This is a genomic window from Paraburkholderia sp. PAMB 6770, assembly GCF_057748135.1.
Genome location: NZ_CM173238.1, coordinates 3716232 through 3773327 on the forward strand (window position 1 = coordinate 3716232; position 57096 = coordinate 3773327).

At 66.7% G+C, this 57096-nt stretch carries 52 protein-coding genes and 1 pseudogene (2 of these 53 running past the window's edge); 32 read left to right on the plus strand and 21 right to left on the minus strand.

Translation table 11 applies throughout. From position 1 onward, the window contains the following. Window positions 1-59, minus strand: the start of a protein-coding gene (locus tag AC3AP7_RS16850; RefSeq protein WP_475767187.1) for a LysR family transcriptional regulator. The gene continues 895 nt to the left of window position 1, outside the view; the window shows 59 of its 954 coding nt (coding positions 1-59); its start codon is at window positions 57-59; its stop codon lies off the left edge, out of view. Between the two features lie 70 nt (window positions 60-129). Between AC3AP7_RS16850 and AC3AP7_RS16855 the strand changes: the two genes are divergently transcribed. From AC3AP7_RS16855 to AC3AP7_RS16880, 6 genes are all read left to right on the plus strand, one after another. Then, complete coding sequence (locus AC3AP7_RS16855; RefSeq protein ID WP_475767185.1) at window positions 130-1575, plus strand: aldehyde dehydrogenase family protein; 1446 nt, start codon at window positions 130-132, stop codon at window positions 1573-1575. A 17-nt stretch (window positions 1576-1592) separates the two neighbouring features. After that, the gene (locus AC3AP7_RS16860) at window positions 1593-2585 is read left to right on the plus strand and encodes a dipeptidase (RefSeq protein WP_475767183.1); all 993 of its coding nucleotides are present in this window, start codon (window positions 1593-1595) and stop codon (window positions 2583-2585) included. Window positions 2586-2629: 44 nt separating this feature from the next. Next, entirely contained in the window at window positions 2630-4186 is a 1557-nt protein-coding gene (locus AC3AP7_RS16865) for a BCCT family transporter (protein ID WP_475767181.1), read from the plus strand. Further along, the gene (locus AC3AP7_RS16870; protein WP_475767179.1) at window positions 4186-5943 is read left to right on the plus strand and encodes a hypothetical protein; all 1758 of its coding nucleotides are present in this window, start codon (window positions 4186-4188) and stop codon (window positions 5941-5943) included. The genes AC3AP7_RS16865 and AC3AP7_RS16870 overlap by 1 nt, the downstream gene beginning before the upstream one ends. Window positions 5944-5951: 8 nt before the next feature. Next, entirely contained in the window at window positions 5952-6662 is a 711-nt protein-coding gene (locus AC3AP7_RS16875; protein WP_487362655.1) for a DUF3726 domain-containing protein, read from the plus strand. 203 nt (window positions 6663-6865) lie between these two features. Next, window positions 6866-8020, plus strand: coding sequence for a DegT/DnrJ/EryC1/StrS family aminotransferase (locus tag AC3AP7_RS16880; protein ID WP_475767174.1), 1155 nt, complete (start codon window positions 6866-6868; stop codon window positions 8018-8020). A gap of 39 nt (window positions 8021-8059) precedes the next feature. On the opposite strand, the gene AC3AP7_RS16885 is transcribed toward AC3AP7_RS16880, so the two are convergent. From AC3AP7_RS16885 to AC3AP7_RS16930, 10 genes are all read right to left on the minus strand, one after another. Then, window positions 8060-8779, minus strand: a complete 720-nt coding sequence (locus AC3AP7_RS16885) for a WbqC family protein (RefSeq protein ID WP_475767172.1) — start codon at window positions 8777-8779, stop codon at window positions 8060-8062. After that, window positions 8776-9951, minus strand: coding sequence for a DegT/DnrJ/EryC1/StrS family aminotransferase (locus AC3AP7_RS16890; protein ID WP_475767170.1), 1176 nt, complete (start codon window positions 9949-9951; stop codon window positions 8776-8778). The genes AC3AP7_RS16885 and AC3AP7_RS16890 overlap by 4 nt, the downstream gene beginning before the upstream one ends. Further along, window positions 9945-11150, minus strand: coding sequence for an aminotransferase class I/II-fold pyridoxal phosphate-dependent enzyme (locus tag AC3AP7_RS16895; protein ID WP_487362656.1), 1206 nt, complete (start codon window positions 11148-11150; stop codon window positions 9945-9947). The genes AC3AP7_RS16890 and AC3AP7_RS16895 overlap by 7 nt, the downstream gene beginning before the upstream one ends. A 79-nt stretch (window positions 11151-11229) precedes the next feature. Beyond that, window positions 11230-11952, minus strand: a complete 723-nt coding sequence (locus AC3AP7_RS16900; RefSeq protein ID WP_475767164.1) for a class I SAM-dependent methyltransferase — start codon at window positions 11950-11952, stop codon at window positions 11230-11232. Window positions 11953-12003: 51 nt separating this feature from the next. Continuing rightward, window positions 12004-13704, minus strand: a complete 1701-nt coding sequence (locus tag AC3AP7_RS16905) for a glycosyltransferase (protein ID WP_475767161.1) — start codon at window positions 13702-13704, stop codon at window positions 12004-12006. A 327-nt stretch (window positions 13705-14031) separates the two neighbouring features. After that, complete coding sequence (locus AC3AP7_RS16910) at window positions 14032-14865, minus strand: hypothetical protein (RefSeq protein WP_475767158.1); 834 nt, start codon at window positions 14863-14865, stop codon at window positions 14032-14034. Window positions 14866-14943: 78 nt separating this feature from the next. Beyond that, entirely contained in the window at window positions 14944-17556 is a 2613-nt protein-coding gene (locus AC3AP7_RS16915) for an O-linked N-acetylglucosamine transferase, SPINDLY family protein (RefSeq protein WP_475767156.1), read from the minus strand. Window positions 17557-17846: 290 nt separating this feature from the next. After that, window positions 17847-18170: a flagellar protein FliT gene (fliT, locus tag AC3AP7_RS16920; protein ID WP_475767153.1), complete on the minus strand. Its 324-nt coding sequence runs from the start codon at window positions 18168-18170 to the stop codon at window positions 17847-17849. A 14-nt stretch (window positions 18171-18184) separates the two neighbouring features. After that, window positions 18185-19753: a flagellar filament capping protein FliD gene (gene fliD, locus AC3AP7_RS16925; protein ID WP_475767151.1), complete on the minus strand. Its 1569-nt coding sequence runs from the start codon at window positions 19751-19753 to the stop codon at window positions 18185-18187. Between the two features lie 158 nt (window positions 19754-19911). Further along, complete coding sequence (locus AC3AP7_RS16930; RefSeq protein WP_475767149.1) at window positions 19912-21372, minus strand: flagellin N-terminal helical domain-containing protein; 1461 nt, start codon at window positions 21370-21372, stop codon at window positions 19912-19914. A 239-nt stretch (window positions 21373-21611) separates the two neighbouring features. Between AC3AP7_RS16930 and AC3AP7_RS16935 the strand changes: the two genes are divergently transcribed. Then, window positions 21612-22565, plus strand: coding sequence for an aldo/keto reductase (locus AC3AP7_RS16935; protein ID WP_475767147.1), 954 nt, complete (start codon window positions 21612-21614; stop codon window positions 22563-22565). Between the two features lie 313 nt (window positions 22566-22878). Next, window positions 22879-23091: a 30S ribosomal protein S21 gene (rpsU, locus tag AC3AP7_RS16940; protein ID WP_475767146.1), complete on the plus strand. Its 213-nt coding sequence runs from the start codon at window positions 22879-22881 to the stop codon at window positions 23089-23091. Between the two features lie 152 nt (window positions 23092-23243). Here rpsU and AC3AP7_RS16945 read toward each other — a convergent pair whose 3' ends face one another. Next, window positions 23244-23840, minus strand: coding sequence for a DNA-3-methyladenine glycosylase I (locus tag AC3AP7_RS16945; RefSeq protein WP_475767143.1), 597 nt, complete (start codon window positions 23838-23840; stop codon window positions 23244-23246). Window positions 23841-24005: 165 nt separating this feature from the next. On the opposite strand from AC3AP7_RS16945, the gene AC3AP7_RS16950 reads away from it, so the two are divergent. After that, window positions 24006-24887 (plus strand): glucosamine kinase nucleotide-binding domain-containing protein, encoded by an 882-nt coding sequence (locus AC3AP7_RS16950; RefSeq protein WP_475767139.1) that lies wholly within the window; start codon window positions 24006-24008, stop codon window positions 24885-24887. Between the two features lie 143 nt (window positions 24888-25030). Beyond that, a complete protein-coding gene (locus AC3AP7_RS16955; protein WP_475767137.1) occupies window positions 25031-25852 on the plus strand; it encodes a Cof-type HAD-IIB family hydrolase in 822 nt (273 codons plus the stop codon). Window positions 25853-25868: 16 nt separating this feature from the next. Here the strand turns inward: AC3AP7_RS16955 and AC3AP7_RS16960 are convergent, their stop codons facing one another. Next, window positions 25869-26534: a histidine phosphatase family protein gene (locus AC3AP7_RS16960; RefSeq protein ID WP_475767135.1), complete on the minus strand. Its 666-nt coding sequence runs from the start codon at window positions 26532-26534 to the stop codon at window positions 25869-25871. A 464-nt stretch (window positions 26535-26998) separates the two neighbouring features. Here AC3AP7_RS16960 and AC3AP7_RS16965 point away from each other — a divergent pair, with 464 nt between their 5' ends. Next, complete coding sequence (locus AC3AP7_RS16965) at window positions 26999-27301, plus strand: H-NS histone family protein (protein ID WP_475767132.1); 303 nt, start codon at window positions 26999-27001, stop codon at window positions 27299-27301. A gap of 260 nt (window positions 27302-27561) precedes the next feature. On the opposite strand, the gene AC3AP7_RS16970 is transcribed toward AC3AP7_RS16965, so the two are convergent. Beyond that, window positions 27562-28626, minus strand: coding sequence for a glycosyltransferase family 4 protein (locus tag AC3AP7_RS16970; RefSeq protein WP_475767130.1), 1065 nt, complete (start codon window positions 28624-28626; stop codon window positions 27562-27564). 605 nt (window positions 28627-29231) lie between these two features. Here AC3AP7_RS16970 and flhD point away from each other — a divergent pair. The 20 genes from flhD (at window position 29232) to AC3AP7_RS17070 (ending at window position 51321) form a co-directional block, all read left to right on the plus strand. Beyond that, window positions 29232-29552 carry a flagellar transcriptional regulator FlhD gene (gene flhD / locus AC3AP7_RS16975; protein WP_475767128.1) on the plus strand — a complete coding sequence of 107 codons (321 nt, stop codon included), beginning with the start codon at window positions 29232-29234 and terminating at the stop codon, window positions 29550-29552. A 66-nt stretch (window positions 29553-29618) separates the two neighbouring features. Continuing rightward, window positions 29619-30182 (plus strand): flagellar transcriptional regulator FlhC, encoded by a 564-nt coding sequence (flhC, locus tag AC3AP7_RS16980; RefSeq protein ID WP_475767126.1) that lies wholly within the window; start codon window positions 29619-29621, stop codon window positions 30180-30182. Between the two features lie 166 nt (window positions 30183-30348). After that, window positions 30349-31209, plus strand: coding sequence for a flagellar motor stator protein MotA (gene motA, locus AC3AP7_RS16985; protein WP_475767123.1), 861 nt, complete (start codon window positions 30349-30351; stop codon window positions 31207-31209). Between the two features lie 21 nt (window positions 31210-31230). Continuing rightward, window positions 31231-32229, plus strand: coding sequence for a flagellar motor protein MotB (motB, locus tag AC3AP7_RS16990; RefSeq protein WP_475767120.1), 999 nt, complete (start codon window positions 31231-31233; stop codon window positions 32227-32229). A 63-nt stretch (window positions 32230-32292) separates the two neighbouring features. After that, window positions 32293-32670 carry a response regulator gene (locus AC3AP7_RS16995; protein ID WP_475767117.1) on the plus strand — a complete coding sequence of 126 codons (378 nt, stop codon included), beginning with the start codon at window positions 32293-32295 and terminating at the stop codon, window positions 32668-32670. A 64-nt stretch (window positions 32671-32734) separates the two neighbouring features. After that, the gene (gene cheA / locus AC3AP7_RS17000) at window positions 32735-35005 is read left to right on the plus strand and encodes a chemotaxis protein CheA (RefSeq protein WP_475767114.1); all 2271 of its coding nucleotides are present in this window, start codon (window positions 32735-32737) and stop codon (window positions 35003-35005) included. A 54-nt stretch (window positions 35006-35059) separates the two neighbouring features. Then, window positions 35060-35596 (plus strand): chemotaxis protein CheW, encoded by a 537-nt coding sequence (gene cheW / locus AC3AP7_RS17005; protein WP_475767112.1) that lies wholly within the window; start codon window positions 35060-35062, stop codon window positions 35594-35596. Window positions 35597-35637: 41 nt separating this feature from the next. Further along, window positions 35638-37482: a methyl-accepting chemotaxis protein gene (locus AC3AP7_RS17010; RefSeq protein ID WP_475767109.1), complete on the plus strand. Its 1845-nt coding sequence runs from the start codon at window positions 35638-35640 to the stop codon at window positions 37480-37482. A gap of 267 nt (window positions 37483-37749) precedes the next feature. Further along, a complete protein-coding gene (locus AC3AP7_RS17015) occupies window positions 37750-38688 on the plus strand; it encodes a CheR family methyltransferase (protein ID WP_475767106.1) in 939 nt (312 codons plus the stop codon). After that, window positions 38685-39452 (plus strand): chemoreceptor glutamine deamidase CheD, encoded by a 768-nt coding sequence (gene cheD, locus AC3AP7_RS17020; protein WP_475767104.1) that lies wholly within the window; start codon window positions 38685-38687, stop codon window positions 39450-39452. Before AC3AP7_RS17015 ends, cheD begins: the two co-directional genes overlap by 4 nt. A 7-nt stretch (window positions 39453-39459) precedes the next feature. Beyond that, window positions 39460-40545 (plus strand): protein-glutamate methylesterase/protein-glutamine glutaminase, encoded by a 1086-nt coding sequence (locus AC3AP7_RS17025; RefSeq protein ID WP_475767102.1) that lies wholly within the window; start codon window positions 39460-39462, stop codon window positions 40543-40545. A 74-nt stretch (window positions 40546-40619) separates the two neighbouring features. Next, window positions 40620-41015, plus strand: coding sequence for a chemotaxis response regulator CheY (cheY, locus tag AC3AP7_RS17030; protein ID WP_475767100.1), 396 nt, complete (start codon window positions 40620-40622; stop codon window positions 41013-41015). Between the two features lies 1 nt (window position 41016). After that, window positions 41017-41724 carry a protein phosphatase CheZ gene (gene cheZ, locus AC3AP7_RS17035; RefSeq protein WP_475767098.1) on the plus strand — a complete coding sequence of 236 codons (708 nt, stop codon included), beginning with the start codon at window positions 41017-41019 and terminating at the stop codon, window positions 41722-41724. 321 nt (window positions 41725-42045) lie between these two features. Further along, window positions 42046-42552, plus strand: coding sequence for a DUF2844 domain-containing protein (locus AC3AP7_RS17040; protein WP_475767095.1), 507 nt, complete (start codon window positions 42046-42048; stop codon window positions 42550-42552). A gap of 23 nt (window positions 42553-42575) precedes the next feature. Beyond that, window positions 42576-43856, plus strand: a complete 1281-nt coding sequence (locus tag AC3AP7_RS17045) for a DUF3443 domain-containing protein (protein WP_475767093.1) — start codon at window positions 42576-42578, stop codon at window positions 43854-43856. Window positions 43857-44051: 195 nt separating this feature from the next. Further along, window positions 44052-45257, plus strand: a complete 1206-nt coding sequence (gene flhB / locus AC3AP7_RS17050) for a flagellar biosynthesis protein FlhB (RefSeq protein ID WP_475767091.1) — start codon at window positions 44052-44054, stop codon at window positions 45255-45257. After that, window positions 45254-47356, plus strand: coding sequence for a flagellar biosynthesis protein FlhA (flhA, locus tag AC3AP7_RS17055; protein ID WP_475767089.1), 2103 nt, complete (start codon window positions 45254-45256; stop codon window positions 47354-47356). The genes flhB and flhA overlap by 4 nt, the downstream gene beginning before the upstream one ends. A 368-nt stretch (window positions 47357-47724) precedes the next feature. Then, on the plus strand, window positions 47725-49698 hold the full coding sequence (flhF, locus tag AC3AP7_RS17060; protein WP_475767086.1) for a flagellar biosynthesis GTPase FlhF: 1974 nt from the start codon (window positions 47725-47727) through the stop codon (window positions 49696-49698). Next, window positions 49691-50560 carry a MinD/ParA family ATP-binding protein gene (locus tag AC3AP7_RS17065; protein ID WP_475767084.1) on the plus strand — a complete coding sequence of 290 codons (870 nt, stop codon included), beginning with the start codon at window positions 49691-49693 and terminating at the stop codon, window positions 50558-50560. Before flhF ends, AC3AP7_RS17065 begins: the two co-directional genes overlap by 8 nt. Before the next feature lie 26 nt (window positions 50561-50586). Further along, window positions 50587-51321 (plus strand): RNA polymerase sigma factor FliA, encoded by a 735-nt coding sequence (locus tag AC3AP7_RS17070; protein WP_475767082.1) that lies wholly within the window; start codon window positions 50587-50589, stop codon window positions 51319-51321. Between the two features lie 123 nt (window positions 51322-51444). Here AC3AP7_RS17070 and AC3AP7_RS17075 read toward each other — a convergent pair. From AC3AP7_RS17075 to AC3AP7_RS17090, 4 genes and pseudogenes are all read right to left on the minus strand, one after another. Continuing rightward, window positions 51445-51933, minus strand: a pseudogene (locus AC3AP7_RS17075) (STY0301 family protein). After that, complete coding sequence (locus tag AC3AP7_RS17080; protein ID WP_475767079.1) at window positions 51899-52720, minus strand: ankyrin repeat domain-containing protein; 822 nt, start codon at window positions 52718-52720, stop codon at window positions 51899-51901. The pseudogene AC3AP7_RS17075 and the gene AC3AP7_RS17080 overlap by 35 nt, the downstream one beginning before the upstream one ends. Next, window positions 52710-53531: an ankyrin repeat domain-containing protein gene (locus AC3AP7_RS17085; protein ID WP_475767077.1), complete on the minus strand. Its 822-nt coding sequence runs from the start codon at window positions 53529-53531 to the stop codon at window positions 52710-52712. Before AC3AP7_RS17085 ends, AC3AP7_RS17080 begins: the two co-directional genes overlap by 11 nt. Next, the gene (locus AC3AP7_RS17090; protein WP_475767075.1) at window positions 53528-54970 is read right to left on the minus strand and encodes a Tle-like phospholipase domain-containing protein; all 1443 of its coding nucleotides are present in this window, start codon (window positions 54968-54970) and stop codon (window positions 53528-53530) included. The genes AC3AP7_RS17085 and AC3AP7_RS17090 overlap by 4 nt, the downstream gene beginning before the upstream one ends. A 117-nt stretch (window positions 54971-55087) precedes the next feature. On the opposite strand from AC3AP7_RS17090, the gene AC3AP7_RS17095 reads away from it, so the two are divergent. Continuing rightward, entirely contained in the window at window positions 55088-55351 is a 264-nt protein-coding gene (locus AC3AP7_RS17095) for a BPSL0067 family protein (protein WP_475767072.1), read from the plus strand. 498 nt (window positions 55352-55849) lie between these two features. On the opposite strand, the gene AC3AP7_RS17100 is transcribed toward AC3AP7_RS17095, so the two are convergent. The 3 genes from AC3AP7_RS17100 to flgA all read right to left on the minus strand — a co-directional run. Beyond that, a complete protein-coding gene (locus AC3AP7_RS17100; protein WP_475767070.1) occupies window positions 55850-56290 on the minus strand; it encodes a flagella synthesis protein FlgN in 441 nt (146 codons plus the stop codon). Between the two features lie 74 nt (window positions 56291-56364). Continuing rightward, complete coding sequence (gene flgM, locus AC3AP7_RS17105; RefSeq protein WP_475767068.1) at window positions 56365-56718, minus strand: flagellar biosynthesis anti-sigma factor FlgM; 354 nt, start codon at window positions 56716-56718, stop codon at window positions 56365-56367. Between the two features lie 160 nt (window positions 56719-56878). After that, window positions 56879-57096, minus strand: the 3' end of a protein-coding gene (flgA, locus tag AC3AP7_RS17110) for a flagellar basal body P-ring formation chaperone FlgA (protein ID WP_475767066.1). The gene runs 1237 nt beyond the window's last position; the window shows 218 of its 1455 coding nt (coding positions 1238-1455); its start codon lies beyond the right edge, outside the window; it ends in the stop codon at window positions 56879-56881.

A 57096-nucleotide genomic window follows, 5' to 3' on the forward strand; every position in this document is an offset into this window, starting at 1 on the left:
ATCTTCACATCAGGCAGGCGATCCATCTGGTGTATAAGTGATTTAAATAAAATTATCAAAAAAATTGGCTTTGGTTATTTTAGGCCCGTTTCTAGAATCCGTCTCGTTGTCAATCGCATCGGGATCGAGATGAATCCGCAGACCTTTTTGAACTGGATCGACGGCCGCTGGCAGGCGGGCGAAAGCGTCGTCGAGAATCGCAGTCCGTCGGATATCGACGATCTGATCGGCCGCTACGCACAAGCGACGCCCGCGCAGGTTCGCGACGCCATCGACGCCGCGCGTCGCGCGCAGCCGCGCTGGTCCGCGACGGGCATGGAGCAGCGTCACGACGTGCTGCGCGCAATCGGCGACGAGCTGATCGCGCGTCGCGACGAGCTTGGCCGGCTGCTGGCGCGCGAAGAGGGCAAGACGCTCGCCGAGGGCGTCGGCGAAGTCGGCCGTGCCGGTCAGTTCTTTCATTACTTCGCCGCGGAAGTGCTGCGGCAGTTGGGCGGCAAGGCCGACTCCGTGCGGCCCGGCGTCGAGATCGACATCCAGCGCGAAGCGCTCGGTGTGGTCGGCATCGTCACGCCGTGGAACTTCCCGATGGCCACCGCCAGCTGGAAGATCGCGCCCGCGCTCGCGTTCGGCAACGCGGTGCTGTTCAAGCCGGCCAACCTGACGCCGGCCAGCGCATGGGCCCTCACCGAGATCATCAGCCGCCAGGCCGCGTTGCCGCCCGGCACGTTCAACCTGCTGATGGGGCCAGGCGAGGCGGTGGGGCACGCGCTCGCCACGTCGCACGACGTCGACGGCATCTCGTTCACCGGCTCGCTGGACACCGGCCGCCGTCTCGCTGCCGCCGCCGCGCCGCAACTGATCAGGTTGCAGATGGAGATGGGCAGCAAGAACGCGCTCGTCGTGCTCGACGACGCCGACCTCGATGTCGCCGTCGAGTGCGCGTTCCAGGGCGCGTATTCCGGCACGGGGCAGAAGTGCACCGCGTCGTCGCGTCTCGTCGTCACGCCGGGGATTCACGCGGCGTTCGTCGAACGCCTCGCGCAAAGGCTGCGCAGCGTGCGCGTCGGGCGCGCGCTCGACGACGGCGTGCAAATGGGACCGGTCATCGACGCCCGTCAGCGCGACGCGAATCTGCGCTATGTCGCCCTCGGCCAGCAGGAAGGGGCGCGGCTCGTCTGCGGCGGCGAAGCGCTCGCGCACCCCGAGCGCGCCTTCTGCATGTCGCCGGCGCTTTTCGACGAAGGCCGCAACGACATGCAGATCAATCGCGACGAAATCTTCGGCCCGATCGCCTGCGTCATCCCCGTGCGCGATTACGACGAAGCGCTCGCGGTCGCGAACGATACGCCGTTCGGTCTCACGGCCGGCATCGTCACGCAGTCGCTGCGTCACGCGACGCACTTCCGCCGCCACGCGAAGACCGGCTGCGTGATGGTCAATCTGCCGACCGCGGGAACGGACTACCACGTCCCGTTCGGCGGCCGCAAGGCGTCGAGCCACGGTCCGCGCGAGCAGGGGCCGCACGCGGCCGAGTTCTACACGACGCTGAAGACGTCGTACACGCGCGCCTGATACGAACGGAAAACATCATGAGCTTGCATGAGTCACTCGTCGTCGTCGACGGCACGCAGTATTCGAACTGGAACCGCCAGATTTTCGAGGAAATGCGCGACGGCGGCGTCGCCGCGGTCAACGCAACGATCGTCTACTGGGAGAACGCGCGCGAGACGCTGTCGCGCATCGCCGAATGGAACCGCCTTTACGAGCGGCACGCCGATCTGGTGATGCCTGCCCGCACGATGGACGACGTCCTCGAAGCAAAGCGCGCGGGCAAGGTCGCGATTCTCTATGGCCTGCAGAACTGTTCGCCGATCGAGGACGACATCGGTCTCGTCGAGGTCTTCCGCGATCTCGGCGTGCGCACGATGCAGCTCACCTACAACAACCAGAGCCTGCTCGCGACCGGCTGCTACGAGTCGTCCGATAGTGGCATCACGCGCTTCGGACGCGCGGCGATCGCGGAGATGAATCGCGTCGGGATGGTCGTCGACATGTCGCACAGCGCCGAGCATTCGACGCTCGAAGCGATCGCGCTGTCGACGCGGCCCGTCGTCATCAGCCATGCGAATCCGTCGTTCTTTCATGCGGCGAAGCGCAACAAGTCGGATGCGGTGCTGCGCGCCCTCGGCGAAAGCGGGGGACTGATCGGCTTCAGTCTCTATCCGTTTCATCTGAAGAACGGCAGCCGCTGCACGCCGGGCGAATTCACCGACATGGTGGCGCGCACGGTCGAGCTGGTCGGCATCGATCACGTGGGCATCGGCAGCGACCTGTGCCAGGCGCAGCCGTATGCGGTGCTCGAATGGATGCGCAACGGACGCTGGAGCAAGGAGACCGATTACGGCGAAGGCAGCGCTGCAAACGCAGCCTGGCCCGAACCGGTCGAGTGGTTCCGCTCGAACGCGGACTTCCCGAACCTCACCGCGGCACTCAGCCGTGCCGGCTTCACGGACACGGACGTCGCCAAGGTGATGGGCGGCAACTGGATGCGCATTCTGCGCGACGCGGAGCAGCGCCGCTAGTGCGGCAGGCCCGCGCGAGACTACTATCTATTCCTGGAGGAGACATGGAAATCCCGACCACCCCGGAGCTTGCGGCCAGACGCGGGCAGCCGGTCATTCGCAAGGGCCGCGTCGACTGGCCCATTTTTCTCGTGAGCGGCGGCTTTTTCGTGCTGTTTCTCGGGGCGGCGCTCGTCAACCTGTCATGGCTGTCGGCGCTCGTCGATACGGTGTTCGGCTGGGCCACGCGCGGCTTCGGTCTCTACTGGCAACTGCTGATGCTGGCCACGTTCGCGGTCAGCCTCGCAATCGCGTTTTCGAAGCTCGGCCGCGTGCGGCTCGGCGGACGCACGCACGCGCCGTCGAATTCCACGTTCAACTGGGTGGTCGTCATCATGTGCGCGCTGCTTGCCGGCGGCGGCGCGTTCTGGGCCGCCGCGGAGCCGCTGATGCATTTCATGAGTCCGCCGCCGTTTTTCGGCGTCGCGCCGCGAACCGAAGCTGCCGGCGTCGCGGCGCTCGCGCAGTCGTTCCTGCACTGGGGCTTTCTCGCGTGGGCGGTGCTCGGCAGCCTGCTCGCGATCGTGCTGATGCATCTGCACTTCGACAAGGGACTACCGCTCGCGCCGCGGACGCTGCTCTATCCGCTGTTCGGCGAACGGGCGCTGAACGGGCCTATTGCCGCGCTGGCGGATGCGACGTCGATCATCGCGGTGGCGGCCGGCACCATCGGCCCGATCGGTTTCCTGGGACTGCAGATTGCCTATGTGCTGCATTCGGTCTGGAACGTGCCCGATACCATCGCCACGCAGGCGCTCGTCATTCTCGCGGTCACCGCGATCTTCACCACGGCGTGCATCGCGGGCCTCGAAGGGCTGCGCTTCGTCTGCAAGATCCACGTGTGGCTGATGCTGGGTCTCGCCGCGTATCTGTACGTCTGCGGACCCACCGCCTTTCTGACGAGCGTGTTCTTCAAGGCCTTCGCGACGCACGTCGTCGATTTCGTGCAGCTGTCGATGTACCGCGGCAACCGCGCGTGGCTCAATGCGTGGACGCTGTTCTACTGGGGCTGGTTCATCGGTTACGCGCCGATCATGGCGATCTACGTGGCCAAGGTGTCGCGCGGCCGCACGATTCGCGAACTCGTGGTACTGCTTTCGATTGCCGCGCCGGTCATCACGATGCTGTGGTTCACGCTGGTGGGCGGCACGGGCATCGGCATCGAGCTGGCGTCGCCCGGCAAGGTGGTTTCGCATGGGACGCTGCCCGAAGCGCTGCTGCTGGGCGTCGCGCAGGCGATGCCGCTGCGCAATCTGATTTCGGCGCTGTTCCTGTTTTTGAGCTTCTTTTCGGTCGTGACGAATGCCGGCTCGATGGCGTACACGATCTCGATGGCGATCACCGGCGACCGCGGCGAACCGGGGCATTGGCTCAAGGTGTTCTGGGCGGTCGGCATGGGGCTCGTCGGCGCGGTGCTGATCACGATGGGCGCCGGCGGCGTGAGCGCGCTGCAGTCGTTCATCGTCATTACGGCGGTGCCGGTGTCGATCCTGATTCTGCCTTCGCTGTGGGACGCGGTACGGATTGCGCGCACGATGGCGGCCGAACAGGGAGTGCAGTGATGAACGCCGAAGCCATGCTCAACGACGCGGGCCCGGACACCGGCGCGCTGCCGCCGGACACCGCGCTTGCGATGCGCAGCGCCGACGTGACGAACCGCACCGAATGCCTCGGCGCAATGCACGGCACGCGACTGAGTTTTGCGCGCGCGCTGGTGAGGCGCATGGCGCGCGACAACTGGCGCATCCGCATCGCCCGGATGGCGCTCGACGACGACGGCTACGGCATGTGCGTCTATTCGATCGAAGCCTATGGCGAGCGCTATAGCCAGGTGATCTTTTCGCGGCATCTCGATGCGGCCGACCGCACCGACCGCGTGATCGCGCAGAAGTGGGACATGACGTCGGCGCTCGTCTGCGGCGTGCCGGAGGCGGCCGACCTCGACGCCCTGGCCGCGAATGTGCCGCTGCAGGAAGCGGGCCGGCTGCGCGCCAGCGATCTCGTGCTGTGCCGCGCGAACAAGAGCGTGCGCAACTTCGATCACGTCGTGAACTGTCTCGCCGAGGGGCGGCAGCCGGATTCCGCGGTCTTCGAGCGGGTCGGCTACCTGATTCGCACGACGGCGGTGTACGGCAACGGCAAGTTCGGGATCGCCGACTATCCGCGGCTCGTCGACGGCCGCGCGTTCCGTTCGGGCTTTTCCGCGCAGATTTGCGCGGTGTATGTGCTGCGCGACTTCAGCATCCGTCTCGTCGAGCATATCGCCGCGCGGCGTCATCCGCGCGCGGCAGTGAAGCTCGCGCGCAGTTATCGCCGCTACCTGGGTGTCGGCAACGCGACAGGCCTCGGCATGGCGCCGTTTCTCGTGCGCCATCCCGCGCTGCTCGATCAATGGATGCGCGGACGCGAGACCGCGCTGGCGCGCGTGCTGGCCGTCGAGCACGCCGATGCGCCGACGCTCGCCCGCGCGCGCAGCTTGCTCGCGCGCGCCGCGCGTCACATCGCGCAGGTTCATACCGATCATCCGCGCGAGGCGGCGCGCAACGCGCAGATCCTCGCCGAGTTGCCGCACATCGATCAGGCGCTGCAGCGCGAGGCGGGCGCACCGCATGCGTATCCGTGGCGCGCGTTGCTCGCGCGCGCGGAGACGCAGGTGTCGGGCGCGACGCAGGAGGTGCTCGCGGCGCTGCTGATCGAGCTTTATCCGGACCTTGTCGATTCGATCGATTGCGGCGCACCGGTCGACGACGCACTGCGTCTCGATCCCGACATGCGCGTCGGCGAACTGCGCCGGATCGTCGAGCGCGATTATCAGTGGGCGCTCGCACAGCCCGCCACGCGTCGCGACGACACGCATTTCTTCTGGTATCGCTCGGCCGAGAAAGAGGAACCGCGTCTTGGCGTGCGCGCGGAAGAGCCCGGTGCGGAACGCGAGATGCCGCTCGACATCGCTCGCCAGGTGTTGCGGCTGCACGAGACGCTCGGTGCGCAGGACGACGGCGAGGCGAGCGTGGCCGCTTTCGTGTGCGCGCATCCGGAACACCGGGCGATCGTGCGGCGCGTGCAGACCCTGGCGGGACGCATGTACGGCGAGATTCGGGAAAACCTGCTTGCGCGCGACACGCTGCCGATCGACCTCATGCGCGCGAAGCTCGCGATGTTCGGCGCAAGCAAGTTCGATCCGAAGTCGAACCTGTGGGTCCGCGTGACGCTGTTCCAGGGCGCGCCGATGCTCGACGACCTGACGGCGGACATGAGCGACGACTGGATTTTCCCGTGTGTACCCAACGGCAACGAGAAAGGGGCGTCACAAGCATGAAGATGGCGATGAACGAACTGGTGTCGCTGTGCCGCGCCGCGCTCGAAGGCAGCGGCTGGGCCCAGGGCGATTACGAGGATGCGGCCGATGCGGCGGTGTGGCTGCAGGCGAGCGGACTGCGCGGTGTCGATGCGCTGAGCGGGCTGCTGGGCGCCGCGCCGGGCGAGCCGTATGCGGTGCAGCGGCATGGCGGCGGCGACACCGTGTGGGGGCGCGCGCCGGGGCTCGTCGGCTGCCTGCTCGCCTTCGAGCTGGCGTGGGCGCAGGCGAGCCAGGACGGCGTCGGCATCGTGCGCGTGAACGACGCGCTGGCGCCGCGCCTCGCGCTTTATGGCCTGAAGATGATGAGCGCGCGCGGGCGGCGTATCGATCTCAGTTGGGATGACGCGGACGGCCGGCACTTCGCGACCACGTCGGGGCGCGACGCGTATCCGTCGTATCTCGGCTGCGATGCGGATGCGAAGCCGGCGCGCAGCGGCATCGTCGTGTACTGCCAGGCGGGCGACGCCGCGCCGTTGCGCTTCGACGTCGCGCCAGGTCTGCGCGACGCGGCCGATCCGGCGGAGCTCGAAGCGCGTTACGACGAGGCGCTGTGGCGCGGCCTCGACATCGACGACGCGCAGCGCGCGCGTCTCGGCGCATGGAAGAGCCGGGTGCTGGTCGAGGCGACGGCGGCCTCGCGTGAGCACGGCGCGGGCGGGCAGGACGACGGCTTCTGAGCGCGGCGCGCGCGGGGCGATACGGGTGGTTCCGGTCTCGCTGGCGGGCGGCTCGCCGGGACAGGCGAGGCCGCAATTGACTGAAATGGGATATCAAATACCCTTACCTCCACGCTTCGCTCCCGGCGCCCACCGGGATAATGGGCTGTCATCCGTCTTTCCGGGGGCGACCTCGCCGGCTCCCGAAACCAGGCAAACAGTCCATGAGCGCAAGTGCCCCTTTTGGCGTCGTCTCGCCGGTAACCGACGAACGCATTTTCGTCACGCAGCCTCACCTCGCGCCGCTCGAGGAGTTCATCCCGTACCTCCAGACGATCTGGAACAGCAAGGTGCTCACCAACGGCGGGCCGTTTCACCAGCAGTTGGAGAAGGCGCTATGCGAATACCTTGGCGTCGAGCACCTCGCGCTCTTTGCCAACGGTACGCTCGCGCTCGTCACGGCGCTACAGGCGCTGCGAATCACGGGTGAAGTCATCACGACGCCCTATTCGTTCGTTGCAACGGCTCACTCGCTGCTGTGGAACGGCATCAAGCCGGTATTCGTAGACGTCGATCCGTACACGCTCAATCTCGATCCCAACAAGATCGACGCGGCCATTACGCCGCAGACCACGGCCATCATGCCCGTGCATTGCTACGGACGTCCCTGCGATGTCGAGGCCATCCGCCAGATCGCGGACATCTACAACCTCAAGGTGATCTACGACGCGGCGCACGCTTTCGGCGTGCGCACGGAAGGCGGCAGCATCCTCCAGCACGGCGATCTGTCGGTGCTCAGCTTTCACGCGACGAAGGTGTTCAACACCTTCGAAGGCGGTGCGATCATTTGCCCCGATGCGAAGACGAAGCAACGCATCGACCACCTCAAGAATTTCGGCTACGTCAACGAAGTGACGGTGGTGGCGCCGGGCATCAACGGGAAGATGAGCGAGATCAATGCGGCGTTCGGCATGCTTCAGCTCAGGCATATCGACGACGCGATCGCGAGACGCGCGTACATCGACGCCCGCTATCGCGCGCTGCTGCGCGACGTAAAGGGTATCCGCTGTCTCGATGCGGTTCCTGGCGTGACCCCGAACCATGCCTATTTCCCGATCCTCGTCGAGGGCGCCTATCCGCTCTCGCGCGACGCGCTGTTCGACATGTTCCGCGCGCGCAACATTGTCGTGCGCCGCTACTTTTATCCGCTGATTTCCGACTTCCCGATGTATCGGGGATTGCCTTCGGCGACGCGCGACAACCTGCCGGTAGCGAACGACGCGGCGCTCAAGGTTCTGTGTTTGCCGATGTATCCTGCGCTGACCGATGCGCAGATCGAGCGCGTTGTCGGGATCATTGCCGATGCGAGCCTCACCTGATACGGTCCGCTCCACGTGACAGCGAGGGGTTCGGGCCGGTCACGGCGCGCTGAGCGTGGCGTGGGTGAGGAGGGTGGCGGCGACCGTCGCGGGCGCGTTCCACATCAGGACGTCGATGATCGAGAGTCCGGGTTCAAACTGGAAGGGCCGTACATCGTAGGCAGGAAGCTCGAACGACAGGAATTCCAGATTGATGCCCTTCGCGGTGAAGTCGTCGGGGTCGAACAGTGCACGACCGCCGACGGGATTGACGTAGCCGGTGGCCCCGAGCGCCGAGCAGATCGCGGGTGCCCAGGCGCCCGGCGGCATCTGGTCTGGAAGCGCCAGATCCAGCTCGGAGCAGATCCGGTAATCAAATCGCAGTCCCAGGTATTCGCAAACGGCACACAGCCCCCGTATATTCAGGTTGACGAGCGACGTCGCGTGATCGTCCGCCATCACGTCCTGCACGAGTGCTTCAACCGCCTTGTAATAAGGCGCCTTGTTCCGGTAGTGACTGAGCTTGCCGAGCACGGTGCGGCGCGTGGCGGCGGGATCGAGCACGCGGGCTTCTTTTGTCTTGATCGAAATCGACGAATTGGCGAGCGGCACGCTGATGTAGTTCCATCCCTCTTTGGGATGCAGAACGCGATTGCGGTTCATCCACGTCTTGGGCGTGTACTGGGTGACGTCGAACACGACCCACGCATCCGTGTTCGCGATCAGCGCAAAATGGCCGAGATACGGAAAGAAGTACGGCTGCATGATGGCCAGCTTCACCGCGAGTCTTCCTGTGATTGTGCGACACGGGCGGGGGCTGCGGCGATCAGCTCGCATATCGTGACGACGTCCGCCTCGCGCAGCGCGGTGCCGATCGGCAGCTCGGCCCATGTCCGGTCGATGCGGTCCGCCGCCGGCAGCGGCATTGCCCGGTTGCTCAAGGCCCGGGTGGATGCGCGGACTGCCTTGAGTTCGACATTGTCCGCCGCCAGCCAGTCGGTCAGCGCGTCGCGCGTGAGACCGTAGACCGCTTCATCGATTTCGACAACGAATGCCTGATGGTTGGCGGCGCCCGCGGGTTCCACGACGCGAATTCCCGCGATCGCTTTCAGGTAACGGCAATAAGTCGCCGCCAGGGCCGCGTTTCGGGCGCGGTGCGTCGCATACTCGTCGAGGCCGAGGAGCCCGAGCGCGGCTTGCGCTTCCGACATGCGTCCGTTCGAGGTCTTGACCACCGGCACCGGCCTGCCCGCACCATAGCTGCTGCGGATGTTGCGCAGACGCGCGGCCAGTTCGTCGTCATCGGTCGCGATACAGGCGGCGCCGGCGGCATAAAGCAGATCGGCGTCGCCGAATTCGAACACTTCCAGCGGCGCCCGGCTGGCGGGACGCGCATCCGGCGTCGCGCAGCCGAACGCCTGCAGCGAGTCGACGAGCACCGCTGCGCGATGTCGTCCCGCAACGCTTGCCAGCGCCGACGTGTCGCTGCGGCGACCCCACAGGTTGGCCGCCACGAGTGCGGCAAACGGCTGCGCGGATGCTTCGAGAACGGCACGAGCGTGATCGGCCGAGATGTGTCCGCCTGCCGGGTCGACGTCGCAGAACGCCGTCTCGATCCGGCACCACGCGAAGGCGTGCTCGACGCTGCGATGGCAAACGGCCGGAAGCAGGACACGGCCGCTCGCGCCGAGCGCCTCGTTTGCCATCATCACGCCAATGGTCGCGTTGGTCACGCATACGGCGTGCCGGACGCCGAGTGCCGCTTGCAGCCGCTCTTCGAACTGCTGTGCGAGGGGGCCCTGATTCGTGTAGTAGCGGCGCTCGAAAATGTCGCGCATCGCGGCTTCGTAACGGGCCCAGGCCGGCCGGTTGAACTGGCCCACACGGATCGGTTGGGAGAACGCGCGCGCGCGGGGCGGCGGAGTGTGCATGTCGTAGCCGGCGGTCAGCATGGGGTGGCCTCGCGGGTGTCGGCGCAGGCCTTGATTGCGTCGGCATGGGCGCGAACAAACGAGAGCAGGTCGACGACGGCTTCGATGTCCTCGATGCCGACGAAGTCGCCGCACGGCATCAGCACGAAGCGTTCCGCCAGCCGGTCCGTCGACGGCAGATGGGCCGGCACGTGCGGATAGGCCATCGGCTTGGCGTGGAGCGCGGGCGAATAGTAAGCGCGCGACAGGATACGCTCGGCGTTGAGCAGCCTGATCGTCAGGGCGCGCGACAGCGGCCAGTCGTCCGTCAGTTCCACGACGATGTTCTTGAAGCTGGTGCGATAGCCGGTGTCGAACTCAAGCAGGCGGATACCTGGCAGGCGCGGCAGCAGCGCCTGGTAGTGCAGGTATCGCGCCTTGTTCTTTTCGACCTGCACGTCGAGTTCGTCGAGGTTGGCTAACGCCATGGCGGCGTGAACGTCCGCGAGACGCGCGTCGATCGATCCCGGCTGCATCGTGTCGCCGTCGCGCAGGGTTGCGAGCGTGGCGGCGAGTTCTGGGTCGTTGGTGGTGACGTAGCCGCCCTCGAAGCCGTTCAGAAGCTTGCTGGCATGCAGTGAGAAGCACTCGGCGCGGCCGTGGCCGCCTACCCGGCCTGCTCCGGAGTCCTCATAAACAGACTCGACCGAATCGAACATCAGCGGAACGCCGTGTTCGTCGGCCAGTTCGACGAGTCCGCTGACGTCGCAGGTGTTGACGATCGGATGCACGCCGAGGAGGAGCGCCGTGTCGGCGCCGATGTGCTCGCGCGCCGTCGCTGCGCTGATGGCCAGTGAACCCGGATCGACCTCGCAGAAGCGCGGCATGAGTCCGGTCCACGCCACGACGTCGGCCATCCGGCGGTAGGTGAGCGACGGCATGACAACTTCGCGCGCCCCCGGCCGGGCGAGTGCAACCATCGTCGTTGCAAGCGCCCAGAATCCGCTGCAAAAGCCGATGCAGTGTGCCGTCGAGTGAAATTGCGCGAGTCGCTCCTCGAGTCGCCGGGTTACGCTGCCCGGTTCGCTCGTCGGCGTTGCATACGCTTCGCGGGAATAGGCGAGGAACCGCGAGAAGTCGGGTTGCACGAGGTTCGAGGTGGACTTCGGCACCGCGAACAGGGGCTCGGCGCCGAACAATGCGAGGTCGCGCGCGCTTCGCCAGATTCGGTTCATTGTCATGAGCGGGTGATCCTTCTCGACGGTCCTCGGCATTCGGCGCGCTTGCGCGCGGGACGACATCCTTTGCGCCGAGGCGAGTTCAAACGCGGGTATCGCGCCGGCGCAACAGCGCGTCGTAACGGTAATGGGCGGAAAAGAACCCTTGCGGCATGGTGGAAAATGTCGCGTCCCAGCCGGCCTCCGCCGCCATGGCTGCGAATTCCGCCTGGGTGCGCCAGATTCCGATCTGGGCCATGTGATCGTCGAGTTCTCCCGCTACCGGCGCACGCTTCGTGTAGAAAAGGTGCGCGCGGTCGCGGTCGGGCAGATTGCCGATGAAGACGGATTGCACGCGCGTGAAGCGCGCGTGCAGGAGAGCGAGGCTTGCTCGTGCGTCCACCTCGGAGAAGTCAGCGAAGCTGCCATAGCACAGCACTTTCGTGAATTGCTCGGGTCGCGGTTCGCTGCCCAGATAGCCGACGACATCGTTCACGATGAAGGTGCGCGCGGGCGGAGCGGCGAAGAACTCGTTGGCGATTTCGATCAGGTACGCGGCCCGGTCCACGCCGACGAGTGCCGCGCAGGCATCGGACAACCGTTGCGTGAGCGCCCCGTTGCCGCACGCGAGATCGAGCAGGACGTCGCCGGGCTGCGGCGCGAGTCCTCGCCTGATCGCATCCACGATCATGTCGATGTGCGACTCCGGCACCGGTTTGCCGTTGACGGTGCGCTTGATTTGCCCCCAGAAGTCGTCACGGGCGCAATGCTTCGCATGCTCGTCGTAATCGACGATGGCGGGATAAGACGGTGGCGCGTTTTCCATGGGCTTGTCGGGGGGAAGACATCTCACTGATTGAACGAGGGCGAAAATACGCTAACTGGCGAGGGCCGGCGCTTTCCCCTTGCCAAAGAGAAACAGGGGTTCTCTTCCATTGCATCCCCAGACATCGGGGTCGATGTCGGACAGCAAGGTCGTGTGCGGATACAGGTCGCCGTCGAGGCCCGCTGCCCGAAAGTGCTCAAGAATGTCGGCGCCGAATAGCCGGACATGGTCGTTCTGGCCGAAGTAAAGCGTGGCGAACTGCTGCGAAGGCGCCACGTTGAGTTCAAACGTCTGACGCAGGATGGGCGAGTACGGTGTCTGGGCCACGAGGTGGCCGCCGGGCGCAAGGCAGCGGCTCAGCTCGGCGAGCGCGGCTTGCGGACGGCTCACATGTTCCAGCACGTGATTGCAGATGATCAGGTCGAAATGGCCGTCCGGAAAATTCATGCGTTCGACGTTGATCTGCCGGTGATCGGGCCGCGTAGGCATGAGGTCGCCGGCGACGTATTCGAGCGGCGCGCGCGCGCGGATTTTCGGTTCGATTCCGGGTTCGGGCGCAATGTGCAGCACGCGCTGTTTCGGCAGATCCGCGAGCAGGGCAGTTCGTCCCAGATACAGCCAGAGATGTCGCTCGCGATCGTTCGAATGGCAATGCGGGCAGAGATAGTTTTGCAGCGTCGATCCCACGGCACCCATCTGACGCATGAAGTTGCGATTGGCGTCGCCGGCGAGCGGATGGGGCAGCCATCGATCGACGGGCTTCTCGCAGACCGCGCACTGTCGTGTTGCGCGTGCGCTGCCGCTGCGGTGCAGCGCGATGCGTGACGTCACGGCGCGCCGCGCTTCGGCCAGATCGTGCTGGTACCCGGGCGAGTCGAACAGTTCGCGGGGATCGCGCGCGACGAGTTCGTCGAGGCTCGCGGCAAAGCGTGCGATCTCGGGCAATGCGCTGCTCCACGGCGCATACATCTGCATCAGACGATAGCGGACGTCTTCGAGCGCCGCGGCGTCAAGGTGGCCGGCCGCGGCCTCCCCGCGCGCGAGCAGTTCCCATTCGTAGAGTCCGGCGCTGTAGTGCGGCCCCGCCTGGCTGGAGCCTTGATCGCCATGTTGCCGGAACGCGCTGAGATAGCCGCCGACCACCACGATCGGGCCGATCGCCGTGGCGTTGAGATAGGTGGCGGCATCGCCGAGAAAATTCAACCGGAGCGAGCGGTAATGAAAGAGCTGCTCGAAATCGAACAACTCGCGGCGGAACATGACGTTGGTGAGTTCACCGACGAAGTTGTGCAGGTTCCGGACCATATGCTGAACGAGGAACGTCCGGTCGAGACGCGCCGTATGCCCTGAGTCGAGGAGTCGCTTCGGCGTGGAGATGACCTTGTCGTTCTCGTCGATCAGTACGCGTTCGTGAAACGCCATCGCCGCGTCGGGATTGTCCCGCAGCGCTGCGACAAGGGTTTCAACGGAGGTCGGCATCAGCAGATCGTCGTCGAAGAGCCATTTGATATAGGGGCCCTGCGCCCGCTTCCACAGCGCCTGAAAGTTCAGCGCGCCCTTCTGGAAGCCGTGGTGGAAGTACTGAACGCGGGGATCCGATATCGCGCGAACGATGTCCGCCAGCGATCCGTCCGCCGTGTCGTCGCCGACAAGAATCTCGACGTCTTCGAAAGTCTGGTGCAGCGCACTCCCGATGGCCTTGGCCAGGTATTGAGGCTTATAGGCGGGAATAAGAATGCTGACGGTTGCCATTGAGACGAATTCTCCAGTGTTCGGACGCTGCAGCGCGCTTCGACCGGGACCATGCGGCGGTCTTCTGGCCGGCTGACCCAGGCGGATGCCGCCATCCCGGTGCATGACGTGTTCGGCTGTCCTGTTGACCGTCGTCGAGAATCGCTTGCCGGGCGCGGTCGATTTTCAGCATGCGCGCACTGAGTATCGCCGAAGCAGGGCGTTCATCAAGCCGGAAACAACGGCCACAACCCGTTCCAAATTGGCCAATCGCGTTCGCGCGAAGGGCGACAAGGCCGTGCGCGCAGAGACCGTGCACGGCGCTGCCACGCTGCCACGCCGCCGCGCTTACGCGCTGGCCCGCGGGACGGAGCCCTCCTGGATCAGCCCGCTTATGCCCTGCCGCAGCTTCAGAAAGGCCGCAAGATATTCCGGCAAGCCCGTCCCCTTTGCGGCGAGCTTCAGCGCGTCCATCGCGACCAGTTCGGCGCCGAACGGCACGAGGCGGTCGTTGGCGATCGGCAGCGCCATCGAGTTGTAGTTTCTGACTTTCCAGCCGGGCTGCGTGGCCAGCATCAGCGATGCCACGCGTTCGATCAGAAAGATCTTGGCGGGCGCGCCGCCGCCGAGGTACGCGACGCTCGCGTTCAGATGCTGGGCGAGCGGCGTGTCGCCGGCCTCCGCCGCGCGGAAGATCACTTCGCAGCGGTTCAGCCATTCCTGCCAGAACGCGGGCTTCGCGATCAGGAAATTGCAGTAGACGGTTTGCGCGGAACTCATCAGCAACGTGCTGATGTCGATACCCGGCGCGATCAGCCGCAGCGTGCCTTCGAGCGCCGGCGCAATGCCCGGATGACAGGCGCTCGCATGCTCGAACACGTTCATGAAGTACGCGGCCTGATCGAAGTACGGCGAGAACGTCACGACGTCGACGTCGTCCGGCGTCGCGGCGAGGAACGCGTTGACCTGGGCGGAGCTCAGACGCGTCTTCACCGCGAATTTCGGCGACAGAAAACCGTAGCGGGTGTTGCGATCCAGCGTGCGGTTGTCGAAGAAGCGGCGAATCGCGCCATACTCGAACCAGTCGGGCCGCTGCCCGGTATTGTCGAGCGCGATGAAGCCGGGATCCAGTGCACGCCGGCTCTCGTCGGAGTAGAAGATCTGATAGGTGTAGTTCTGCACGTGAGAATTCCGGTTGCGCCTGGTGAGTGCGTGGTGAGTGCGTGGTCTGTGTTTCGTCTGTGCCCGGTCAGCGCCGGGTCACTGCCCGGCAACGTCGAACGACTGCGGCGGCTGTCCCGCGCACCAGCGGCGCCACATCACGCGCAACGCGGCGCTCATGCCTTCGGCGATGCTTTGCGGGCGGAACATCGGCGATTGCTGGCAGCGCTCGCGCAGGCCGGCGCGCAGCGCCGCGAGCGCGGGCACGTCGGCGGCCGCGGCGGCGGCGCGGGCGACATAGTCGTCCTTGCCGGCCGCGATGAACGCGTCGAGGCCCACGTGCGCCATCGCCGTCAGGCCGCTGCGTCCGGGCACCGTATGCGCGGGCAGCGTGACGGTCGGCACGCCCATCCACAGCGAATGCAGCACGGTGGTGAGTCCGGAGAACGGAAAGCTGTCGAGACAGATGTCCACATGATGATGCTGCTGCAGATAGACGGCCACGCTCGACCGCGCGCGGAACGCGAGCCGTTCGCGCGCGATGCCTTCCTCGGCGAACCAGTCGACCAGTTCGCCGACTCCGCCGTCGCGCGGCATCGCGCCGATCAGCAGGCGCGAATCGGGCACCGCATGCAGCACGCGCGCCCACAGCGCGATCACGTCGCGGCGCAGCTTGTCGAGCCGGTTGAAGCTGCCGAACGTGACGTAGCCGTTGTGCAGCGCCGGCAGCATGTTCAGCGGCGGACACAGCTTGTCCGCCTCGAACGGCGCGACCGCCGGCAGATAGACGATCTGCTCGGTGAACTGGTCATGGAACGATTCGGGCACCCAGTAGCGGTCGGCGAAGAAATAGTCCACCGCGTCGAGGCCGGTCGTGCCCGGGTAGCCGATCCACGAGGCCTGGAGCGGCGCCGGTTTGCGCGCCATCGTGCGCAGCCGGTTTTCGGCGGTGTGGCCGGCCAGATCGATCAGGATGTCGATGCGGTCGTCGACGATCCGCTGCGCGACCGCGTCGTGCGACATGCCGACGATGTGATGCCAGTGCGCGAACAGCGCCTTCAGGCGATCGGTGGTCTCGTCGTGAATCGCGGTATTCGAGTACGCGTGCAGCGAGAGCGCACTATCCTGCGCGAGATGCGCGAGCACCGGCTCGAAGAAGTTCGCCACCGCATGCCGGCAGAAATCGCCGGAAATGAATCCGACGCGCAGACGGCGTTCCGGGTCGCGGCTGTTTTGATGGGTCGGCCATTGCGACCGGAACGGCGCTTCGAATTGCCCAGCAAAGCGCCGATGCTCGGCGAACAGCTCGCGCGGCGTGACGTTTTCGCTGTGCGTGAGACAGAACGCGAGATTGCTGTAGCCGAGATCGTTGTCCGGGTCGACCGCGATCGACTGGCGAAACACGTCGGCGGCTTCCGCGAGCCGGCCCATCTTCATCAGCGTGACGCCGAGCGGGTTGCAGGTCATCCCCGACGGTTCGCCCAGTTCGAGCGCCTTGCGGCAGTACGTTTCGGCTTCGTCGAAGCGGCCCACCGACGACAGGATGATGCCCATCAGACGATGCGCCTCGGCATAGTCCGGCCGCAGCTGCAGCAGCCGCTGCCCGAGCCCGGCCGCCTGTTCGTGCCGCCCCTTCGACGTCAGGATGCCGGTGGCGACCTGCAGTGTGTCGGTGTCGTCCGCGAAGCGTTCGAGCGCGGCGAGCGCGTGTTCGAGCGCCTCGTCGTATTGACCGAGCTTGTGCAGCGAGACGGCCAGCACCTTCCAGCCGAAGCTGTGTGCCGGGAAGCGCTGCGCGAATGTGCGCGCGCTCGCGAGCGCGTCGTGCACCCGGCCGCTGTTGTACGCGCGTCCGAGCACCGCGAGCTGCTCCTGGGTGGGCGCCGCTTGCGAGCCGGCCGGCGGGCGCGGCGCCGCCGCGGGCACAGCGGGCACAGCGGGCACAGCGGCCACGGGCGCAGCGGCCTGCGCGGGGGCGGCGGGCGGGTCGACGGCTTGCGCGGAGCCGGCCGGTTGGCCAGCCGGCGAGGCGGAGCGCGCGACCTTGTGGGTCGTCTCGGTCGACAGCCGGGTCATCAGGCCGATGAGCTTGTCGATCGCGGGGCCGGCCAGTCCGCGCTGCTGCGCCATGTCGAGCGCGAGCCACGCGGCTTTGAGGCGGTCCGCCTGCACCAGGCCGTCGATATAGTTCGCCCAGTACTGCAACTGGTTCGGATTCGCGCCGATCGCGCGTTCCAGATACGGCAGCGACGCCTCCGGCTGGCACAGCCGGATCGCGATCACGCCGAGCCGGTGATTGGCGTCCGGATAGTCCGGATACACCGCCAGCACGGCCTGATACAGCGAGCCGGCGAGCGCGTGCTCGCCGCGGCTGTCCGCCGCGAGCCCGTCGCGCATTGCGCGCGCGGCGTCGAGGTGACGCCGCAGCTCGGCGTCGTCCGGCAGCAGCAGCGCGGCCTGTTCGAGCGGCGCGAGCGCGGCGGCAAGCTCGCCGCGCAGCAACTGCGCGAACGCGAGCGTTTTCCAGCCGAGCGCGTGGCGCGGGAAGATCCCCACAGCCTGGCGCGCCAGCGCTTCCGCCTGGTCGTGCAGGCCGCGCGCCGTCAGCGTTTCGAGGGTGAGCGCGAATTCGCCCGCGAGCGTGTCGAGCTCGCCCGGCGACAGGGCGGCAGGCTCGGATGCAGGCGACTGCACATCCGCTTCGATGGTCATAGGTGTCCCTGGTTGCCCGGACCGGGCGCGAGGCCGGGCGTCATAAGCCGTGCGCAGGCTGGATCTGGACGCACTGTTCTGCGACTAGTCTAGCGGCGCCCGTCATGGGCGATTGGCGGAGTAACGGGCGGAATTGCCCGTATTTCGGGGCCAAGGGGTGGGGGACGGCGATGCGGACCCGGCCGGCGCGCGGGCAAAAAAAACCCGCCTGAGGCGGGTTCGAGCTGAACGAGCACGCCCTCGATGCGGCGTGTTGGTTGTTATCCGGTGCGGCGGCGCGCGCGCTGCCGCTAGCGGTACAGCGCGACGCGCGTGTACTGCTGGGCCGCGCGCGCGCGGCTCATCGCCTCGTTGTATTCGTTCGTCAGGCCTTCCTCGAACTGGCGGGCTTCGCTCACGATCGTGCCGTTCATGGCCTGGATGCGGCGGATCAGCGCGAGCGACGCGGCGTCCTGGTCGGCGGTGATCGCGTGCACGAGCGGCGAGCGCTCCTCGGCCAGACGCGCGGCGCGCTGCCAGTCGGCGAGCTGGCCGGCGTCGCTGATCGCCTGCGTGAGGGCGAGCACGCGCTCGACCAGCTGCGCCTGCTCCGCCTTCGTCTGCGCTGCGTTCATCGCGGGTCTCCCGATCAGGACGAGCTCTTGTTGAGCGTGCCCGAGTTGTTAGTGCCGCCGAACAGCGCGGTCAGGTACTGCGTGTCGTTGTTGGTGCTCGCCATCAGCGAGTTCAGCGCGGTGAACTCGTTGTTGTACTGCGTCGTCAGTTGCTGCGTATACGCGGTGAGCGCATTGGACTGCGTGGTCACGTTCTGCAGGTCGGTCGAGAGCGCCGAGGTGCGCTGGTCGATGATGCCGTCCGCCTGCGTGAACGTCGTGATGCTCGAATTCAGTTGCTGGCCGATGCCGTTGGTCAGGTTGAACAGCGACGAAACCGTGCTCGGGCTGTTCTGCAGCGCGGTGTTGAGCGTCGTCGAGTCGACCGACAGCGTGCCGTTCGAATTCAGCGAAACGCCGATCGACGACAGCGACGCGGTGACGCCCGAGGACGTGACGCTGCCGCTCACGATGCCGCCGAGTTCCTGCTGGATGATGTTGATCATCGAATCGCCGAGCAGCGGGCCGCCCTGCGAGCCGGCGGAGGCGCTCGAATTGAACGACGTCAGCGTGCTGATCGTGCTCACGACCGTGTTGTAGTCGCTCACGAAGTTTTCGATGTCGGTGGCCTGCTGCGTCGTGTCCGAGGCCACCGTCAGCGTCTGCGGCGACTTGCCGGTGCTGTCCACCGCGGCCGACGTGAGATTCAGCGTCACGCCGTTCAGTGCGCTCGTCACCGTATTGGTGGCGCTCGTCGCGGCCGTTCCGTTGATCGTGAAGAGCGCATCGAGCGCGGCCGAGCTTTGCGTCCAGCTGCTGCCCGCGTTGAGCGTGGAGGTGCTGCCCGACGTGCTGTCGTCCGCGGCCGTGGTCGTCACCGCGAGGCTGTCGAGCGCGCTGCCCGCAGTCGAGTTCGAGACGCTCACGTTGATCGTGTTGGCGGCGCCCGTCGCCGTCGAGCTGAGCACCAGGTGCTGGCCGTCGCTGCCGTTGACGATGGTCGCCGAGATGCCGGGGTTGCTGTTCGACGTATTGATCGCGGAGGCGATCGAGGTCAGGCTGTCGTTCGAATCGGTGACGTCGAGGCTCATCGACTTGCCGCCGACCGAGAGCGTGAGCGTGCCGGTGCCGAGACCCGCGGCCTCGGTGGTCGTGAAGGCGGAAGACGTGATGCTCTGCGCGGACGCGATCTGCGAGACGTCGACCGAATAGGTGCCCGCGACCGCGCCGGAGCCGGCGGTCGCGGTAATGCCGCTGCCGCTCGCGGTCGCGGTGAACGACGTCAGCAGCGAGCCGCCGTAGAGCGGCGCGAGACCGACCTGCAACGCGGAAAGCGCCGCGGAGAGCTGGCCGATCGCGGAAATCTGGGTGTTGTCGTTGGTCGCCTCGGCAGTGAGCGCGGCGGTCTGCCCCGCGGTCTTCGCGCTGACGAGCGCGGACACGAGGCTCGACACGTCCAGCGAGCTGTTGCCTGTCGAGCCGGCGATGATGGACTGGGCCGCTTCCTGCAGCGCGGACTGGGCAGCGGCCTGGACGGCCGCAACCGAGGTGGCGCTCGACGAGGCCGTACTGCTCGAAGTGGACGTACCGGATATCGACGACATGAATGGCTCCTGCCTGCTGGCGACTACGGGACGGGGTGTACGCGAAGTCCCCGGTCCGGACGTGATTGCGGGAGGACGAGCCTCCCGGTGAAACGCCTGCGCGGGTGGGCTGCAATTGTGACGTTGCAACCCACCCGCGTTTTACTGCGTGAACTCGCTTACTGGAGCAGCTTCAGCACTTGCTGCGGCTGCGAGTTGGCTTGCGCCAGCACCGAGATACCGGCTTGCTGCAGCACTTGCGCCTTGCTGAGGTTCGCCGTTTCCTGCGCGAAGTCCGCGTCGGTGATCTGCGATTGTGCGCTCGACAGGTCGGTGGACTCGGCCTGCTGCGACGTCGCGATACCGGTCAGGCGGTTTTGCGCGGCACCGAGCGTCGCCTGGATGTTGTTGATCGTCGCGAGTGCGTTGTCGACCGTTTCCATCGCGAGGTTCGCACCGGCGGTCGTGCTGACGTCAATGTTGGCAACCGACGACGGCTGGTTGTTGTAGTTGATCAGGTTCAGCGTGGTGGCGCCCGACGCCGCGCTCGCCGTGCTGACGCCCGATGCGCCGATCGTGCTGGTCGGGGTCGTGCCGAACGACAGCGTGCTGGTGCCCGCCGACGCGCCGAACAGGCCGTTCGCCGCGCTGCTGGAGAGCTGGTTGCCGTTCTGGTCGACGAACTGGAAGCCGCCGCTGCCGTTCGATTCGACGGTGACCGACGTAATCGTGTTCGCGGTGCCCGACGATGCGTTCAGGCCCGTGGCCGGGTTGAGGTTAACACCGGAGATCACGCCCAGCACCGTGCCCGACGAAGCGGCCGAGCCGAAGCTGCCTTCGGCCGAGTTGATCGACGCGAGCTGGTTCGCGAGCGTCAGACCGCCGCCCGAGTTGACCGAGATGCCGTCGATGCCGCTGCTCGTCGCGGTGACCGTCAGGACGTTGGCTGCAACCGAGCTCGAAATGACCTGGTTGTTCTGGTCGGTGAACGTGAAGCCGCCCGTGCCGTTCGCCAGCACGTTGATTTCGGTGATCGCGCCCGTGCCGCCCGACGAGTTGGCCGCGCCGCTCGACGTCAGGTCGAGACCGGTAATCGTGCCGAGCGTGTTGCCTGCCTGGGCCGGGCCGCTGCCGAGGGAGGCCGCCGACACGCCCTGGCTCAGGTTGATCGTGATCGTCTGGCCGACGTTCGCGCCGACCTGGACCGAGACCGAACCGGCGGTGCCGTTCAGCAGGTTGATGCCGTTGTACGTCGTTTGCGACGCGAGACGGTTCACTTCAGCGACCTGCTGCGCGACTTCCTGTTGCAGCGCGGCCTGGTTGCTCGCCGACAGCGAACCACCCGCGGCTTCGTTCGCGAGCGAGCGGATCGTCTGCAGGCTCTGCGTGATCTGGCTCAGACCCGTGCTGGCGGTTTGCACCATCGACACGCCGTCGTTCGCGTTCGACACGCCCTGGTTCAGGCCGTTGATGGCGGTTTGAAGGGTCGTCGAAATGGCGAGACCAGCTGCATCGTCTGCCGCGCTGTTGATGCGCTTGCCCGACGAGAGGCGGGTGATGGCTTGCGAAAGTGCATCGCCCGAGCTGTTCAGGTTTTCCTGCGCGGTCAGCGACGGAATATTGCTATTGATGCTAAGCATGTAAATCTCCCAAGAGGCGATTGGCCTATAAAGACACTGCCACGTTGAATTGGGCGGAAGCACTCGTTCATTGCTGGCCGCCTCTGAGCAGGTTTTCGGCGGCAGTCAACAAAACTTTAGGGACTTATTGCGGCGCTGCCCGCGGGATGGGCACCGCGAGCGGCGCCCGCCCGCTTGCCTGCACGGCCGCTGGGCGAGGCGTATGCTTCATGACTCTTCTTGTGCACGTGGGAGCGGTCATGCAAAAACGCCGGGTGGGACAGTCTTCGTTGACGGTGGCGCCGCTGATGTTCGGCGGCAACGTATTCGGCTGGACCGCCGACGAGGCGACCTCGTTTTCGTTGCTCGACGCGCTCGTCGACGCGGGGCTGGACTTCATCGACACCGCCGATGTCTACTCGGCGTGGGTGCCGGGCAATCACGGCGGCGAGTCGGAGACGATCATCGGCAAGTGGCTGCGCCGCAGCGGCAAGCGCGAGCAGGTCGTGCTCGCGACGAAGGTCGCCAAGCACCCGCAGCGCCGCGGGCTGTCGGCGGGCAACATCCAGGCGGCGCTGGAAGACTCGCTGCGGCGCCTGCAGACCGATTACGTGGACGTCTACTTCTCGCACGAGGACGACGCGGATACGCCGCTTGCCGAGACGCTCGGCGCCTATCAGCGGCTGATCGAGGCCGGCAAGGTGCGGGTGATCGGCGCATCGAATTACAGCGCCGCGCGCATCGGCGAGGCGCTCGCCGTGGCGCGCGAGCACAGCTTGCCTGCCTACCAGCTGATCCAGCCGGAATACAACCTGTACGACCGCGAACGCTATGAAACCGATCTCGAACCGCTGGTGCGCGACGCGCAACTGGGCTCGGTCGTCTACTACGCGCTCGCGAGCGGCTTTCTCTCCGGCAAATACCGCACGCGGGCGGATCTCGCGAAGTACGCGCGCGGCAGCCGCGTCGAACGGTATCTGACCCCCAAAGGCCTGCGAATTCTCGACGCGCTCGACAGCGTCGCCCATCAGCACGGCTGCGTGCCGGCGACAGTGGCGCTCGCGTGGCTGATCGCCCGCCCGGGCGTGACGGCGCCGATCGCCAGCGCGACCTCGGTCGAGCAATTGCGGAGTCTCGCGGCGGCGGTCCACCTGCCGCTCGGCGACGCCGACCTGCGCCTGCTGGACGACGCAAGTGCCTGGCGCAACGGCTAAAAAGATGGTAGGTTGATGGGTTTGCTGATATCATTGAGAGTGAATTGAGATCTTTGCTTGTGCGGTGCAGTGCGCGGTGTGGGTATCGCGCGCGCCGGGCCGGCAACAGACGCGGCGTTTGCGATGTGCGTCTGCCCGCGTTCAGCGGTGAACTTCCCACTCTCTTTTCCGGCCTCCGTGGCCGCTTTGCCTCTCGTTTCAGTCATGGCGAGCAGGGTTTTCCCTGGCTATGAATCGAAGCGACCGGAGGGCCGGTGCGCGCGTGGTGCGCCGCCGCGCAAATGACCATATCCCGTATTGAGTTAGGAATTACATGACGACGATTCTTCTGAAGGAAAACGAGCCGTTTGAAGTGGCGATTCGCCGCTTCCGCCGCGCCATCGAAAAGAACGGCCTGATCGCCGAACTGCGCGAGCGCCAGTCTTACGAAAAGCCGACCGCTGCGCGCAAGCGCAAGAAGGCTGCTGCGGTGAAGCGCCTGCACAAGCGCCTGCGCAGCCAGCAACTGCCGAAGAAGCTGCACTAAGCGTGTGAAGCGCCCGCGGGCGCTTCGGGCAGGACCCGGAAGTACCGTCAGACGGCGGTGCGTGCTTCGCAAGAAGCCGCATCGCCGTTTTGCTTTTGGCATTGCGCTGCGCCGGGCGTCCCCGGCCGCCCCGGCTGCGATACGCCCGGTTGTCAGCGGCTGCGGCCAGGGCGCTCCGCCTTGCCGAGTTCGGCGCAGCGGGCGCGGCAGTCGCAGTCGGTCTGATGGTCGTTGACCATGCCGACCGCCTGCATGAATGCATAGCAGATCGTCGAGCCGACGAACTTGCAGCCGTAGCGCTTGAGCGCCTTGCTGAGCGCATCCGAAATGTCGGTCGATGCGGGCGCGTGTTTGTAGGAATTCCACGCATTCTGGATGGGCGTGTGATCGACGAACGACCACACGAAGTTCGCCAGCGAGCCATGCTCGGCCTGAATGCGCTGGACGGCGCGGGCATTGTGGATGGCCGCCTCGATCTTGCCGCGATGGCGCACGATCGATTCGTCCTGCACGAGCGTGTCGACCTTGCGCGGCGTGAACCGGGCGACCGCGTCGATCTCGAACTGGGCGAACGCGCGCCGATAGCCGTCCCGTTTGTTCAGGATGGTCGACCACGACAGACCCGCCTGCGAGCCTTCGAGCACCAGCATCTCGAACAGGTGCTGGTCGTCGCGCGACGGCACGCCCCACTCGGTGTCGTGGTAGTGGGCGAGCGCCTCGCTCGTTACCCAGGAACAGCGTTTGATCACGGTCCGGCTCCTGCACGGTGAGAGGATCGAAGGCCCGTCACACGGGCTTCGCTAGCATAGCGGAACGCCGGGCGACTGCAATCCGGCCGTTCGGCCAGTTGCCGGATCGGCGCGGACCTGCGACTCTATGGGCCCGATCAACGAACGCGCCCCAGCCTTTCTGCCATGAAATCTGATCTTTTCCTGCTCGGTGTCGACGGTGGCGGCACCGGCACGCGTGTCGTGCTGGCCGATGCCGCGGGCCGCGAACTGGCCCAGGCATCAAGCGGGCCGTCCGGCCTCGGGCTCGGCGTCGAGCGCGCGTGGGAGGCGATCGGCGCGGGCTGTGCCGACGCGTTCCGGCAGGCGGGTATCGCATTCGACGGGTCGCGCTGCGTGCTGGGCTGCGGGCTCGCGGGGGCGAACAACCCCGACTGGCTGGCGGCCTTTCGCGCGTGCGCGCCCGCGCTCGCCGGCCTCGCTGTCGACAGCGACGCGTACACCACGCTGCTCGGCGCGCATGGCGGCGAGCCCGGGGTGATCGTTGCGCTCGGCACGGGCAGCGTCGCTGCCGTGCTCGAACCCGGCGGCGCGAGCCGGCTCGCCAGCGGCTTCGGCTTTCCGTCCGGCGACGAGGCGAGCGGTGCGTGGCTGGGCCTGCGGGTGATCGTGCATGCGCAACAGGCGCTCGACGGGCGCGCGCCGCACGATGCGCTGGCGCAGGCGCTGCTCGACCGCGTGAGCGCGTACGATCGCGACAGTCTCGTCGTCTGGCTGTGCGCGGCCAATCAGACCGCGTACGCGAGTCTCGCGCCGCTCGTGCTGGAGCACGCCGGTCATCCGTTTGCGGCGCATCTGCTGAATGACGCGGGCGTCGAAATCGGCAAGATGATCGAGGCGCTCGACCCGCGCGGCACGCTGCCCGTCGCACTGTGCGGCGGACTGGGCGCGCGGCTTCGCGTGTACGTGCCGGCACGCTTTCAGGCATCGCTGCGTGCGCCGCTTGCCGACTCCGCGCACGGCGCATTGCAACTGGCGCAGCGCGAGGCAGCGGGCGTCGGCGTCTAGCCGCCCGGCGCGTCGTTACCCGGTCCGCGCAGGTGTGCCGGCACGCGGGGTGCGACGTGTGCGTCGCTCCGGCCGGGCGCGGCGCAGCCCGTTTGCGGTATGACGATAAAATGCGGGTTTTGACGTTGCCCGCGCCATCCGCCATGTACCAAGTCATTGCCACCGACCTCGACGGCACGCTGCTCGACGGCGACCACCAGCTCGACCCGTTCACCGTCGCGACCGTCCGGCGGCTTGCCGCGCAAGGGCTGCATTTCATCATCGCGACGGGGCGGCATTTTCGTGATGTCGCCGGCATTCGCGACTTGCTCGGCATTCGTCCTTACCTGATCACGTCGAACGGCGCGCGCGTCCACGCACCCGACGACACGCGCATGTTCGCCGACAACCTGCCGCCGGCAACTGTCCGCCAACTGGTGCGTCCCGAGATCGCCGGCGCGCACGGGCGCGTGATCGTCAACCTGTTCGCCGACGAAGACTGGCTGATCGACCGGGAGGCTCCCGAACTGCTGCGCCTGTACCAGGACTCCGGCTTTCGCTACGAGGTGAGCGACCTGCAGCGGCACGACGGTGTGGGCATCGCGAAGGCGCTGTACATCGGCGAGCCGGCCGATCTCGCCGTGGTGGCCGAGCGGCTGCAGCGCCAGTTCGGCGACGCGCTCTACGTCACGTACTCGCTGCCGGACTGCCTCGAAGTGATGACGGCCAACGTATCGAAAGGGCGCGCGCTGAAGTTCGTGCTGGCGCGCATCGGCATCGCGCCGTCGCGCTGCGTCGCGTTCGGCGACAACATGAACGACATCGATCTGCTCGAAACAGCCGGCCATCCGTTCATGATGAACAACGCGAACCCGGACCTGATCACGCGTCTGCCGCATGTGCCGCGCATCGGCAACAACTTCGAAGCGGGCGTCGCGCGGCATCTGCATACGCTGTTCGCGCTCGACGGCGAACGGGTGCTCTGACGCGCGGTCCGCGCGCTTATTGCGCGGCGCCGGAGGCCGGCTCGGGCAGCGCGGCGCAGGGGCAAGCGGCGGAGCGCCCATCAAGACCTTCATACTCGTGCGAGAACTGCGCGTGCGGCGTGCCGCCGCGCCAGTCGAGCCGGATTACGTAGATGCTGTCGAAGTCGTCGCCGTGCCATGTCGGCACGGCAGCGGCGTCGCCGCCGTAGCGTCCGACGAGTTGCCGGACGAGCTTCTCGATCAGCCTGTGCTCCCACGCGATCACGACCTGCTTGCCCCGGTAGTCCGGGCGCGTGAGCGCGTCCCCGAGCTGGTCGATCTGCGCGTAGCCAAACGGCGTCTGCACGGGCAACTGGAACTGGATCGCGGTCGGCTCGATCGTCGCCAGCGGGCGCACGTAGTAATACAGATGGCCGGCGTCGCGCTTTTGCTGGCCGGGATCGGGGGCGAAGATCGCGTCGGGCCTGCCGAACCTGGCCGCAATGACCGCCGGCAGCGCGAGCGCGCGGTTGAGCCCCTTGCAACTGAGCTGGCCAAATCCCTGAGCAGGTTTTTCGCCGTGACGCACGAAGATCAGCGTCTCGACCGGGTCGCCGGCGGCTTGCGCGACGGTGCTGAAGCCGGCGCAACAGGCGCCGATCCACAGCGCGGAGCCAAAAAGGGTGGCACGTAAGCGGTTCATCTTGGGCCTCGATTCGAGCCGGAGCAGGCCGGTCGATTCTAGCAGCGACGCGCCCGCCTGAGCGCGAACGCGCCCGGTCGTTGCGCGCGCATCCAATCGGGTGCACGCTGCCGGATCGTGGTTCGCGATCGTTCGGCATGCTGATGATTAACCCCGGCGACCGCATATCGGCGGCGGCGAAGCGCGCGGCACGGGACACACGCACGGCCCGCGAATGCTTTCATTCCATTGCCCCCGCAACCAGGAAGCGGAAAAATGCGCCACTATTCGATGCGGGTGCCATCCATAAGCGCGTTTGAGGCCGCAATATTTACGCCATTCATCGCGCTATCGATTTAACAATTCAACCGGCATTAATCAATTCTCAGACGATACCGGAATCGGTGAGTATTAATGGCCATTGCGAATTTTGTTCAATGCGGCTAGTCTCCCGAATAATACGGTTGCACAAAAGGGAGAACTATATGTCGCAGTATGCAGAACTGAAGGCACAGATCGCCAAACTGCAGGCACAGGCGGATGAAGCACGGCGTACCGAAGTCGCTCAGGTGATTCAGGAGATTCGCGAAAAGGTGGTGGCCTATGGTCTCACCGCGCAGGATCTGGGTTTCGCGGAGCCCGCGCGGCGCGGCCGGCCGCCCAAAAAGGCTCCGCTTCCGGCCAGGTTTCGCGATCCGAAGTCGGGTAGCACGTGGAGTGGGCGCGGTAAGCCGCCCAAATGGATTGTCGGCAAGAATCGCGAACGCTTTCTGATCGAAGGCGCCTAGTCGCAACGTGTCCGCAGCGTATCCGCGACTATCCGGGACGGCGGGCATCGCCGCGCGAGCGGAATGTACGGCGTCGCGTGCGCGTTCCCTGTATGCACTCCCGATAGCGCGGTAATAGAAGTCTGATTCGGCAACGGCCGATATAAAAAGCCACCGGTGACGGTGGCTTTTTTTGCGGATACCGCAGGCTGCGATGCGTGCGTGGCTTGCACAAACGATTCAAACCGTCGGCATTCGGGCGTCGCGGCGTTTGCGCCGTGTCAGCCCGCCGCGACCTGGCGCAGCAGCGGGCGGTTATTCGCTTCGATCAGCGTCTGGTAGGCGTCCAGATAATTCTGCGCCATCGTCCGCGACGTGAAGCGGCGCTCGAACTGCGCACGGATCTCGCTGCGCGACAGTTCGTCGAGCTGCTGCAGCGCGGCCACCGCGCCTTGCACGTCTTCGACGATGAACCCCGTTACGCCGTGATCGATAACCTCGGGCACCGAGCCGCGGTTGAATGCGATCACGGGCGTCCCGCACGCCATCGATTCGATCATGACCAGCCCGAACGGCTCCGACCAGTCGATCGGGAACAGCAGCGCCTTGGCGCCGGACAGGAACGCGGGCTTCTGCGCCTCGCTGATCTCGCCGACGAATTCGACGTGCGCCTGCGACAGCAGCGGCTCGATATCGCGCTTGAAATAGTCCTGATCGACCTTGTCGACCTTCGCGGCGATCTTCAGCGGCAGCCCGGTCTGGGCCGCGATCCGGATCGCGGTGTCGACGCGCTTTTCCGGGCAGATGCGCCCGAGGAACGCGAGGTACTCCGGCTCGCGCGCCGTTTGCGGCGTGAGGAGCGCCTCAGGCAGGCCGTGATAGATCGTGCTGAGCCAGTTGGCCTGCGACAGCGGACGACGCTGCGAATCCGAAATGGAGATCACGGGCGCGTCGCCGAACGCGTCGAACACCGGCTGCAGTTCAGGCAGGTCGAGACGGCCGTGCAGCGTGGTCACGAACGGCGTATCGAGCGTCGAGAACAGCGGAAACGGCAGGTAGTCGAGGTGAAAGTGCAGCACGTCGAATTCGTGCGCGACGCGGCGCACGCGTTCGAGCAGCAGCACGTGCGGCGCAAGCGCATCGCGCACGGTGGGGTCGAGCCGGAGCGCGCGCGGCCACGCGGCCTCGAGCTTCGCCGAGGTCACCGAGTCGCCGCTCGCGAACAGCGTGACGTCATGCCCCAGATCGACCAGTGCCTCGGTCAGGTAGGACACGACCCGCTCGGTGCCGCCGTAATACTTCGGCGGCACGGCTTCGTACAAAGGCGCGATCTGTGCAATTCGCATACGGTCTCTCCTTGTTCATGCGGTGATCCGGCGCGGCCAGGCCCGGGCGGTCCGAAGGCAGGCGCCTCGCGGCACCTCGTGCCCGGACGTGTGCGGCACCCGCCGCTGGCGCGAGCAAACCGGCTCGGCGCCGGGTAATCCCTTGCTTCATTATCGGGATCGAATGCGGCGATTCGAGCTATTTTGCAAACGCTTAATGTTGTTACAGCGGGAAACATGATAGCGGCGGCGTCGTTCATGCGTGCGCCAGGCGCGGCGCCGACGCGTCTGGGCGGCACCTGTGTCGCGTTTTCGTGAAACGCTCTATAATTCGCGCGGCACCCGAGCGGTGCGAAAAAATACCCGAATCGTTGCACCGTTCCCCGCGCGTCCGCCTCGCTTTTTCCTCCCGGATTTTCATATTCCGCAATGTCGTGTAGGAAAGTTCCTACACAAATAATGGACAATTCCGTCCGGCCGGCGGGATGTCTTCCGATTTCCGATCCAATTCCGATTCGACACAATGCTCGCGAAACCATAAACGGGCCCGTGACGCGGATGAAGTGCGCGCGTTCGGGCAAACGTTTCCGCTAAGGCCTGACCAGCCAGATCGACTCGGGGGAACCATGAGCACTACCGCCGGCATGCTCAATGAGATCAGGGAAGTGAACCTATCCTATCTCCTGCTCGCTCAGCGCCTGTTGCGTGAAGACAAGCCCATGGGGATGTTTCGCATGGGGATTTCGGATCAGCTCGCCGAGGTCCTCGTCAACCTCTCGCTGGCACAGACCGTCAAGCTCGCCGCGTCGAGCCAGGTGCTGTGCCGCTTCCGTTTCGACGATCACGCCGTGCTCTCCGCGCTGGCCGACAAGGGCAAGGCGAGCGCCGTCGCGCAGGCCCATTCGGCGATCGTGATGGCGAGCCAGCCGGCCGAACAGATCGGCTGAGCGCCGCGGCGCACGGCCGGGACCGGGCTGTCGCCCGGCGACACAAGCGAGCGGGAAGCGGAGCGGATGGCACAAAAGAGCGTCGTGCATGAAGTCAGGGAAATCACCCTGGCCATCGAACTGATCGAACTGGGTGCGCGGTTGCAGTTGCTGGAGGCGGAAACCAGCCTGTCGCGCGATCGCCTGATCAAGCTGTACAAGGAACTGAAAGGGGTGTCGCCCCCCAAGGGCATGCTGCCGTTTTCGACGGACTGGTTCATGACCTGGCAGCCGAACTTCCATTCGTCGCTGTTCTACAACATCTACCGCTTCATGGCGGAACACGGCGGCATCGAGACGATCCAGTCGATCGTCAAGGCTTACCGGCTCTATCAGGAGCACGTGGAGCTGAACGGCGACGAGGCTGTCCTGAGCCTCACCCGCGCATGGACCCTGGTGCGCTTTTTCGAATCCGGCATGCTGCAGCTGACCCGCTGCTGCCGCTGCGGCGGGCATTTTGTCGCACACGCGCACGACCCGCAGCACGGCTTCGTCTGCGGTCTGTGCCAGCCGCCCTCGCGCGCGGGCAAGACGCGCAAGGTCGCCGAAGCGCGCGAGCGCGCCCGCCAGCCGGATCCGCTGCCGGCCTGACCCCGCCCCGCAGGCCCGCCGCGCCTGCCGCGCGGGCCCCGTCACGTGGACCGGAACCTGTGGTTTACACCGGCGCCCGGCCGCGCTTTTACGCCAAAGTTTTCTGTGCCGTTGCCGTAAACCAGACTAACGACGGTCTCCGTCGCATCCTCGTGAGGGCTCGGCTGTGCTGATTTTCGTGGGAACACTCGTGACGCTATTGTCCGTTTTCGGCGGTTACGCGCTCGAAGGCGGGCATCTGGCCGCGCTGCTCCAGCCAGTCGAAGTGTTGATGATCGGGGGCGCGGGGCTCGGTGCGTTCGTGCTCGGCAACGGCATGAAGACGATCAAGGCGACGCTGCGCGTGATCCCCACCCTTTTCAAGGGCTCGAAGTACAACAAGGACGTCTACATGGAGCTGATGGCGCTCCTGTACGTTCTGCTCGCGAAGGCGCGCAAGGAAGGCACGCTCACGCTCGAAGCCGACATCGACGATCCGTCGAAGAGCCCGATCTTCACGCAATACCCGAAGATTCTCGCGGACAAGCACATCATCGAATTCCTGACCGACTACCTGCGCCTGATGGTCGGCGGCAACATGAATGCGTTCGAGATCGAAAGCCTGATGGACGAGGAAATCGAAACGCACCACACCGAAGGCGAGGCTCCCGCGCATGCGCTCGCGAAGGTGGGCGACGCGATGCCCGCGTTCGGCATCGTCGCGGCGGTGATGGGCGTGGTGCACACGATGGCCTCCGCCGACAAGCCGCCCGCCGTGCTCGGCGAGATGATCGCGCAGGCGCTGGTCGGCACCTTCCTCGGCATTCTGCTTTCGTACGGGCTGATCGGTCCGCTGTCGAGCGTCGCGGAACAGCGCGCCGCCGAGTCGACCAAGATGTTCCAGTGCATCAAGGTGACGATCCTCGCCAGCCTGAACGGCTACGCGCCGGCGATTGCCGTCGAATTCGGCCGCAAGGTGCTCTTCTCGACCGAACGCCCGTCGTTCAGCGAGCTGGAAGAGCACGTGCGCCGCGTGAAAGCGAAGTAAGCGGCGAGCGGGCGGGCGGCCATGAGCAAGGACAAAGATCGCGCAATCGTTGTCAAGCGCGCGGCGCCGGGCAAGAAAGGGCATCACGGCGGCGCGTGGAAGCTCGCCTACGCGGACTTCATGACCGCGATGATGGCGTTCTTCCTGCTGATGTGGCTGCTCAGTTCCGCGACCACGGTGCAGCTGCGCGGCATTGCGGACTATTTCAACCAGCCGCTGAAGATCACGCTGTGGGGCGGCGATCGCAGCGCGGTCGATTCGAGCGTGCTGAAAGGCGGCGGGCGCGACGTGACGACCGACAAGCTCGGCATCACGCGCGAGAGCGACGGCACGATCCGGCGCGCCGAGCACACGCCGCAGCATCAGGACGACGACGTGCTCAAGCAGATGCAGGGCGAGCTCGCGCGCGAGGACCAGGCGCGGCTGCACGACCTGCAGATCAAGCTGATGGCGGCGATCGAAGCGAACCCGGTGCTGCGCCAGTTCAAGCAGCAGATCCGCATCGATTCGACGCTCACGGGCCTGCGCATCGAGATCGTCGACTCGCAGAAGCGGCCGATGTTCGCCACCGCGCAGGCCGTGGTCGAGCCGTACATGCGCGACATCCTGCGCGCGATCGGCCACACGCTGAACGACGTGCCGAACCGCATCGTCGTGCAGGGCCATACCGACGCCGTGCCCTATGCCGGCGGCGAGAAGGGCTACAGCAACTGGGAGCTGTCGGCGGACCGGGCGAATGCGTCGCGGCGCGAGCTGATCGCCGGCGGCATGGACGAATCGAAGGTGATGCGGGTGGTGGGCATGGCGTCCTCGCAGAACCTCGACAAGGCGGACCCGCTCGATCCCGAGAATCGCCGCATCAGCATCCTCGTGCTGAACAAGAAGTCCGAGGAAGCCATGATGCACGACGATTCGATGACGACCACGTTGTCGGACGACGCCGCGGGATCGGCGCAGATGGAAAAGATTACGGATTCGGCCGTCGTAACGCCGAAGGCGCCCGTCGGGGCGTCGCAATGACAGTCGCGGTCGGACGGCTCGCGCGACGGGCCGCCGGTCCTTGGTGAGCGCAGCGAGGTTTCAATGATCAGGCACATTCTGGCAATCGACGACTCGGCAGCAATGCGGCAGATCCTGTCCGTGACGCTGACGACGGCCGGCTATCAGGTGACGGTCGCGGCCGACGGCAACGAAGGCCTCGAAAACGCGCTCGCGACGCCGTTCGATCTCGTGCTCACCGACCAGTACATGCCGGGCAAGACCGGCCTCGACCTGATCGCCGCGCTGCGCGGCAACCCGGCCTACCGTGCGACGCCGATCCTGGTCCTCACGACCGAATCCGGCGAGCCGTTCAAGGCCGCCGCGCGCGCGGCGGGGGCCACCGGCTGGATCGAGAAGCCGCTCGATCCCGACATGCTGACCGAGCTCGTCGCGCAGCTCGCCGAAGCCGGCACGGCGTGAGCCGGCGCAGTCCGTACGGTATGGCAGCCACAGCCCAGACAGGAACTCTTGCGGTGACCCAGGCATGACACTCGACATCACACAGTTCTATCAGACGTTTTTCGACGAAGCGGACGAGCTGCTCGCGCAGATGGAGCAACTGCTGCTCAATCTGAACATCGGCCAGCCGGATCCGGAAGACCTCGCGGCGATTTTCCGCGCGGCGCATTCGATCAAGGGCGGGGCCGCGACGTTCGGCTTCACCGCGCTCACCGAAACGACGCACATTCTCGAATCGCTGCTCGACCGCGCGCGCAACAACGAGCTGGTGCTGCGCAAGGACATGATCGACACGTTCCTCGAAACCAAGGACGTGCTGTCCGGCCAGCTCGCGGATTACCGCGCGAGCGCCGAGCCGGATGCGGCGGTGGCCGCCGCGATCTGCGCGAAGCTCGAACGGCTGCATGCGGAAGGCCGCTTCGGCGACGCGCCGGCTGTACCGGCGCACGGCGAAGGGCAGCCGCCCGAGCACGTGGTCGAACAGGCGGTGCAGGCCGCCGGCGATCTCACCGGCGCGGCAGCGCCGGATCAGGAACCGGCGCAGACCGGCACCGCGAACCCTGCCGGGAACACGGGCGAAGCAGGCGCGTCAGACGCCGCTGGCCCACATCTGAAAATTACGCTACGGGGCGTAGGCGAGAAGGACGAGGCGCTGCTTGTCGAGGAACTCGGCAACCTCGGACAGATTGTCACGCAGCAGAAGTCGGGTTCGGATCTGACGTTGTGGTTGCAGTCCGATGTGAGCTCCGACGACATCATCGCCGTGTGCTGTTTCGTGATCGACGACAGTCAGATCTCGATCGGCCGCGGCACCGCGCCCGCGGATGCGGCGGCGCAGGGCGAACCTGGAACGCCCGAAACCGCCGCGCCGGCGCCGGCCGCGCAAGCCGCTGCCGCGCCGCCGCGCCACGCGCTGTTCGAACCGGCCGCCGCGGCGGTACCCGCTGTACCCGCCGCACCCGCGGCGCCGGCCGCGCCTGCCGCGCATGCGGCTGCGCCGGCGGGCGCGGCGGCCCCGGCCAGCGAGCCCGCGCCGAAGCCCGCTGCGGCTGCGGCCGCGGCCGGTGACGCCGATCGCAAGCCGCGCCCCGGCGCGGCCGCGGCGGCCGAAGGCAGCTCGATCCGCGTGGGCGTCGAAAAGGTCGATCAGCTGATCAACCTGGTCGGCGAGCTGGTGATCACGCAGGCGATGCTGGCCGAGACCACCAGCACCTTCGATCCGGCGCTGCACGACCGGCTCTTCAACGGCATGGCGCAGCTCGAACGCAACGCGCGCGACCTGCAGGAAGCGGTGATGTCGATCCGCATGATGCCGATGGATTACGTGTTCAGCCGCTTCCCGCGGCTCGTGCGCGATCTGGCGGCGAAGCTCGGCAAGGAGGTCGAACTCGTCACCTTCGGTCAGGCGACCGAACTCGACAAGAGCCTCATCGAGCGGATCATCGATCCGCTCACGCACCTCGTGCGCAACAGTCTCGATCACGGCATCGAGACCGTCGACGCGCGCCGCGCCGCCGGCAAGGATCCGACCGGGCAACTGGTGCTGTCGGCCGCGCATCATGGCGGCAACATCGTGATCGAGGTGAGCGACGACGGCGCGGGCCTGCGCCGCGACAAGATTCTCGCGAAGGCCGCGAAGCAGGGGCTGCCGGTCAGCGACTCGATGAGCGACGACGAAGTGTGGAACCTCATCTTCCTGCCGGGCTTCTCGACCGCCGAGCAGGTGACCGACGTGTCGGGCCGCGGGGTCGGCATGGACGTGGTGAAGCGCAACATCCAGTCGATGGGCGGCCACGTCGAGATCCAGTCGCAGGCCGGCAAGGGCAGCACGACGCGGATCGTGCTGCCGCTCACGCTGGCGATTCTCGACGGCATGTCGGTGAAGGTCGGCAACGAAATCTTCATCCTGCCGCTGAACTTCGTGATGGAGTCGCTGCAGCCGCGCGCCGAGGACATCTACACGGTCGCAAACGGCGAACGGGTGGTGCGCGTGCGCGGCGAATACCTGCCGCTCGTCGCGCTGCACGGCGTGTTCTCGGTGGCCGATGCCCGGACCGATCCGACCCAGGGCATCGTCACGATCATGCAGACCGAGGGGCGCCGCTTCGCGATGCTGATCGACGAGCTGGTTGGCCAGCAGCAGGTCGTCGTCAAGAATCTGGAGACGAACTATCGCAAGGTGCACGGCATTTCCGCCGCAACCATCCTCGGCGACGGCAGTGTCGCGCTGATCGTGGACGTGGCGGCCCTGAATCGCGAGACCCGGGCGAGCCACACCGCCATGTCGCTCGCGTGATCCTCGAGCCAATCTTCATTCAACCCGATTCATCCCATCCGTTTGGGGGCTAACGTGGCAGAAGTTCAATCCATCCATTCGAGCGTCGCCAACGCGAGCGGTACGAATGTCCGCCGCGACGCACTGCAGGCCGACGCCGGCGGTCAGGAATTTCTCGTCTTCACGCTCGGCGCCGAGGAATACGGCATCGACATCCTGAAGGTGCAGGAAATTCGCGGCTACGACAGCGTGACGCGCATCGCCAATGCGCCCGAGTTCATCAAGGGCGTCATCAACCTGCGCGGCATCATCGTGCCGATCGTCGACATGCGCATCAAGTTCCAGCTGGGCCGCGTCGAGTACGACCACCAGACGGTCGTGATCATCCTGAACGTCGCGCATCGCGTGGTCGGCATGGTGGTCGACGGCGTGTCCGACGTGCTCACGCTGCAGGCCGACCAGATCATGCCGGCGCCCGAGTTCGGCGCGACGCTCACCACCGAGTACCTGACCGGCCTCGGCACGGTGGACGGCCGCATGCTGATCCTGATGGACATCGAAAAGCTGATGACCAGCCGCGAAATGGCGCTGATCGAGTCGCTCGGCGGCTAGGCGCGACCCGATCCTATTGACGGTAGAACAGGAGCACTACGATGCTAAGCAGATGGTCGATTCGTACGACGCTGACTGGAGTGGGAATCGTGCTGGTCGCGTTGACGGTCGTCGTCGGCGCGCTGGGCCTGACCGCGCTCGACAGCGCGAGCCGCTCGCTCGACGGCATCTCTCACGACGATCTGGTGGCGATCCACGCGCTGGACGACGCGTCCTCGTACCTGCTGCGCTCGCGCCTCGCGACCGACCGGTACCTGACGCTCACCGCCGACGGCAAGACCGATGAGGCAAAAACGGTGCTGGACCGCGCGCAGCAGTTGCTCGCCGACGGCAACGACAGCTGGCAGACCTTCTCCGCCGCGCCGAAGTCGGGCGTCGACCAGGCGCTGCTCGACGACCTGAACGCGCGCCGCGCGGCGCTCGTGACCGACGGCGTCGAGCCGGAATTCGCCGCGCTGCGCAGCGGCGACCAGGCGGGCTTCCACGCGATCGCGGACACGAAGATCAGTCCGATGTTCATCGCCTACGACCACGCGGCGAGCGCCGTCATCAAGGCGCTGCAGGCGCGCGCAGCGCAGCAGCAGGGCGACGCGCAGTCGAACATCACGCTGATGACGACGCTGATTGCCGCCTTCACTGCGTTCGCGCTGGTGCTGGTGGTGCTGATCCGCCTGTCGCTGCGCGGGCTGCTGGTCGCGCCGCTCGCGGATGCGGCCGCGTGCTTCGAGCGCATCGCGTCCGGCGATCTGACGCAGGCGGTGCAGTCGGCGAGCCGCAACGAGATCGGGCGCCTGTTCTCCGGGATCCGCCAGATGCAGGACAGCCTGATTTCGATGGTGCAGTCGATGCACGCGAGCACCGGCTCGATCGATACCGGCGCGCGCGAGATCGCAATGGGCAACACCGATCTGTCGCAGCGCACCGAGCAGCAGGCGGCGTCGCTGCAGCAGACCGCATCGAGCATGGAAGAGCTGACCGGCACGGTGCGGCAGAACGCCGACAACGCGCGCCAGGCAAGCCAGCTCGCGGTCAACGCGCAGGACATCGCGACGCGCGGCGGCGAAGTGGTGAGCGAAGTCGTGCAGACGATGCAGGACATCGCGGCGAGTTCGAACAAGGTGGTCGACATCATCGGCGTGATCGAAGGCATCGCGTTCCAGACCAACATCCTCGCGCTGAACGCGGCCGTCGAGGCGGCGCGCGCGGGCGAGCAGGGCCGCGGCTTCGCGGTGGTCGCGGGCGAGGTGCGCAGCCTCGCGCAGCGCAGCGCGAGCGCGGCCAAGGAGATCAAGGAGCTGATCGGCGACTCGGTGGACAAGGTGCAGAACGGCTCCGCGCTGGTGGGCCGCGCCGGCACGACGATGGAAGAGATCGTGCAGGCGGTGCGGCGCGTGACGGACATCATGGGCGAGATCAGCGCTGCCTCCGAAGAGCAGTCGACCGGCATCGAGCAGGTCAACCGCGCGGTCGTGCAGATGGACGAGGTCACGCAGCAGAACGCGGCGCTGGTCGAGGAAGCGGCGGCTGCGGCCGCGTCGCTCGAAGAGCAGACGCGCCAGTTGCAATCGATCGTCGCGGGCTGGAAGGTTAGCGGAGCGGCACGGCCGGCGGCGGCCAGCGTCGCTGCGCCGCGCACCCGCAGCAGCACGCCGCGCGCGAGGACGGAACCGGCGGCGCACAAGGCGCCGGCCGCCGCGCCGGCATCGGCACCGGCGGCGAAGCAGGAGCCGCAGGCGCGCGCGGACGGACAGGATGCGCCGCGCAGCGCCGCGCCGGCGCGCGCGGAGCCGCTGCTCAGGCCGAAGCCCGCTGCGGCCGAGACCCCGGTGCGAGGCGCGGCGAACGCCGTGCCGGCCGGCTCGGATGCGGATTGGGAAACGTTCTGATTGCCGCGGCGAGCGCAGCCGGGCGCGGGAGCGGCCTGACACACGCCGCTTCCGCACCGTGGCCGCCGCCCCTGCGCAGGCGTAGGCCGTGCGCGGGGGCGGCCGCCGGGCGCGCGCGGCCGGCGGAGCCCGCGCGTTCAGGGCCGCCAGCCGGCGGCCGGGTGGGGCGGGCGCGCGCGAACCCGTGGGCGAAGGCAGCCGTGGTGGAGTGAAGGGGTTCGAGGGGCGCGGCGGCGTCCCATATCCGTATCGCAGGCAGGAAACATCATGATGTCAACGCGCGCACAGCTTCGTCCCGAGAAGGCAGAGCCGGCGAGAGCCGGCGATCCGGGACGCGATTTCGAATTCACGTCGGCGGATTTCGCGCGCATACGCGAGCTGATTTACCGCAGCGCCGGCATTTCGCTGTCGGACCACAAGCGCGACATGGCCTATAGCCGTCTCGCGCGACGCCTGCGCGCGCTCGGTCTCGACAGCTTTCGCGACTACCTCGTGCGGCTCGAGACGGAGAACGATCCGGCCGAGTGGGAGGCGTTCACGAACGCGCTGACGACGAACCTGACCGCGTTCTTCCGCGAGGCGCATCACTTTCCGATTCTCGCGGAGTTCGTGCGGCGCCGCGCGCAGCCGGTCTCGGTATGGTGCTCGGCGGCCTCCACCGGCGAGGAGCCGTATTCGATCGCGATGACGCTGATCGAGGCGCTCGGCGACAGCGCCGCGCGCCAGGCCACGGTGCTCGCCACCGACATCGACACGCAGGTGCTCGCGAGGGGCGAGGCCGGCACCTACCCGTTCGACCAGGTCAAGCACCTGTCGCCGGAGCGCCTGAAGCGCTTCTTCCTGAAAGGCACCGGCGCGCATGCGGGACTCGTCAAGGTGCGGCCCGAAGTGCGCCAGATGATCCGCTTCGAGCAGTTGAACCTGACCGACCGCGACTACGGTCTGCGTACGCAGTTCGACGCGATCTTCTGCCGCAACGTGATGATCTACTTCGACAAGCCGACCCAGGGACAGGTGCTCGCGCGCTTCGAGCCGCTGATGAAAGCGGGCGGCCTGCTGTTTGCGGGCCACTCGGAAAACTTCACGTACGTGACCCAGGCGTTCCGGCTGCGCGGCCAGACCGTCTACGAACTCACGCGCGACGGCACCGCCGCGCGCAGCCAGCCGCACGCGGCCCACGCCACCACCAGCGGGGTGAGCGCATGAGCACGACACTGCCGATCGCAACCAATCTCTATCACGACAACTACTTCAAGCGCCCCGGCGTGAAGCTGTTGCCCAACGAGTTCTACACGACAGGCGAGGACATGGTCCTCGTCACCGTGCTCGGCTCGTGCGTGGCGGCCTGCATCCAGGACCGCACGGCCGGCATCGGCGGGATGAACCATTTCATGCTGCCCGACGACGGCGCCGACGTCGGCCAGGCCGCCTCCGACTCGATGCGCTACGGCGCGTACGCGATGGAAGTGCTGATCAACGAGCTGATCAAGGCGGGCGGCCGGCGCGATCGCTTCGAGGCGAAAGTGTTCGGCGGCGCGGCGGTGCTCGCCGGCATGACGACAATGAACATCGGCGACCGCAATTCCGAGTTCGTGCGGCGCTATCTGTCGCTCGAAAAAATCCGCATCCTCGCCGAGGATCTGCAAGGGGGCCACCCGCGCAAGGTCGCGTTCCTGCCGCGCACCGGCCAGGTGATGGTGAAAAAGCTGCGGCTGCAGCAGGAAGCGGGCGTCGCCGAGCGCGAGCAGGCGCTCGCGCGGCAAAGCGCCGACGCGCGCGCCGAGCGGCTCGCACGCGCGCGCGAACGCGTCGAGCTGTTTGCGACCCCCGCCGCGCCGGCCGCGCGGCCGCGGGTCGAGCTGTTCGGCGGCGCGCCGGCGGGCGGCCAGGCGAAGCCGCGCATCGAGCTGTTCGGCGGCGGCTCGCGTCCCAACCCGTCAAACAACGCCAGAACGACAGAGGAGGCGTGAGAGCGCTGTGCAAAAGATCAAGGTACTGTGCGTCGACGATTCGGCGCTGATTCGCAGCCTGATGACCGAAATCATCAACAGCCAGCCCGACATGACGGTCGTCGCCACGGCGCCGGACCCGCTCGTCGCGCGCGAGCTCATCAAGCAGCACAACCCGGACGTGCTGACGCTCGACGTCGAAATGCCCCGCATGGACGGGCTCGATTTCCTCGAAAAGCTGATGCGCCTGCGGCCGATGCCGGTGGTGATGGTGTCCTCGCTCACCGAGCGCGGCAACGAAATCACGCTGCGCGCGCTGGAACTCGGCGCGGTCGATTTCGTGACGAAGCCGAAGGTCGGCATTCGCGACGGCATGCTCGACTACGCGGAGAAGCTCGCGGACAAGATCCGCACGGCGGCCCGCGCGCGCGTGCGCCAGGCCGCGCCGGCGCAGCCTGCGGCCGCGCCGGGCGCCGCCGCTCCCGCAGCCGCGCCGAACTTCAACAATCCGCTGGTCAGTACCGAGAAGCTCGTGATCGTGGGCGCCTCCACGGGCGGCACCGAGGCGATCCGCGAAGTGCTCGTGCCGCTGCCGCCCGATGCGCCCGCGGTGCTGATCGCGCAGCACATGCCGCCCGGCTTCACAAAATCTTTTGCGCAACGCCTTAATGGTTTGTGCAGGATTACCGTTAAAGAGGCTGAGCATGGCGAGCGCGTGCTGCCCGGGCACGCATACATCGCGCCGGGCCACGCGCACCTGTTGCTCGCGCGGAGCGGCGCCAACTACATTGCGCACCTGTCCGACGACCCGCCGGTGAACCGGCATCGTCCGTCGGTGGACGTGCTGTTCCGCTCGGCCGCGCAGCATGCGGGCAAGAACGCCGTGGGCGTGATCCTGACCGGGATGGGCCGCGACGGCGCGGCGGGGCTGCTGGAGATGAAGAAGGCGGGCGCGTACACGCTCGCCCAGGACGAAGCGAGCTGCATCGTGTTCGGCATGCCGCGCGAGGCGATCGCGCTCGGCGCCGCCGACGAGGTTGCCGCGCTGCCGGACATGAGCCGGCGCGTGATGGCGCGTCTTGCTTCGATGGGCGACCGCGTTCAGCGGGTATGATGCGCACCACGCATCGAAAAACCGGGGCTCACGCGCCACACCGTCTGCACAAGGGATAAGGAAAGGGAATTGAAATGGATAAAGGAATGAAGATTCTGGTAGTCGACGACTTTCCGACGATGCGCCGGATCGTGCGCAATCTGCTGAAAGAGCTCGGCTACGCGAACGTGGACGAAGCCGAGGACGGCGCGGCGGGTCTCGCCCGTCTGCGCAGCGGCGCCTACGACTTCGTCATCTCCGACTGGAACATGCCGAACCTCGACGGCCTCGCGATGCTGAAGGAAATCCGCGCCGATGCCAGCCTGAGCCACCTGCCGGTGCTGATGGTGACGGCCGAATCGAAGAAGGAGAACATCATCGCGGCGGCGCAGGCCGGCGCGAGCGGCTACGTCGTCAAGCCTTTCACGGCGGCGACGCTCGACGAGAAGCTCAACAAGATTCTCGAGAAAATGGCGAAAGCCGGGAGCTGACGTGGACGAGCCGACCAACGTGCCAGGCGCCGACGCGCACGACAGCGCCGATCTGGCCAGCGACCGCATTCTCGCGCGCATCGGCCAGCTGACGCGCACGCTGCGCGACTCGATGCGCGAGCTGGGCATCGACAAGCACGTGGAGCGCGCCGCCGAGGCCGTGCCCGACGCGCGCGACCGTCTGAAGTACATTGCCAACATGACGGAGCAGGCGGCGGAGCGCGTGCTGGGCGCAATCGACATCGCCAAGCCGATGCAGGAACAGCTGCAGCAGGACGCGGGCGAGCTCGACGCGCGCTGGGAGCAGTGGTTCGCCGCGCCGATCGAGCGCGAGGAAGTCCGCGCGCTGATGAAGGACACGCGCGCGTTCCTGTCCGGCGTGTCCGACGTCACGACGAAGACCAACGCGCAGTTGCTGGAAATCATGCTCGCGCAGGACTTCCAGGACCTGACGGGCCAGGTGATCAAGAAGATCACCGATATCGTGTACCTGATCGAGCAGCAACTGCTCGGCGTGCTGATCGAGAACATCGCGCTCGAGCGCCGCGAGCAGTTCGCCGCGACCGCCGCCGCGCTGGCCGCCGAACCGTCGTCGACGGGCAGCCCGCAAAACCTGCTGAACGGGCCGCAGATCAACCCCGAAGGCAAGGCCGACGTCGTGCAGGACCAGTCGCAGGTCGACGATCTGCTGGCGAGCCTCGGGTTCTAGCGGGCGCGGGGAGGCGGGCCGGCGCGATTCGCCGGGATCCCGCCGTCCAGGTTTCTCCCTCTATTTTTTCGCGCTAGCGGGCTAAACAGGCGCGCGGCCGGCAGCGTCCCGGAGCGGTTCCCGGTGGGCGTGCGCGGTCGCATCGGGCCGCGGCGGCGGCGGGCGCGGCGCCGTCCCCGCGCGACGCGGACGGGCTCACCCGGGCGCACCCGGGCGCGCGGCATCCTGCAGTTCGTGCGCCTCGTGCCGTATGATCGGGGGAAAAGTCGGCGGCCGTGCGTCGTGCGCGCCGTCCAGTCGTGAATCGGGAGGAACTCCGCCATGCCGACTCGCCTGCGTCGCGCCGTGCTGCTGACGGCGCTCGGATTGTCCAGCTTCGCGTTCGCCCTCCCCGGCGCGCGCGCGGCGCTCGGTGCGGCACCGCTGACGCCGCCCGCCGACGCCAGCGTCACCTCGCAGAAAGTCTCCGCCGCCGTGATGCATGAAGCATCGTCCGCCGCGGCCACGTCGTCCTATACGATCCGGCAGACCACCTTCGGTAACGGCACCGTCGTGCGCGAGTATCTCGGCACGGACGGCAACGTGTTCGGTATCGCGTGGAGCGGGCCGCAGATGCCCGACCTGTCCTCGCTGCTCGGCACCTATTTCCCGCAATACGTCGCCGGCGTCGAGACGGCGCGCGCCGCGCGCGGCGGCGGTCATGGGCCGGTCGCGGTCGATGACAGCGGCCTCGTGGTCCATTCCGGTGGGCACATGGGCGCATTCAGCGGCGAGGCGTGGCTGCCGCAGGCGCTGCCGGCCGGCGTCAGCGGTTCGGACATTCAATAGCCCAGCACGGCGGGAGGCGATCCATGCAACGCACGGCAACGCTTGGACGATGGAGCCAGGCCGCGGTCGCGGCCACACTCGTACTGCTGCTCGCGGCCTGCGGCGGAGGCGGCGGGGGCGGCGGCGGGAGTTCGCAGGCTTCGACGAGCGGCCTGCCGGCCAATCCGGGCGCGGTCCCGGTCGCCGCGACCGCGTCCAACACAGCGCCGGTGGCGGTCGGTTCGGGCGTTGCGAGCGTCATCAACATTCCCACTGTCACCGTGACGATCTGCGCACCCGGCGCGCCGTCGAACTGCCAGTCGATCAGCAACGTGCAGGTCGACACCGGCTCCTACGGGCTGCGGATCGTGTCCTCGGTGCTGAACGCGTCGCTCTCCCAGGCGCTGACGCCGGAAACCCCGCCCAACGTGGCCGGCGACACGCTGGTCGAATGCACCCAGTTCGCGGACGGCTACTCGTGGGGCACGGTGCGGACCGCGAACGTGCAGATCGCCGGCGAGCGCACCGCCACCAGCGTGCCGATCCAGGTGATCGGCGACATGGCCTCGGGCAGCGCGCCGACGAGTTGCGTGAGCGGTGCCTCGGAGAATTCGACCAACGCGATCGGCGCGAACGGCATTCTCGGCATTGGCGTGGCGACCTACGATTGCGGCTCGGCCTGCGCGAGCGGCGCGACCTATGCGGCCTACAGCAACTACTACGCGTGCTCCGGCACGAACTGCGCGCGCGCGCAGGTGCCGACGACCGACCAGGTCACGAACCCGGCGACGGCATTTCCGGTGGACAACAACGGCGTGATCCTCGAAATGTCGCCGATCTCGCAGACCGGCGCGGGTTCGGCCACCGGCACGCTGGTGTTCGGCATCGGGACGGAGTCGAACAATGCGCTCGCGGCGGCGCAAACCTTCACGACCAACGCGGCGGGCGACCTGAACAACAGCACGTTCGGCGGCAAGACGGTACAGGCCTTCCTCGATTCCGGCTCGAATGCCTACTTCTTCGCCGACAGCACGCTCGGACTCTGCTCGGGCAGCTACAGCGGCTTCTATTGCCCGAGCACCGGGCAGACGCGCACGGTGACGCTCGTCGGGCTCAACGGCGTGTCGGTCGGCGCGGACGTCGGCATCATGAACGCGGCGTCGCTGTTCGCCAACTCCAGCGATTTCGCGTTCAACGACCTCGGCGGCGACATCGGCGCAAGCGGCAGCTTCGACCTCGGCTTGCCGTTTTTCTACGGCCGATATGTGTACGTCGGCTTCGACCAGAGCGCGAACGGCGGCCAGCAGCCTTACGTCGGCTACTGAGCGCCGTTGCACCGCGCCTGTGCGCGCTGCGTCGCCGGACCCGGGCGCGCGGCGGCACGCGGCCCGGCGCGTCCGGCCGATCGCCCGAAATACCCCGGTTTCCCCGCCCTTATCCGCCGATCGTCGCTGGCTTTCTGCAGGAATAATCGCTCCCACTGGTAATGGGCCACGGGGCCCGACCGTCTGGAGAGCCGCGTGGCAGAGGAAAGCGACCTCGAAAAAACCGAAGCAGCCACACCCCGGCGCCTGGAGAAGGCGCGCGAGGAGGGGCAGATCGTGCGTTCGCGCGAGCTGGCGTCGTTCGCGCTGCTGTCGGCGGGCTTTTTCGGCGTCTGGGGGCTGTCCGGGCTGATCGGCGAGCATCTGCAGTCGATGCTGCGCGGCGCGCTGCGCTTCGACCACGCGAGCCTCGACGGGACCCGCCAGATGCTGATCGGCGCGGGCGTCGCGAGCCGCGAGGGCCTGTACGCGCTGCTGCCGATCCTGCTGCTGACGGGCGCCGCCGCCGGCCTCGCGCCGCTGGCGCTCGGCGGCTGGCACGTGTCCTCGAAGTCGCTCGCTCCGAAATTCAGCCGCCTCGACCCGGTCGCCGGGCTCGGACGGATGTTCTCGATCAACGGGCCGATCCAGCTCGGGATGTCGATGGCGAAAACGCTCGTCGTCGGCGGGATCGGCGGTCTCGCGATCTGGCATCGCCGCACGGAGATCCTCGCGCTCACCAACGAGCCGATGCACATGGCGCTCGCCGACGCGATGCACCTGATCGCGGTGTGCTGCGCGATGACCGTCGCGGGCACCTTCGTCGTCGCCGCGCTCGACGTGCCGTACCAGATCTGGCAGTACCACAAGAAGCTGCGCATGACGAAGGAAGAAGTGAAGCGCGAGCATCGCGAGAACGAGGGCGATCCGCAGCTGAAGGGCCGCATCCGCGCGCAGCAGCGCGCGCTCGCGCGGCGCCGGATGATGGCGAAGGTGCCGAAAGCGGACGTGGTGGTCACCAACCCGACGCATTTCGCCGTCGCGCTGCAGTACACCGACGGCAAGATGCGCGCGCCGAAGGTGGTGGCCAAGGGCGTGAACCTCGTCGCTGCGCGCATCCGCGAGCTGGCCGTCGAGCACAACGTGCCGCTGCTCGAAGCGCCGCCGCTCGCGCGCGCGCTGTATCACAACGTCGAACTCGATCGCGAGATTCCGGGCCCGCTGTACGGCGCGGTCGCGGAAGTGCTCGCGTGGGTCTATCAGCTGCGGCGCTTTCGCAAGGAAGGCGGCGCGGCGCCGGTCGCGCCGACCGGACTCGACGTGCCGGCCGAGCTCGACCAGGGCCCGGTATCCGATGAAGCGGCGAACGAGGAAGCCGCCCAGGCCCTCGACGATGACGCCGCACCAGGAGCGAATGCATGAACGTACGCGCCGGAATTCTGGCCCGCCGGCCCGATGCGCTGAACGGCACCAACCTGCGCGCGCTCGCGGGGCCGATCCTGATCTGCATGATCCTCGGCATGATGGTGCTGCCTCTGCCGCCGTTCCTGCTGGATCTGCTGTTCACCTTCAACATCGCGCTGTCGGTGATGGTGCTGCTCGTCAGCATGTACACGATGCGGCCGCTCGATTTCGCCGCGTTTCCGAGCGTGCTGCTGTTCTCGACGCTGCTGCGCCTGTCGCTGAACGTCGCCTCGACGCGCGTCGTGCTGCTCGAAGGCCATACCGGCCCGGCCGCGGCGGGTCAGGTGATCGAGTCGTTCGGGCACTTCCTCGTCGGCGGCAACTTCGCGGTCGGGATCGTCGTGTTCGTCATCCTGATGGTGATCAACTTCATGGTGATCACGAAGGGCGCGGGCCGCATCGCCGAAGTGTCCGCGCGCTTCACGCTCGATGCGATGCCCGGCAAGCAGATGGCGATCGACGCCGACCTGAACGCCGGCATCATCAACGAGGAGAAGGCGCGCCAGCGCCGCGCCGAGGTCGCGCAGGAAGCCGAGTTCTACGGCTCGATGGACGGCGCGAGCAAGTTCGTGCGCGGCGATGCGATCGCCGGCCTGCTGATCATGGTGATCAACATCATCGGCGGGCTGATCGTCGGGGTGTTCCAGCACAACATGGATCTTGCGTCGGCGGCGAAGAACTACACGCTGCTCACGATCGGCGACGGCCTCGTCGCGCAGATTCCGTCGCTCGTGATCTCGACCGCGGCCGGCGTGATCGTCTCGCGCGTGGCGACCAACGAAGACATCGGCACGCAGCTCACCGGCCAGCTTTTCACGAATCCGCGCGTGCTGATCATCGCGGGCAGCATCCTCGTGCTGATGGGGCTGATTCCCGGCATGCCGCATTTCGCGTTTCTGCTGCTCGGCGGCGGGCTGATCCAGTTCGGCCGCGTGATGAAAAAGCGCGCCGCCGAGCAGAAGAACGCCGGCGCGCGCGTCGAAGTGGCGCCCGAGGCGCTCGCGCCGGCGGAAAACGCCGAGGCAAGCTGGGACGACGTGACGATGATCGACACGCTCGGCCTCGAAGTCGGCTACCGGCTGATTCCGCTTGTCGACAAGAACTCGGACGGCGAACTGCTGAAGCGGATCAAGAGCATCCGCAAGAAGTTTGCGCAGGAAATCGGCTTCCTGCCGCCGGTGATCCACATTCGCGACAACCTCGAACTGCGGCCGAACGGCTACCGGATCGCGCTGAAGGGCGTCGAGATCGGCATCGGCGAAGCGTATCCGGGCCAGTGGCTCGCGATCAATCCGGGCCAGGTGAGCGCGGCGCTGCCCGGCACGCCGACCCAGGATCCGGCGTTCGGCCTGCCGGCCATCTGGATCGATACGAACCTGCGCGAACAGGCGCAGGTGTACGGCTACACGGTGGTCGATTCGAGCACCGTGGTCGCGACGCACCTGAATCACCTCGTCGTCACGCATGCGTCCGAGCTGCTCGGGCGCCGCGAGGTTCAGGCGCTGCTCGACCGGATGCAGAAGGATACGCCGTCGCTCGTCGAGGACCTGGTGCCGAAGGCGCTGTCGATCACGACGCTGCAAAAGGTGCTGCAGAACCTGCTGGAAGAAGGCGTGCCGATCCGCGACATGCGCTCGATCCTCGAAGCGCTCGCCGAGCACACGCCGAAGATCACCGATGCGCACGAGCTGACCGCGGCGGTGCGTCTCGCGCTCGGCCGCGCGATCTCGCAGCAGTGGTTCCCCGGCAGCGGCGACATGCAGGTGATGGGGCTCGACGCGAACCTCGAACGCGTGCTGTCGCAGGCGCTCTCGACGGGCGCCAATCCCGGCCTCGAACCCGGCCTCGCGCAGACGCTGCTCACCGAGACGCAAAAGGCGATGACGCGCCAGCAGAACCTCGGCCTCGCGCCGGTGCTGCTCGTGCAGCACGCGCTGCGGCCCATGCTCGCGCGCTTCCTGCGTCGCAGCCTGCCGCAGCTCAAGGTGCTCTCGTATGCCGAAGTGCCCGAGACGCGCCACGTGAAGGTCGTCAACCAGATCGGCGGGCAGGGCTGAGCGGTCGGCTGCCGCGCCCTTGGGGCTGACCGCGCGGCTAACCCCGGGGCTGACTCCGGGGCTAACCCCGGGGCGCCCGTGCGCGGCGCCGTGCACGGACCTTCGACGCAAGCCCAGAAGCCTCGCCTTCGACGCGAACCTTGAAGGGGCCCCAGGCAAGCGTCAAGCAAGCCTCAGGCAAGCCTCGGCCAGGCCCCAGGCGAAACCCCAGCCGTGACCTCGAGCGGGCCGCGAAGCCCGCCCCATCAGGCGAATTGCCTACCTTTCCCCGCCCTTATCAACCGATCGTCGCTCGACGTCTTTCGTAATAATCGATCTCAATGGGAAGCGGTATGTTGCCGGTCCGTCAACCTCATCGGGGGTCGAGCTTGAACATTCGTAAATTTATCGGTGCCACCAGTCGCGATGCGCTGCGACTGGTCCGTGAAGCACTGGGCCCCGATGCAGTCGTGCTGTCGAACCGGACGATCGAGGATGGCACCATCGAGATCGTCGCGCTCGCCGACAGCGAGCTCGCCGCGATCGCCCCGAAGAAGCAGGACGGCGCCGCCGCCGGCACGGCCGGTCATCCGGGCAATCCGGGCAATCCGGGCAATCCGGGCAATCCGGGCAATCCGGGCAATCCGGGCAATCCGGGCAGCGCCGCGCCGCGTGCGCCGGCGATGCAGCACAACCCGTACGCGAGCGGCATGCCGGACGTGTTTTCGTCGGTATTCGGCGCGAGCCCCGAGGCCGGCACCGAGAGCATGTCCGCGAGCAACGTGCCGGCGCAGCCGGCGGCGCCGGCGAGCGCAGCCGAGTCCGCGGCGAACGACGCCGCCGCCGAGGTGAAGCTCACCGCCGCCGCGCAGGCGAGCGCCGCGCACCCGGCGCAAGGGGCGCACCCGGCGCAAGCGGCCATGCCGGCCGTAGCGCCGCGTGCGCAGCCGCAGCCGGCCGCCGCGCCGCGCGTCCAGCCGCAGGCGGGCGCCCGCAGCAGCGAGATCCGCACCGACGCATTGAAGGCCGCCCACGCGGCGATCACGCCGCCCACGCCGCGCACGATGGCCGACTACAACCCCTGGCTGATCGATCACGCGCGCAGCATCGCCGGTCGGCAGCAGGGCGCGTACAGCGCGCGGCCGTCGTCGATGACGCCCGCCGCCGCGATGGCCAAGGGGCTCGGCGCACCGGTCGAAATCAGCGTGCCGCCGCAACCGGCTTCGCGCGAGGCCGACGCGCCGGATTGGGCGCGCGAGGCGGCGCAGCTCGCCGCGCGCCGCGCCGCGCAGAAAGCCGCCGCGCAAGGCGCCGAAGAGGCGCGCGCGTCGGCCAGTGCCGCGGCGGTCAGCGAGGCGGTGAAGACGCGCATCGAGGAAGTCGTCAACGAGACCGTGATGAACGAGCTCACGTCGATGCGCGGGATGATGGAGGAGCACTTCGCCGGCCTGCTGTGGGCCGATCGCCAGCGCCGCAGCCCGGCGCGCGCGGCGCTCACCAAGCACCTGTTCGCGGCGGGCTTTTCCGCGCAGCTCGTGCAGATGCTGGTCGACCGTCTGCCGGCCGAGTCCGACAGCATGGACAGCGGCATGGAGTGGGTGCGCGGCGTGCTCGAATCGAATCTGCCGGTGATGGAAAGCGAGGATGCGCTGATGGAGCGCGGCGGCGTGTTCGCGCTGATGGGGCCGACCGGCGTCGGCAAGACCACGACCACCGCGAAGCTGGCGGCGCGCTGCGTGATGCGCTTCGGCGCGAGCAAGGTCGCGCTGCTCACGACCGACAGCTACCGGATCGGCGGCCACGAGCAATTGCGCATCTTCGGCAAGATTCTCGGCGTGTCGGTGCACGCAGTGAAGGACGGCGCCGACCTGCAGCTCGCGCTCTCCGAGTTGCGCAACAAGCACATCGTGCTGATCGACACGATCGGCATGAGCCAGCGCGACCGGCTCGTCTCCGACCAGATCGCGATGCTGTGCCGCGCCGGCCAGCCGGTGCGGCGTCTGCTGCTGCTGAACGCAACCAGTCACGGCGACACGCTCAACGAAGTCGTGCAGGCCTACCAGCGCGCGCCCGACCAGCAGCCGCTCGCCGGCTGCATCCTGACCAAGCTCGACGAGGCGACGAACCTCGGCGGCGTGCTCGACACCGTGCTGCGCTACAAGCTGCCGGTGCACTACGTGTCGACCGGCCAGAAGGTGCCGGAGAACCTGTACGTCGCGACCCGCAAGTTCCTGATCAAGAGTGCGTTCTGCATTCCGCGCGACCACTCGCCGTTCGTGCCGCAGGACGAAGACATCCCGGCGCTGCTCGCCGCGCTGTCGGCGCGCTCGACGTCAGAACTGCACGAGGTACGCTTTGGATAAAGTCGTTTCCGATCAGGCTGAAGGATTGCGGCGCCTCCTTGCCCGCAGCGGTTCGCGGGTGCTGGCGGTGGCGGGCGGCTCGCCCGGCGTCGGTTGCACGACGGCTGTCGTCAACCTGGCCGCCGCGCTCGCCGAGCAGGGCAAGGACGTGTTGATCGTCGACGAATGCACGCGCCCCGGCACCGTGAGCGCGATGCTCGGCGGCCTGCGCGGCGCCGGCAATTTCGGCGCGGTGATGCGCGGCGACATGCCGCTCGACACCGCTGCCGCGCGTCATCCGCTCGGCTTCTGGGTGCTCGCGGCGCCGCGCGCGCAGGACGATGCATACAGCAGCGCGCACGTGGACCGGCTGCTCGACGGCGGGGCGGACATCGTGCTGATCGATGCGCAGCTGGGCGGAACGGGGCAGCTGTCGGCGCTCGCGCAGCAGTCGCACGACCTGATGATCGTCACGCGCGTGGCCGCGCAGACCATCACCGATGCGTATGCGGCGGTGAAGCGGCTGCACTACGCGCACGGGATCGCGCAGTTTCGCGTGCTGGTGAATCACGTGCACAGCGTCGCCGATGCGCGTACCGCGTTTGCGAATCTCGCGGGGGTCGCGCAACGCTACCTGACGGTGTCGCTCGACGAAGCCGGCTGCATTGCGGCGGATTCGCGCATGGCGCGCGCGCGCGAGTTGTCGCGCTGCGTCGTCGACGCGTTTCCGTCGACGCCGGCTGCGCGCGATTTCCGTCATCTTGCCGCCGAATTGCAGTACTGGCCGATGCGGCCAGCGATGTCGTCCCGGCGCCACTGGGTGGCGTCCGCGACAGTCACAGCGGCGCAACACGCCGACCAACCGTCTGCGCAGCACGCGTGAGCGCGGGCGCGGACAAGGGGAGCACGATGTACAACGCTCAGGGAAAGGTTTCCCAGGCCGAGGTTCTGACGAAGTACGCGCCGCTCGTGCGCCGGCTTGGTCTGCAACTGGTGGCGAAGATGCCGGCGAGCGTCGATCTGGACGACCTGATCCAGGCCGGCATGATCGGCCTGCTCGACGCGGCGAGCCGGTACAAGGAAGACCAGGGCGCGCAGTTCGAAACCTATGCGAGCCAGCGCATCCGCGGTGCGATGCTCGACGAGCTGCGCAGCAACGACTGGCTGCCGCGCAGCCTGCGCCGCACGTCGCGCGAGGTCGAGATGGCGGTGCATCAGGTCGAGCAGTCGCTCGGACGCTCGGCGAGCGAAACGGAGATCGCCGAGCATCTGAAGATGCCGCTCGACGAATACCAGTCGATGCTGCAGGACCTGCATGGCAGCCAGCTCATCTACTACGAGGACTTCGACCGCTCGGCCGACGACGAGCCGTTCCTCGACCGCTACTGCGTCGATCATGCGGATCCGCTGTCGGCGCTGCTCGACGAGAGCCTGCGCGCGGCGCTCGTCGAGGCGATCGAGCGGCTGCCGGAGCGCGAGAAGCTGCTGATGTCGCTCTACTACGAGCGCGGGATGAACCTGCGCGAGATCGGCGCGGTGATGGAGGTCAGCGAATCGCGCGTTTGCCAGCTGCACAGCCAGGCTGTCGCGCGGCTGCGCACGCGGCTACGTGAAATGGCGTGGGCGAAGGCCGAAACCGAGTAAGGCGAGGCGGTGGCGCAGGCATCGGCGCCGCCGCGACAGGTTGTTGACGATGCACGCGACTTGCGCCGTCCGTGGGACGGCGCTTTTTTCAGGGGGCGCGGCGCGCTCGCGAGGTCGCACGATTCACCGCGCGGACTCGCAATGCCAATGCTGAGCGACGGGGCTCGAAAAATGCCTGTCGTACTGCACTGTACAGCGCTCGACGTGTCTCCCGAGCGGCCTTGCGAGGACCACGCCGGTACCGGCGTATTCGCAGGCGACCCAGTCGTCGATGTCCGATTTCGCAAACGTCCAGATGGTGACCGGACCCGTGTCGTTGCGCCGTTCGCCGGACGGCGCGAGCAATGCCCGCTAGTCTGGCGGCCCGCGCCAGAACGTGATGTTGACGAGCGGGTAGGCGTCTTTTGCATCGAGATTCGACCACCCGTCCGGCGCGTTGCCGACGAGATGCTGCGTGACCGGTATCCGGGAAGGGCATGGCGCGTCCGCGTGCACTGCGGCGCGCGACGAAACGGCAGCGGTCGCGAGGGCGATCGCCGCCAGACTTACCCATCGCTGCGGTTTCATGCCTGTTCGACTATTGGACATGCTTGCGGTCGTCCACATCGCCATTGGCTTCGCCCCACCGCGCGCGGATCTGCTCGGGCGTTTCCGGCGGCCACTGGACTCCCAGGCGGATGATGCGGTCGCGGATTTCGACGAGTTTTTTGTAGGTGATCGAATCGGGGGCGACGGCATTCCGGTTGAGATCGTCGGACAATGCGAGTGCGAACGACACGCCGTTCCTGTTCCATGTATTAGGGTTGGCACCGTGGTCGAGCAGATAGTCGATCTGGTCGAGCGAATCGCCCATCAGCGCCTCGTAAAGCGGGGTATTGCGCAGCGAATCCCGCTGGTTGACATCTGCGCCTCGTTCGACGAGCAGTTTGAGTGAGGCGAATGTGGGTTCCTGGACCACAAAGAAGAGGATCGGGACTCGGCCCTCGATCATCGTGTTCGGATCGAGACCGCCGTCGAGCAGCGCGCGCAGGAACTCGGGATGCGGGCTGTTTAGAGCGAAGTCCAGCAGGCTCCCGAAATTCGGCACCTCCTGTTGCGGGTTGGCGCCCGCCTTCAGCAGTATCGGGATCATGGCCAACTGTTTGGGGTCGAGCCTGAGCGCTTCCTGTGCGGCGAAGAACAGCAATGTCATGTGCTTGCGCCCGGGCGTGTCGAGATCGGTGGCGGGGGCAAGTCGCTGAACCTTCTGGATGTCGCCCTCTTCGATGGCTTGGGCAAGCACGAGTTGCTGCCCGGAGAAGAAATCGGTAGCGGGGAATTTTTTCATGGCGCACGCGCACACGCTGCAGCACAACAGCACGATCGCCAGCGCGGTGCGCACGCAGGCCTTACCGGACATGCTTGCGGTCGTCCACATCGCCATTGGCTTCGCCCCACTGCGCGCGGATCTGCTCGGGCGTTTCCGGCGGCCACTGGACTCCCAGGCGGATGATGCGGTCGCGGATTTCGACGAGTTTTTTGTAGGTGATCGAATCGGGGGCTGAGGCGTTGATGTTGATGCGGGTAGACAACGCCGCGGCGAAGGAGAGACCGTTGACGTTCCAGGTGTTGGGGTTGGCGCCGTGATCGAGCAGATAGTCGACCTGATCCAATGAATATGCTGCTAGCGCTTCGTAGAGTGCCGTGTTGCGAAGCGAATCCCGCTTGTTGATGTCTGCGCCTCGTTCAACGAGCAGTTTGAGTGATTCGAACGTCGGTTCCTGGGCCACACAGAAAAGGATGGGCGCATCTCCGTCGATCATCGTGTTCGGATCGAGGCCGCCGTCGAGCAGCGCGCGCAGGAATTCGGGATGGGGTGTGTTGAGTGCAACGTCCAGCAGGCTGCCCAGATTCGGCACTTGCTGTTGCGGGTTCGCACCGGCCCTGACCAGCGCTGTAATCATGGCCAGTTGTTTCGGATCACGCTTGAGTGCTTCCTGCAGGGCGAAGAATAGCAGCGTCATGTGCTTGTGCCCGGGCGTGTTGAGATCGGTGGCAGGGGCAAGTTGCTGAACCTTGTGGATGTCGCCCTCTTCGATGGCCTGGGCGAGCACGAGTTGCTGGCCAGAGAAGAAATCGGTGGCGGGGAATTTTTTCATGATGTTTTTCGCAAAGGGCATCAGCGATAGCAAGAGGGTGACCAGGATGAGCGCAGCAATTCCACGTTTCATGGTGCCAACTCCTGCAGGATCGCCATGTCTTCCTCCTTCTGTTTTTCGATGCCAGCGATTACTTCCTCGATCGCGTGGCGGCTGAGCGGCATGCCGTTGCCAGGTAGGGGATAAGGCGCTCCAATTGCTTCAGGCAGCGGCATAAGGTGCTGGACCGTTGTCAGGATTTCACCGTCGACGTGATATGCGTATACCTTGGATAGCTGTGGTGTGCCTCCATAACGCGCAACCGTTTCCGGGCGTAACCCTGCAGCGTTGAAACTCCAGCAGTCCTTGCCGCTGGCGACCGAAGCCGCCGAGCACAAACCTCCGCCTAACGAATGGCCGGTGATATCAATGGGCATTGCGATATCCAGCAACTTCATCCCGACCTTTACGGCTCTTGCGTAGTAAGCCGAGTCCATATTTAGAGCCTGTAAAGCGTTGTTCGACCAATCGTCAAGACTTGTCTTTTCAGTGCCCTTGAATGCCAGCGTCGGTTTCATGTCCTGGCCAAACACGTTGGGATCGGGCGTATAAAGCTGCGCGCGGAAATTGGTATTGGTGATCTGGAGGTTGCGTGGCGCGAGGCCATACTGCTTCAGCACCCCCGCATCCCCGCTCACATTCCTCCACCCCTGCGGCACCGCCCGCGTCGGGTGATAGACATGATCGGCGAGCCGCGCTTTTTCCACCGCCACGTTATTGATCGCGAGCCGCTGCGCGGCCGCGTTCGCCCGCGCCGACGGCGCCGCGCGTCCGGCTGCCACCCGTTGCTTGCGCTCGGCCCAGCGCTGCGCCTTGGTCGGCGCCGCGGGGGCCGGCGCCGCAGCGGCGCGGGACGAAGCCGCCGTGCGCGCGGGCTTCGCCGGGGCCCGGTGCGGTTCGGGCGTGGCCGTCGCACCGTGGGACACCCGGACGGTCGCCCGTCCGAGCAGCACGTCGACCACCGTCTCCGTGCCGATCTCCCGCGCCGCATCGATCAGATGGTCGCCCGCGAAGTCCAGATCGAGCGACTCGCGCGCATCCACGACCGCCTGCCCAAACCCGACGATGCGTTTCATCGCAAAGCGGGCCTGCGCGCGCTCCACCGGCGACGCCTGCGGGTCGGCCCGCACGATGCCGGTCACCTCCATCACGTCAGCCGTCCCGTACGGATCGAGCCAGCCGGGCAGCCGCGCGGCCACCGATTCCACGCCGCGCGTCGCGCGCAGCTCGCCGAGGCGTGCCCCATGCAGGTCCGGCATCCGCCACGAGACGTCCCAGAGCGCCTGCGCCAGCTTGCCGGTATGCGGCCGCCGGGCAAACCCGACGCGTTCCTTCAGTTCGAAGCGGTGGCTGCGCAGCGTCGCGCAATGCGAGGCAAGTGCGCGCTCCAGCCGGCACGTTTCCTCTTCGTAGCGGCTCACCAGCCGGTCGAATCCGAACGTGTGCGTAAGGGGATGCCGTTCGTCTGCCATCCTGCTTCTCCTCGTTTCCTGACACGGAGAACGCAACCTAGCTTTCCGGGGGGAGGGTGCCTATCGGAGTAATCTGAAAAATGAGGCGGACTTGTCGAGCGTTGTCCAGGACATGCAATGCCGCACGTTCATGCCGCGGCTGGATCGTTGGACAAGGTGCCCGTAGTGGGAACAAGGCAGTGCGTCACGCTTGTCAAGCCATTCACCGGCGCGCCGGCGTCTTCGCTCTGGAGCGAAGGGGCACCTGTCAAGGGAGATCGGGCGTCGAGGAAAGGAGCGGTCATTGCCGCCATTGCCGCGTTTGAAAAGGATGCGATCCCGATCACGCATACGGTAAGCACGGGGCGCTTTATATCAGCCCGGACTGTTGCGGCATCGTAGTGATAGACCGCTGATCGTCCAGCGATGACGATCAGGAAAAGAGGTTTGCTCTTTCCCGGCAAAGGCAAAAACGGGAAGTTCACCGCACAGAGCAAGCGTGGCGATGCACGCTCGGTGGTCGAATGAGCGAGAAATCACCTCGATGGTTCATGGTGGCGGCGATGTCCCTCGCGGCAGCCACGCGTCGATGTCATGTTCTGGTGCGAGGCCGCCTGACAAGACTGTCGGGCATGGTCGAGAGTCCCGTCGCCCAGGCGACGAGGTGCGTCGATCGTCCACGAATGATCATTGAACCGATGGCCCTGTCGAGGCGCGCAGGTATGCAAGCGCCCGCACAGGGCGCTTTCATGGACTTCTTCGGGTTTCAACCCGAGGCAGCGGAGTTACGGCGGCGCGCCGTGAACCGACCGGGCAGGAAAAGAGAGGGAAACAGACGGAAACAGACGGAAACAGACGGAAACAGACGGAAACACGCGCTATCCGGGCAATCGCCCGCGCTCAGAACGCCCGGCCCGGCATGCGTCCGTCCGGGCCATACAGGGCGGGTTTGGGCTGACGTACCTGCAGCACGTTGAGCGCGCGCTGGTTGTACTCCATCCGCGTGCGGATCAGGATGCCGTTGGTCCGGTTCGAGCGGCGCGCGCGCTCGACCGACTGCTGCAGCAGCTTCCATTGGGCGGCGAGCTTCGGGTCGTCGCCGGCCGCCAGTTCGATGCCGGTCCAGCCGCCCGGCAGGCCCATTTCGGCCAGTTGCTCGTCGCGGATCTTTTCGAGCCGCGCGAGCTTGCCGACCAGCTCGGTTTTCTTCTCGACAATGGGCTTCAGCGTGTCGGCCGGATCGACCATCCCGAGCGCCTTCTGCTCGACGGCCAGCACGGAGGCAAACGCTTCGATGGTCGCGTATTCGTCGACGATGGTGGCAAGCAGCGCGTCTTTCATCACAACTCGCATTCACAGCGGCCCGCGCCCGGCGCGGGTCAGGGTTTCAAGGTGTCGCCGTGCGGCGCCCAGCCTCAATTGCCGGTCGCCGGGGCGCGTGTTTGCAGCAGACTGCGGGTGGTTTCGAGCACGCCGTCCGCAATCTTGCCGGGGTCGATCGTCAACGTGCCGTTGGCGATGGCCGACTTGATCGCCTCGACGTGCGCCGTATTGATGTCGCCCGAATCCGACGCCGCCGCGCTGCGCAGATCGGACGACAGGCCGGACAGGCTCACGCTCGCGTCGCCGCCCGCACTCGCGGGGCTCGGCGTGGACGCCGCCGAGCCGGCGCTCGCCGGCGCCGACGCAGCCGAACCGTCCTGCTGGGTGCGCGACGCGCGGCCCGACAGGCTGTCCAGCTTGGAATTGGTGGTGGAATCGATCTTCACGATTGGCTTCCTCAGCTATTTGAGCCTGATAACGGCATGCCGTTAGCCAAACTTTAGCGCAATCCACGTATCCCTTTGTAACCATGTATTTGACCGCGCGGGCTTTTTTGCCCGCACCCGCCCATCGTCCAACCCGCCGCGTCGCGCCTGCCGCGCGGGGTCACATCTGGATCTCCACGGTCGAACTGTCCTTCACGATGCCCATGATGATCTGCCCGTTCGCGGTTTTCACGCGCACCGGCTGGCCCGGCTGCGCGTTGCTGAGCGCGCTGCCTTCGGCGGAAATCGAAAAGCCGTCGCCCTGCGCGACCACATGAACCATCTGGCCGGCGGTCACCTGGGCGGCGTTCCTCAGCATGTCCAGCCGCAGCGGCAGGC

Excerpts from the sequence above, each read along its gene's own strand:
- AC3AP7_RS16855 (WP_475767185.1), top strand. The coding sequence starts at position 130 with ATGAATCCGCAGACCTTTTTGAACTGGATCGACGGCCGCTGGCAGGCG.
- AC3AP7_RS16860 (WP_475767183.1), top strand. The coding sequence starts at position 1,593 with ATGAGCTTGCATGAGTCACTCGTCGTCGTCGACGGCACGCAGTATTCG.
- AC3AP7_RS16865 (WP_475767181.1), top strand. The coding sequence starts at position 2,630 with ATGGAAATCCCGACCACCCCGGAGCTTGCGGCCAGACGCGGGCAGCCG.
- AC3AP7_RS16870 (WP_475767179.1), top strand. The coding sequence starts at position 4,186 with ATGAACGCCGAAGCCATGCTCAACGACGCGGGCCCGGACACCGGCGCG.
- AC3AP7_RS16875 (WP_487362655.1), top strand. The coding sequence starts at position 5,952 with ATGAACGAACTGGTGTCGCTGTGCCGCGCCGCGCTCGAAGGCAGCGGC.
- AC3AP7_RS16880 (WP_475767174.1), top strand. The coding sequence starts at position 6,866 with ATGAGCGCAAGTGCCCCTTTTGGCGTCGTCTCGCCGGTAACCGACGAA.
- AC3AP7_RS16890 (WP_475767170.1), bottom strand. The coding sequence starts at position 9,951 with ATGCTGACCGCCGGCTACGACATGCACACTCCGCCGCCCCGCGCGCGC.
- AC3AP7_RS16895 (WP_487362656.1), bottom strand. The coding sequence starts at position 11,150 with ATGACAATGAACCGAATCTGGCGAAGCGCGCGCGACCTCGCATTGTTC.
- AC3AP7_RS16900 (WP_475767164.1), bottom strand. The coding sequence starts at position 11,952 with ATGGAAAACGCGCCACCGTCTTATCCCGCCATCGTCGATTACGACGAG.
- AC3AP7_RS16905 (WP_475767161.1), bottom strand. The coding sequence starts at position 13,704 with ATGGCAACCGTCAGCATTCTTATTCCCGCCTATAAGCCTCAATACCTG.
- AC3AP7_RS16915 (WP_475767156.1), bottom strand. The coding sequence starts at position 17,556 with ATGACCATCGAAGCGGATGTGCAGTCGCCTGCATCCGAGCCTGCCGCC.
- fliT (WP_475767153.1), bottom strand. The coding sequence starts at position 18,170 with ATGAACGCAGCGCAGACGAAGGCGGAGCAGGCGCAGCTGGTCGAGCGC.
- fliD (WP_475767151.1), bottom strand. The coding sequence starts at position 19,753 with ATGTCGTCGATATCCGGTACGTCCACTTCGAGCAGTACGGCCTCGTCG.
- AC3AP7_RS16930 (WP_475767149.1), bottom strand. The coding sequence starts at position 21,372 with ATGCTTAGCATCAATAGCAATATTCCGTCGCTGACCGCGCAGGAAAAC.
- AC3AP7_RS16935 (WP_475767147.1), top strand. The coding sequence starts at position 21,612 with ATGCAAAAACGCCGGGTGGGACAGTCTTCGTTGACGGTGGCGCCGCTG.
- rpsU (WP_475767146.1), top strand. The coding sequence starts at position 22,879 with ATGACGACGATTCTTCTGAAGGAAAACGAGCCGTTTGAAGTGGCGATT.
- AC3AP7_RS16950 (WP_475767139.1), top strand. The coding sequence starts at position 24,006 with ATGAAATCTGATCTTTTCCTGCTCGGTGTCGACGGTGGCGGCACCGGC.
- AC3AP7_RS16955 (WP_475767137.1), top strand. The coding sequence starts at position 25,031 with ATGTACCAAGTCATTGCCACCGACCTCGACGGCACGCTGCTCGACGGC.
- AC3AP7_RS16960 (WP_475767135.1), bottom strand. The coding sequence starts at position 26,534 with ATGAACCGCTTACGTGCCACCCTTTTTGGCTCCGCGCTGTGGATCGGC.
- AC3AP7_RS16965 (WP_475767132.1), top strand. The coding sequence starts at position 26,999 with ATGTCGCAGTATGCAGAACTGAAGGCACAGATCGCCAAACTGCAGGCA.
- AC3AP7_RS16970 (WP_475767130.1), bottom strand. The coding sequence starts at position 28,626 with ATGCGAATTGCACAGATCGCGCCTTTGTACGAAGCCGTGCCGCCGAAG.
- flhD (WP_475767128.1), top strand. The coding sequence starts at position 29,232 with ATGAGCACTACCGCCGGCATGCTCAATGAGATCAGGGAAGTGAACCTA.
- flhC (WP_475767126.1), top strand. The coding sequence starts at position 29,619 with ATGGCACAAAAGAGCGTCGTGCATGAAGTCAGGGAAATCACCCTGGCC.
- motB (WP_475767120.1), top strand. The coding sequence starts at position 31,231 with ATGAGCAAGGACAAAGATCGCGCAATCGTTGTCAAGCGCGCGGCGCCG.
- AC3AP7_RS16995 (WP_475767117.1), top strand. The coding sequence starts at position 32,293 with ATGATCAGGCACATTCTGGCAATCGACGACTCGGCAGCAATGCGGCAG.
- cheA (WP_475767114.1), top strand. The coding sequence starts at position 32,735 with ATGACACTCGACATCACACAGTTCTATCAGACGTTTTTCGACGAAGCG.
- AC3AP7_RS17010 (WP_475767109.1), top strand. The coding sequence starts at position 35,638 with ATGCTAAGCAGATGGTCGATTCGTACGACGCTGACTGGAGTGGGAATC.
- AC3AP7_RS17015 (WP_475767106.1), top strand. The coding sequence starts at position 37,750 with ATGATGTCAACGCGCGCACAGCTTCGTCCCGAGAAGGCAGAGCCGGCG.
- cheD (WP_475767104.1), top strand. The coding sequence starts at position 38,685 with ATGAGCACGACACTGCCGATCGCAACCAATCTCTATCACGACAACTAC.
- cheY (WP_475767100.1), top strand. The coding sequence starts at position 40,620 with ATGGATAAAGGAATGAAGATTCTGGTAGTCGACGACTTTCCGACGATG.
- AC3AP7_RS17040 (WP_475767095.1), top strand. The coding sequence starts at position 42,046 with ATGCCGACTCGCCTGCGTCGCGCCGTGCTGCTGACGGCGCTCGGATTG.
- AC3AP7_RS17045 (WP_475767093.1), top strand. The coding sequence starts at position 42,576 with ATGCAACGCACGGCAACGCTTGGACGATGGAGCCAGGCCGCGGTCGCG.
- flhA (WP_475767089.1), top strand. The coding sequence starts at position 45,254 with ATGAACGTACGCGCCGGAATTCTGGCCCGCCGGCCCGATGCGCTGAAC.
- AC3AP7_RS17070 (WP_475767082.1), top strand. The coding sequence starts at position 50,587 with ATGTACAACGCTCAGGGAAAGGTTTCCCAGGCCGAGGTTCTGACGAAG.
- AC3AP7_RS17080 (WP_475767079.1), bottom strand. The coding sequence starts at position 52,720 with ATGTCCGGTAAGGCCTGCGTGCGCACCGCGCTGGCGATCGTGCTGTTG.
- AC3AP7_RS17085 (WP_475767077.1), bottom strand. The coding sequence starts at position 53,531 with ATGAAACGTGGAATTGCTGCGCTCATCCTGGTCACCCTCTTGCTATCG.
- AC3AP7_RS17090 (WP_475767075.1), bottom strand. The coding sequence starts at position 54,970 with ATGGCAGACGAACGGCATCCCCTTACGCACACGTTCGGATTCGACCGG.
- AC3AP7_RS17095 (WP_475767072.1), top strand. The coding sequence starts at position 55,088 with ATGCCGCACGTTCATGCCGCGGCTGGATCGTTGGACAAGGTGCCCGTA.
- AC3AP7_RS17100 (WP_475767070.1), bottom strand. The coding sequence starts at position 56,290 with ATGAAAGACGCGCTGCTTGCCACCATCGTCGACGAATACGCGACCATC.